The following is a 57,671-nucleotide window of genomic DNA, read 5'->3' as shown; positions in this document are numbered from 1 at the left end:
TCTTTGCCGTATAGACGGTTTTATTCGCCGTATCGATATATTGTTCGCCGACGTAATGGGGGGCGAATGCGGGAGCGGCGTCGCCCTGCAGCGTAAATTCCTGCTGTGGCGGCAGCCCCGACGGAACAGGCCTGTAATCGTACCAAGCCGTCCCCTTTACCAGCAAAGCGTATTCGACTTCGATCGCATCTCCCGTCGTTGTTCCCGGATGGATCAAAACATCGATACTTTCATTCGGCACAATGCCGGTCAAGTCCAGTTTGGAGACGCCATCTTGATCGAAAACAGGGGTGTACTCCACGGCATTCGTATGTCCGGCGTTCCATTTCCTTACAAGCAATCCGGCGCGGGGATTCGGGTTCGCGGCCTTTACTACAACCCGATAACTGCCCGATTCGGTCAATACGCTGCTTTGCACGATTCCTTTACTTCTGGGAAAGGAATCTACGGTTGTATATTTCACATTCCCGTTCGGCAAATACTCGACCGTCATGCTTCCCCCGTCTTTGCTCCAGTACAGAGGGACGCCGTCGGAACTTGTCCCTTTTACGAAATTATAGCTGTTTTTCAGCATATTTTTTCTCGGATGCGGAACCGATTTATTGAAGTTGGAAGCGCCGGAGAAAATTTTCCCGTCTACCTGGTTGAAACCGGCTACGCTCATTAATCCTTTGGTAACCCCGAACATATCCAAATTGGACAAAAGGAGCTTATTGTTCGCATTGCTTACGAACGTAATCCCATAATCGGGCCGCGTTAGCGACGGATGCCTGGCCAGATTAACCGTGAGAACCGCCACATTGTTTACAAGACAAGGCGTAATAATCGTTTTGACGGGATTGTTCAGTCTCAGCAAGCCGCCATAGGCCGGGTCGTTCGAATATCCGGTGTAGACGATGCCGTTATTGATTCTTACGCCTGCCCCGGTGTTGGCCTCGATATCGAACGCCACCCCCGTGATGTCCAGCCAAAAATCGTTGACCGTAATGGATCTGGCTCCGCCCTGGTTCAATTTGACCTTCACGGAAGTTCTGTAAAAGATCGTGTGATAATTGGAAATGTTCACGCCGTCATATTCTTCTATATAAATGCCGATGCTGTCGGGGTTTCCGGTACCCAGCCAGAGCAGCGCTTCAGGAGGTCTGACCACATTCGGATTCAAATGAATATTGTTCAAATAGGCGACGTCCCCGCCTTTATAAAGCTGAATAGCGGTGCCGAAGCTGTATCCGAACAAATTGTCGATGCATATCCGCTCGCCCGTGCCTTTGAAGAAGTGATAGGCGCCGAAAAAGTTCACATTGACAAGATTGCATCCTCCTTTCGCGTCGATCGTAAGCGGAAAACGAATAATTTCACTCAAGGAGGTAGAGAACACGCTTTGTTCGGGATAAAACATTTCGACCCCTTCGATCGTGCTGTTTCGTTCCATGACAAAAGTAGGTGCGGTCATATCCGCCGGATAAATCAAAAATTTGGTATCGTGTTCCACGTACATCCGATTAGGTCCGTTTGTCGTCGCGGTTGCCGGTCCCTGGGTAAACCCTCTTTTCGTCCCTACAATGGCGGTATCTTGCGGCATGATGATTTGACCCGTTATTTTGTAGCTTCTTCTGCTGCAAACGACTTTCGCGCCGGGTACGGAATTGAGCGCCTGATTAAAAGCCGGCGTCCAGTCGGTTATGACGCCGTTCCCGTCTTTTGTTGCGCAGCTTTCAAATTCATCCACGCTTATCCACGTTATTCTTTTGGACAATAATTCAACCTGTTCCCAATCCCCGGCTGTTCCGGCCGGTCCGTAGACATGGTTCGCAACCGAAGCTTCCGCGTTAACGGAATGGATCAATCCTCCCGAAGCTAAGGCTACGCCGGCCATACTGAGTGAAGTCAACAATTCTCTTCGGCTTAGCTTGGCACCCGGGCTCGCCTCTCCGTACGTTTCGTCTAGTTTTTCATTATCGGGTTGTTTGTTCATCACAATCATTCCTCCCGTCTTAAAAACGATCGAACCGTAATTAGGCGCGATCAAAAAAATGGCTGATCCAATTTGAACGAAATTTCGCGTCACTACACTACATTGGGCAATCAAATTGGTCTATTATTTTTTTGATCGCGCCTTATTGACTTTTTTTGGCCGCTACGGCCTGATTGATTTTTTCTTCAGATACTCGCAATGCAGTCGATACATCGGTTTCGCCTATTAAAACCTTAGTCAATTCTGCAGCGGCGATATTATAGGTGTTAATTTCCACAAGGCTCGGATTCGTCGGCGGCGTGGGGGCCACTTTGTTATAGAAGTACGCGAAATTGTTTTTATCCTTTAATTTCGGATGATTTTGCATGTAAGCTTTCTGTATATCTTTATTGGTTAATGCTGTCGCCCTCCCTTCCTTGGAGGCTCTCATTTGATATTCGTCCGTGGTCAAATAGGAAATGGCCCGAAACACTTCATCTTTATATTTGCTCGTACTCGTGGGCAATAAGTACCTTCCGCCCGTCTTGGTTCCAACTCCCGGCGCTTCTTTGTAAGTAGGGAGCGCCACGTAATCGAAATTGAGATTGCCCTTATCCGCGGCTTGGGTCATGAGTCCGATACCCGTCGCCGTCATGGCCACGGCTCCCGTCAGGAAATCGCTTTCCTGATTGCCGTTCGGTACATTATCCTTCGTTCGCTCGTTCCCCGGAATATCGAAAAATCGTTTGACATGATTAAAAACCATCTTCCAATCGTCCGTGTTGATAGCCGCCTTATCCGTTTTGGAATCCAAGCCCGCCAACCCCAACTGGTTGTTCGTCAAGAAGATGTTCGACCAATTGGCGGTAAATCCCCTGTATGTCGTACCGCCCTCCACTCTCGTGAGCTTTTTGGCCAATTCGTACGTGTCATCCCATGTCATGCCGTCTTTCGGGTAAGGGACTCCGAATTTATCGAAAACATCTTTATTGTAATAAAGCACGTATCCCCCGGACTGATAAGGCAATCCGAAAATCATTTGTTCCGCCGTCATATCTTTCATGACCTGGAGCGAATTCGGTTCGAACCGAGTCATATCCAAACTATTTTTTTTAATAAATTCGTTCAGATCGTAGCCGAGCTTGAAACCGAGAAATATCGGCAAATTCACCGTAGCGGTCATATACACATCGGGAATCGTTCCGGCATTGACCAAATCCTTCAATTCCGTGCCTTTGCCCGGTTGAATATATTTCGCTGTAATATGGGGGTACTTCTCCTGTATAGGTCTGCCGAACTGTGCCTGAAACTCTTCCTCCGTTATGGGAAGACCGGTAAAGACCAACTCGACCGGCTTATCGGTTGCTTTGGCTGCGGTCGGCTTTCCGTCCCCAGCGGTACTATTGCCGTTATTGCCGCTTTTGCCGCACCCTGCTGAAGAAGCCGCAATCAGGACGAACGCGGAAATCAGTAAGAAACCTTTTTTCATAGAATAGCCCCCATACTGTGCTTTGGATTCGAGATCGCGAGAAACCGAATTTATTGACTTTTTTTGGCCGCAACGGCTTTGTCCAGCTTTTCTTCAGCCGTTCGCAAGGCGGTTGCCACATCGACTTGGCCTAACATAACATTTGACAATTCCACTGCCGGAAAATTGTATATATTGATGCTCAACAGCTCCGGATTCATCTTGGGAGAGGCAGACGGTTTATTATAGAAGTATGCAAAATTGTTTTTATCCTTTAATTTCGGATTGTTTTGCATGTAAGCTTTCTGTATGTCTTTATTTTGCAATGCGGTTGCCCGTCCATCTTTGGAAGCCTTCATTTGGTATTCGTCGGAAGTCAAGTACATAATCGTTTGAAACACTTCATCTTTATACTTGCTCGTGCTGGTAGGCAATAAATATCTTCCGGACGACTTCGTTCCCATTCCGGGCGCTTCTTTATAAGTGGGGAGCGACACGTAATCATAATTGATCGTACTTTTATCCGCAACGGCAGCAGCCCCCCCGCCCACCGTCATGGCCACGGTTCCTGTTATGAAATCGGTTTCCTGGATCTTATCTGCAATATTGTCCTTATTGATCTGATTGCCCGGAATATCATAAAACCGCTTTACATTATTAAAAACCATTTTCCAGTTGTCCGTGTTGATGACGGCCTTATCCTTAGAATCCAATCCCGGCAAGCTGAGCTGATTATTGATGACGAATATGTTCGACCAGTTGGCGGTAAGTCCCCTGTATTGCACACTGCCCTCAACCCGAGTGAGTCTCTTGGCCAATTCGTACGTATCGTCCCAAGTCATGCCGTCTTTCGGATAAGGGATTCCGAATTTATCGAATATATCCTTGTTGTAATAAAGGACGTAACCCAACGAGGCATTTTGGTAAGGAATTCCGAAAACCATCTGATCCGTTGTCATATCTTTCATCACCTGAACCGCATTCGGTTCGATCCGGCCCAGATCGTAGTTGTATTTTTTAATCCATTCGTTCAAATTTTGACCAAGCTTCATATCCAGAAACATCGGCAAATTAACTGCGGCAGTCATATAGACGTCAAGGGTCGTTCCCGCGCTAACCAGATCTTTCAATTCCGTGCCTTTACCCGGCACGATAAATTTCGTAGTAATGTTCGGGAACTTGTCATGAATCGGTTTGCCGAATTGCTCCTGGAATTCCTCTTCGGTTAGGGGAATGCCGGAAAAGACGAGCTCCACCGTCTTATCGTTTGCTTTGGTTGCGGCTGGCTTCCCGTCCCCGGCGGTACTATTGCCGGTTTTGCCGCATCCTGCTGAAGCGGTCACCATCAGGCTGAGCATGAAAAATAGGATGGAACGTTTGTTCACTGGAAATCCCCCGTTTATAGATTGATGGTCCAAACAAGTGCTGTTGCAGCGTACCTACCGCTTTCTGTAGCAGGTCGTCAGCGCAACCCAAGTTGCTGCACGCTCCACTCATGCGGGCCGCTTTGGCAAAGCCGGCATTTACTAAAGCGCTTACCCGCTTCGTATTGGAGCTATCTTTATGATAGCCGCGCGCTTCTTTCAATACGTCCCATATTTTCTCGATTGTTCTCAATATTTTCGATATAATGAGTAAAAATCAGAGGGGGGCCGTCATGCCGTCCGTCATTCCGCCGGTGCTTACGGATTATCCGAACAAAAACAGCTTCCCATTTTATATCATCAAGAAAGTGAACAACAACGTGCCGCCTCACCGGCATGACTTTCTGGAGCTCTGTCTCGTCGTCGAAGGACGCGGAACCGAGATCGTCAACGGAGTGTCGCATACGCTGGAACCGGGAACGATGACGTTCCTGCTCCCCTATCAGATTCACGAAATTCATGCGGACCCGGGCTGCCAGCTGCTGCTTTACGTATGCAATTTCGACATGGGGCTGCTGCTGAACGCACCGGACCGCGAGCTCGGACACGGCTTGCTGCACGAAGATGAAGCGGAGCCGGCCCCTTTTGTCCAGGTCAGTCCCGAGCAATACCGGGAGATGCTGTCCCTGTTCGATCGGATGCAGTTGGAATATAGCCGGGACGAGCAATGGAGGCAGCTTATATTGACGTCCATGCTGTTCGAGGCGCTAGCCCGGTTCGACCGGGTCCGCAATCAGCAGGAGCGATCGTTATATGCGGCATCGAGGCGGGAACCGGATAGCTCCACGATTTGGGAAATCGTTCATTATATTCATCAGCGCTACCAGGAATCGTTGACGCTCGCCGACCTCGCGAACCGGTTTCATTTCAGCGTGCCGAATTTGAGCAAGCTGCTGAAGCGTCATCTCGGGACGAGCTTCATCGACTTCATCCACGAGCTGAGAATCCGTCAGGCGTGCAGCCTGCTCAAGTCCAGCGATATGGCGATTACGGACATCGCGCTGGAAGTCGGCTTCCGTTCGTTTGCCAGCTTCTCGCGCGTGTTCAATCATTTGAAAGGCGTCTCCCCCTCGGCATACCGGAAAAAAATGAGCGGGCGGCAGCCGGATGCCGAATAACGGCAAAAAACCGATCTGCGGTCATTCGCAGATCGGTTTTTGCAACTCTTATTCGTCGCTTGCCACACCCATCCTATTTCGCTCCCGACTCACCCGTATAATGAAGCGACAAGCTCCGGATCACGGGCTCGCCGTCGCTCTCCAAAATGTCGAGAACGACTCCCCGCACTTTGACCGCCGGCAGCCGGACGATCGCCTTGTGCCCGATGTTGCGGCCTTCGTATACCCGGAACGGACGGCGGGATTTGGCGGTTATGATCGAGATGGCGAAACGCTTGACGCTTTCGCCTTCCGTCAAGTCCTCGCCGAGCACGACGTGGTCGATCAATTGCGCTTCTTTCGTGTCACACACCCACTTGCCGTCACGCAATTCGAAATCGGCAATCGTCGCCAGCGGCCGGCCGTAACGCCGGCGTATTTCCGCGCCGAATTCGAGCAGCCGCTCCGCATCGATATCCGGAAGCCGCCCGTCGCGGTCCGGTCCGATATTCAGCAGCAGGTTGGCCCCGCGGCCGACCGAGAGCGCATACAGCCCTATCAGCTCCTCCAAGCTTTTGAGCGTATGCGCGTCGTTGTCGCTGTAAAACCAGTTGGAGCGCAGCTGTACGTCACATTCGGCGGGAAGCCAAAGCCGTTCCTTCAGCTTCTCCTTGTCGTCGGTCATAATCGAGAAATCGGTCGAGTCGACCACGTTCCAGCACGGAATCGGCGCGATGCCGTCTTCGTTGCCGATCCAGCGGAAATCGGGATCGCCCATATTGAAAATCAATAGGTTCGGCTGCAGCCGGCGAATTTCCCCGATAATACGCGGCCAGTCGTACTGGTGGCTCTCGGAGCCGCACCCGTCAAACCATAACACGTCAATGTCCCCATATCCGGTCAGCAGCTCGGTAATTTGACCTACGAAATAGTCGTCATACGCCTTGGCATCCTGGTTGTAAAAATCGGCGGAGCCGTCGTAAGGCGAATAGTAAATTCCCGGCTTGACCCCGTACTTGCGGCACGCCTCCACAAACTCTTTCACTACGTCGCCTTTGCCGTCCTTCCAAGGGGACGCGGAGACGGAAAACGTCGAATATTTCGTCGGCCAATTGGAAAATCCGTCATGGTGCTTGGCGGTCAGCACCGCATAATTCATTCCCGCTTCCTTGGCGGTCCGAATCCATTGCTCGCAGTCCAGCCCTACCGGATGGAATGCGGAAGGCGACATCGGGCGTTTATCGAAATCGACGTATCCTTCATAAAACGTGCGAAGCCCGAAATGCAAAAACAATCCGAACTCCCATTCCTGAAAGGCGAGCTGCCGGGCGGTCGGCTTGATGCGCTGCAGAACAGTCATCCCGAATCCCCTCCTTCTATCCAAAATGTTTACACGCTGCCGATCCGATACGCCAGACCGGCCTTCGTATCAAAACGAAGCAGTCCTTCCCCCCGAATTATTTCATTGCCCGGGGTCTCCTCCACGCTGACCGAAAGCGCAATATCCGTCCGTACGGCGCATACGCCGCCATGCATCGAGCGGATGACAGCGGCTGTCAGCTTCCCGTCCGACCATTCGATGTCGACCTCGAAGCCGCCTCTCGCTCTTAAGCCGGTAACCTTACCGCTCGGCCACGCTTGCGGCAGTGCCGGGAGCAGCCTCAGCTCGCCGCCGTGCGACTGCAGCAGCATCTCCGCGATAGCTGCCGCGCCCCCGAAGTTGGCGTCGATCTGGAACGGGGGATGGTCGCCGAATAAATTCGGGTGGACCGAATGGCTCAGCAGCGCCGCCAAATTGTCGTAGGCGCGCTCGGCGTCCTCGAGACGGGCCCAGAAGTTAATAATCCATGCCCGGCTCCAGCCCGTATGCCCGCCACCGTTGGCAAGCCGGCGCTCCAGCGTGACCCGGGCGGCGCGGGCCAGCTCGGGCGTGCCGCGAACCGTAATTTGCTCCCCCGGATGCAGCGCGAACAAGTGGGAAATATGCCGATGCCCCGGCTCGGGCTCGTCGTAATCGACAGCCCATTCCATCAGCTGCCCGTGCTTTCCGATCGACGGCTCCGGAAGCTTGACGAGCGCCTGCTCCAGTTCGTCGCGGAAATCGCCGTCGATTCCGAGTCTGACGGACGCCTCGACACAACCGCTGAACAAAGCGTAAACGATCTGGGTATCCATCGACGGACCGACGCACAAGCATCCGGTATTGCCATTCGGCAGCGCGTACGTGTTCTCCGGGGACAAGGAGGGAGCCGTAACGAGCCGCCCCTGACCGTCCGTGACGAGAAAATCGAGAAAAAACTGCGCCGCTTCCTTCATGACGGGATAAGCCCGTTCCGCCAAGAAGCTGTCCGATAAGCCGTACTTGTAATGCTCCCATAGATGAAGGGCGAGCCAAGCCCCTCCGGTCGGCCAAAATACGGCCGGCACATAAGCGCCTTGGATGGCGGTATCCGCCCACAGATCGGTTGCGTGATGGGCGACGAAGCCTCCTGCGCCGTAAACCGTCTTCGCCGTGCGCCGGCCGTTCACCCGGAGCCGGTCCAGCAGATCGAACAGCGGCTCATGGCATTCGGCGAGGTTGGCGACTTCGGCCGGCCAATAATTCATCTGCAGGTTGATGTTGATATGGTAGTCCGCTTCCCAAGGCGGCGTATGGCTGTCGCTCCATATCCCCTGCAAGTTCGCCGGCAAACTGCCGGGTCTGGAGCTGGACATGAGCAAATACCGGCCATATTGGAAAAACAGCGCTTCCAGTCCGATGTCGCGTTGCCCATCGCGCACCCGTTTCAGCCGAACATCGGTCGGCATTGCTTCTATCGCTTCCCGGCCGGAATCCGGGCTGCCCAACTCAAGCGACACTCTGTTGAAGATCGCCCGGTGCGCAGCAATGTGGCGCTCGCGCAAAGCAGGGTATCCCTGCAGCGCGGCGGCATCGGCCTGCTCCAGACATACGCGCCGCGGATCGCCGTGCCGAAACGACGTTTGAGCGGTCACGATCAGCGTAACCGCATCCGCACCTTCCACGGAGATGTAGTTGCCGATCGTGCTTACGCGCCCGCCTTCGGCGTCGGCTCTCAGCACCGCACAATACAATACCCCGTCGGCGCCGCATCTTCCGCTCATCGCAACCGAATTGCCGCCCAGGCTCTCCATGTCCCCCTCGAACGGACGGCGGGTCAGCTGCGCGCTGAACGTCAAGCTTCCCGGCTTGTCGGCGGTCAATCGCATAACGATCGCCTGATCGTCGGCGCTTGCAAACAGCTCCCGGCGGTAAGCGGTTCCCGAGGAAGTGTACGTTACGGTCGCGAGCCCCGTCTCCAGATCAAGCTCCCGCGAATAATCGTCCGCGCCTCCCCGGATTCCTTCAAACTTGAGCTTCAAGTCCCCGAGAGGCTGGTACGGACCGAAATATTGCGGCGTTGATGTCATGGCCATGCGGGCAAGCCGCTCCGCCTCCTGAGGCTTCCCTTCGAACAGCAGCCGGCGAATGTCGGCGAGATTATGCAGCGCTTCCGGGTTATCGCGAACCCTTGGCCCCCCGTACCAGATCGAATCCTCGTTCATCTGGATCCGCTCCTCGGCGGTACCGCCGAACACCATTCCGCCCAACCGGCCGTTGCCGACCGGGAGCGCCTGAACCCAGCTTTTGGCCGGCTGTGTAAAGCCAAGCTTCGTATTTCCATTATGGCTCAAGATGATTCGCCTCCAATTTGTTCGAGGTTACCGATAACCTCAATGTAATCGGAGTTCTCCTTTCTGTCAACAACAAAAAAACCGCCGGATTAATAACCCGACAGTTCCCTTTGCCGCCCGTCATGCGGCTTTCAATCGTCATCCTCATCATCATCCGAAGCGAGTCCGCGCAAATATTCCTCGTCAGCACGATCGCGGGCACGGCTTTTTTCTTTCAACCGTTCGATAGCCGGCATAATGAGCAGGTCGACTTCCTTCTGCACCGTATACGCCAAATCGTACCGGCTCTGCGATTCAAGGAACGAACCTACTTCCATCAAGGCGTTGTAACGGTCCAGCTCCTCGCGGGTCAGAAGCCCGCGGACTTGAACGCTGCAGTGTCTCACGGATAAACCGCCTCCTGAAATCGCCGGCAAGCGAATGTACTAAAATTTCCCTTTTCTCAGCACAAGCATAATGCCGCCGATAATGAACAAGTAGCGCAAATCGATCAGCTTCTTCATGAATGCGGCCAGGCCGCCCTTCATCTTCTTGCCGAACACGATGCCGATCGCCTCGCCTTTGCCGAGGGAAGCGACGACCCCTTTGTTGTCGAACTTGAATTCGCGCATCGGCTGGTTGCGGATTGCCGCAACCAGATTATAGGCACATGTAACGCCCTGCTGCATGGCGATCTGGGCCGTCGGCGGATAAGGCTTGCCTTGATCGTTGAACATAAGGGAGCAGTCCCCGATGATGTATACATTTTCGTTTTGCGTCGTCCGCAAATAAGGATCGACTTTCACCCGGCCGCGCATCGCCTCGAAGCCGGCTTGCTCCACGAGACGGTTGCCGCGGATACCGCCTGTCCATATAACGGTCGACGATTTGATCGTCTCCCCGGTTGCCAGCACGACGCCGTCCGGCTTGCATTCCTTGATCGCCGTAGCGATTTTGAACGTGACGCCTTTGTTCGTGAGCACCTGCATGGCGTACTCGACAAGCTCCGGATCGAAGCCGGGCAAAGCGGTCGGAGCCGCTTCGATATTGTATATTTTCACAAACGACGGATCGACGTCGAATTGCTTGCACAGCTTCGGAATGCGGTCGGCCAACTCGCCGATGAATTCGATGCCCGTAAAGCCGGCGCCTCCGACCACGAAGGTCAAGTAATCTTTCCGCTCCGGCTCCCGCTTGAACTTGGCGAACTGATATTCGATATGCTCGCGGATCAAGCGGACGCTGTTGATGCTGCGGATGTTCAGCGCATATTCTTGAAGCCCGGGGATGCCGAACGTTTCCGACTCTCCGCCGAGTCCGATAACCAAATAATCGTAAGATAAAGTTCCGTCCTCGAGAATGACTTTCTTTTCCGTCGGCTTGATTTGGACGACCGTCGATTTGACGAAATCGATCTTGAATTCGTCGATCAGCTTGGATATATTGACGCGCGCATTCTCCGGATCGTCCGTTCCGGCTGCCGGCATGTGCAGGTGGGTCGTTATATAATGATAGTCGTGCTTGTTCACGAGCGTGACGTTCGCTTCATTATAATTAAGTTCCTTCTGCAGTCTAAGAGCGGTCAGTACGCCTCCGTAACCGGCGCCCAAAATGACGATTCTTGGAACTGTACTCATCTCGTATCCCATCCATATCCATGTTTGTTATGCTTCTCTATATGTCCGCAATCATATATCTTCCCATTCAAAATATCAAGCGACAAACTGTCTAAATTTTGTCGTAATATGTGACAAATCCGCTTTTCTTCGCATATGCAGACGTTTATAATAGTAGGGTGTGAAAAATCGAGTTGGAGGTGTCTTTTTTCGTGTCAGTGAGCGAGCACAATCAAGACTTGACGGACATCATCATCATCGGCGGAGGTCCTGCCGGGATGTTTGCGGCGTTTTACGCAGGAATGCGCCAAGCTTCCGTAAAAATCATCGAGAGCATGCCGCAATTGGGCGGACAGCTTGCAGCGCTATATCCTGAAAAATATATTTACGACGTAGCCGGCTTTCCGAAAGTAACAGCGCAGGAGCTTGTCAACCGTTTGAACGAGCAAATGAGCCTTTTCCCGGTCGACGTACGGCTTGAAGAAAAAGTATTGAAAGTGACGAAGAAGGACGAGCGGCTGTTCGAGGTGGAAACGGATGCGGGCGTTCATCAGTCCAAAGCCGTCATCATTACGGCAGGTGTCGGAGCGTTCGAGCCCCGCAAGCTGGAGCTGCCCGAAGCGGCGAAGTTCGAGAAGAAAAATTTACACTACTTCGTCAGCGATCTGAACAAGTTCGCCGGACAAAAGGTGCTGATCAGCGGCGGCGGCGACTCTGCGGTCGACTGGGCGCTTATGCTCGAGCCGATCGCCGAGCAAGTGACGCTCATTCACCGCCGGGACAAATTCCGCGCCCACGAGCATAGCGTCGAGCTTCTGATGAAATCGAAAGTGAATGTCGTTACGCCGAAAGAAATCGAGAAGCTGAACGGAACGGATCGCATCGAATCGGTTACGATCAAGGATATCAAGTCCGGCGTGTCCGAAGAGGTGCCGGTGGATGCCGTTATCGTCAACTTCGGCTTCGTCTCCTCGATCGGCCCGATCGCCGAATGGGGCCTCGAGATCGACAGCGGCTCGATCATAGTCGACTCCCGGCAAGAAACTTCGATTCCGGGCATTTTCGCGGCGGGCGACATTACGACTTATCCGGGCAAGCTGAAGCTGATCGCCGTCGGCTTCGGAGAAGCTCCGACCGCCATCAACAATGCGAAGGTGTACATCGATCCGGATGCGAAGCTTTCCCCGGGACACAGCAGCAACATGAAGTTTTAATAGGCAGCGGCAAGAAGAGGCACTCTGCGCATGCAGGAGTACCTCTTTTTTCTTCATTAATAGCCCGTACATGTATCCGCTCTTTCAACTAAGGGTATTCTACCCTGAAAAGACAATATGAAGGTGGAACATATCCGTGTCCTACATATGCCCATACTGTAACGGAATGATCGCGCTGAACTCGCTTTGCCCGCAGTGCGGCGAACCTCTGACGGACGGCGGGCGCCTGGACGATTATTCGGGCCCTTACTCCCCGTACCGCCAAATCGACGATCTCAAGCTGACTAACGGCTACCCGGATCTCGCCCGCCATCAGTGCATTCACCAAACGTTTTGCGGTAAATGCGGCTATTCGGCCATTACGGCGCTGGAGGAACGGCTGACCTGAATCAGTTGGCGGCTGAGCGCAGGAAGCCGGGCAAGCGGATAAACGCGACGGCCAGTCCGGCCACTCCGAACGCAAGCAAAATGAGAACGGTGCCGGCTACGTCGCCGATGCCCGCTCCGTGCGCAATGACGTCCAGCAGCGAATGCTGCGCCCAGAACTGCGGCGTAAAATGTCCGATATTTTGCACGAATTGGGGCATCATGTACGACGGCATCCATAGGCCGCCGACCATCGCTCCGCCCATGGCGATTAGCTGGGTAACCGCCATCGCCGCCCCTTCGCCGGGAACGATGAACGATAAGCCAAGTCCGATACCTGTTCCCGCTATGCTCAAGCCGGCGATGATCAAAGCAAGTGCGGACAAATCTCCCAGCTTCAAGCCGTACACGAAATGCCCGAACGCGAACAGCAGCGTGCACTGCGCGATAACGAACAGCACGAACGGGATCCACATGCCGATCAAATAGTGCAGCGGCTTGATGGCCGTACTGCGTATTCTCGACAGCAGACCGCTCTTCTTCTCGTCGAAAAACCGTTTCGCCATCGTAATCATGATGTAGAACACGAACATGACCGTCATGCCGGGTACGACCTGATCGATATAGCTGAACCGGTCCGAAGAAGTCGAAACGTTCTCCACGCGGATCGGGGAAGCGAGCGTCTGCTCCGATTGCGCCTTCGTCTGGCCCATCCGGACCAGCGCGTCCGACAGCTTCTGCTCCCTGTATTGGTTGAAGATGCTGTTCAGAATCGCTTGGATCGGGGCGACCGAGGCTTGCGCCGCCGGGTCCTGATACAGCTTCACGTCCACCGGCTTGCCCTGGTTCATATCCGCCTCGAATCCGCCCGGGATGACGAGTACGGCGGAAAATTGGCCTTTCTTGATGTTATCGATTTGTTCGTCCAATTGAGCCGGTTCAGCTGATTTCACGTCCATAATTTGCCCCGCCTGCTTCAGCAGAGCATTGGATGCAGCCGTTCCGTCCATGTCGACAACATGGAGCGAAATGTTGCCGGAGTCGCCCGAGCCGCCGAAGACGGAGGCGAACATCACGATGAAGATGACCGGCATAAGCAGCAGGAAAAAGAAGCTGTGCTTGTCTTTCCGGAGCAGTTTGATCTCTTTGCGAATAATCGCCAACATCGCCTATCCTCCTTCTTATCGAATCCGGCTAATCCCTTAACGCGGTGCCGGTTACGGTCAAAAATACTTGTTCCAAAGACGGTCTGACGACTTCCAGCTGCTTGACATCCCACCGGTGCTGCGCAGCCGAATGCAGAAGACGCTGCATCACCGTGCCGACGCGGTCCGTTTCCACGATCCATCCGGAGCCTTCTTTGACCGTCTTCACGATATCGGGATCGCCCGGAGGCTCCTTCATCCCCGCCGCTTCCACATAAATCGCTTTGCGCCCGTACCGTTCCAGCAGTTCGCCGAGCGGACCTATCGCCTTGATCGTCCCTTGATCCATAATGGCGATTTCGTCGCACAATACTTCGACCTCCTCCATATAGTGGGTCGAATAAATGATCGTGACGCCTTCGCCGTTCAGCTCGCGAATCATTTCGAATATATGATTGCGCGACTGCGGATCGATCCCTACCGTCGGTTCGTCCAGAATAAGCAGCTTCGGCCGGTGCAGCAGCGCCGCCGCGATATTGATTCTCCGTTTCATGCCGCCGGAAAACGTCTTGATCTCATCCTTCGCCCGGTCGCCGAGTCCGGTCCTCTCCAGTGCATCATGGATACGCCGCTTCAATTCGTTCCCGCGGACGCCGTAAGCCTGACCGAAAAATTCGAGATTGTCGTATGCGCTCATTTTCTCATAGAGCGTTATTTCTTGCGGGACGTACCCGATATATTCCGCCACCGCGCCGGTATCGTTCGTAATGTCCCGGCCGAACAGCTTCACCTGCCCGCTGTCGGCTTTGACGATGCCGGTCAATATTTTCATCGTCGTCGATTTCCCCGCCCCGTTCGGACCGAGAAAACCGAATGACGAGCCGGCGCGCAGCGAAAACGTCACGTCATGCAGAGCTTGCTTCTTCCCGTAGCCTTTGCGCAGTCCGGCAACTTCCAGCAGCATATCGCCGTTTTTCGCAGCCGCCGCGCCTTGGGGCTTCGTCAATAGTTGTTCCATAGTTCTCCTCCTAAAAATAAACTTACTTCGCAAGCGTGAGGCTACTGAAAAAGTCTGCAATGAGAGGAAGCAGTGATGGCAAGAGGGCAGGGAATGCGCTCCACTTCCGTTAAAATCGAGTTGTCTTATTTGAATTTAAGCGGGTACAACTCGATTTTAAAGTCAGACGCTTCGCTTTACGCACATCTCCCTGCCCCCTTTTTGTATTTCAATCCTCTCATTTGACTTTCTTAACAGCCTGAGCTTACTTCGCAAACATCTTTAAACATGCAATTTATGTTCGAGCAAATAGGCGCAGAAGCGGATGACCGCGTAAGCGACAAGCAATCCGACGGCCATGGCGGCGACGATGCTCCAAGTAAACGGCATAATCGCCGCGAAATTGTCCCCGTTCGCTCCGCCGGATGGCAACCCCGAATACAGCAAGCCGCCGCCGCCCATGAATGCGACCCAGAGGATAGGAGTAAGCGGGCGAATCGCCGTATACGGCGCGCTGGCGGTCAATATGCCAAGCGACGTCAGCAGCGGACTGAAGCCTATTATCAAGAACAGCCATTGGAAGCCCGCCTTCATAAAGAAGCCGACATCGGCGAACGAATAAGATGCCAGCGACAAAGCGATGACCGTTGCATACACCGTGCCGAACGCAAATATGATTCCCCATATCAAGACAGCCCGCAGCAGTCCGCCGATCCATTTGGACCCGACCAGCCATAGGCGCGGATACGGCAGCGTCAGCCACCAGCCGAACGTATCGTTTTCCCACTCCCGCTTCAAGCTGCCGAACCCGAGAAAAAATAAGACATAAGGCAGACCGAACGTTACGAACCACAAATTTTCCAGCCGCAGTGTATTGTTGATGGCGAAATAAGTTGTCGCGCTGACCGCCGCGATCACGATCAGAGATAAGTAGGCGATCCACCACCATTTCGCGATCGGGGAACGGTTCCGTTTCCGACAGCTTCCTTTTAGTTTGAATTCATGATGGACGAGCGCCCAGAACGTACCGGTCGGTGTCAACGTCTCCACTCCTTTTTGTACAAAGTCCGAAACACATTTTGCAAAGACCCGTATTCGGCCCGCAAATCATCCGTATCGCCGGTCCATATCGCCCGGCCCTGGTCCATCATGACCGTGTAGTCGAACAGCCCTTCCACCTCTTGAATATCGTGCGTGCTGATCAGCATCGATTGTCCGCGGTTTTCCAAATGGTCGATGATGCCGGAAACGATCGCCTCCCGCGAGATGACGTCGATGCCGGCGAACGGTTCGTCCAGAATAATAAGCGGCACATCGCGCGCGATGCACAGGATGAGCATAATCCGGGCTTCTTGTCCACGGCTCATGCCGCCGATCTTCATCTCGGGATCGATGTCCATCCATTCCGCGAACCGGATCGCGCCTTCCTTGTCGAAGCCCGGCAAAAACGTATGGCCCCATTCGAACGCCTGCTGCACTGTATGGCTCGGATACCAGCGCCCCCGGTCGGGCATGTAGGCGATCTGCTTATTCGTCTGCCAGCCCGGCTTCCCGCCGAACACCTCGATCTTCCCTCCATCCGGCGTCACAAGCCCCGTAATCGCCCGGAACAAGCTCGACTTGCCGCAGCCGTTCGGACCGAGGACGCCTACGATCCGGCCCGCCGGAATCGTGACGTCGAGCCCATCAAGAGCGGCTTTCTTACCGTATCGTTTCGTTACTTGCTCGCAAACGACGATCGGTTGCGTCATCTTACGCCCCTCCTTTGTCCGGAGCCGATTTCCGCTGCACGTACTGCTCGATGTCGTCCCATGTCAGCCCCAAGCTTTCCATCTGCGACATGAACGCTTCTATATATTGCGCGGCTAACTCCGTCCGGAACTTCTGTACCCGTTCTGGCGAGGACGTCACATAAGTGCCCTGCCCCCTCCGTTTTTCCGTCAAACCGTCCCGCTCCAATTCCTGATACGCGCGCATCACCGTGTTCGGATTCATCCGCAGCTCCTGCGCCAGCTCCCGTACCGAAGGCATTTTGTCTCCCAAGCCGATTTCTCCTTTCGCGATCGAACTCCGCACCTGATCCAATATTTGCTCGTAAAGCGGTTGGCTGAAATCGATCTGGAAGCGAAGCGGGCCAACCTGCTGTCCTGTCATAGGCGATCCTCCTGTCTTCCATGAGTACTGCATCACTTATCATAAGTGTATTATATCACTTAATACACTTATGACAAGTGACATTTGTAATCGATTTACAAAGATGGACGGCAGCCTGCTCGCTTGCAATCCTATTATAGGTTCCTCGTTTTGGAATGAATATTTGCAAAGTAGTTGTCTTTTTAATCGATTTTGGTGCGCCGCGCGAACGAATCTGCTATGATAGCTCAATCGGGCTTTTGCCCGTACGCGGTTCGCAACCATCCCGCGATACCAAAACTATGGAGGAATGGCGCATGTTCAATTTGCTCTGGGGCATTGTATTTGTCCTTGTCAATTTTGGGTTGTTTCTATTATGCTACCGGCTGTTCGGCCGAAAAGGCCTCTACGCGTGGATCGGCTTCGCCACCGTACTGGCCAACATCCAGGTAACCAAGACGATCGTGCTGCTCGGCATCGTCATGACGCTCGGCAATACGATCTATACGTCCATTTATATGGCCACCGACCTGCTGAACGAGAAATACGGCAAGAAAGCGGCGACGCAAGCGGTATGGTTCGGCTTCTTCAGTCTGCTCGCTTCGACGGTCATGATGCAGATGGCGCTCGTATTTACGCCGCTGGACGAGCCGATCGCCCAAGAGGCTCAGCAGGCGATGAGCTCGATATTCGGACTGATGCCCCGGCTCGCCGCAGGCAGCCTGTGCGCTTATTTCATCAGCCAGTTTCTGGACGTCCGGGTGTACAGCTATTTGAAAACGAAGTTCGCCTCCTACAATCAGCTGTGGATACGAACGAACGGCAGCACCGCGTTAAGCCAATTGGTCGATTCGCTCGTCTTTTGCACGATCGCTTTCGCCGGCTTATATTCATTCAGCGTGTGGGTGCAAATTTTAATCTCGACATACTTATTCAAATTCGTAATAACGGCGGCTTCCACGCCCGTCATGTATATCGCGCGCAGCTTCAAGCACAAGGAGGACGAGCAGGCGCTGCCCGCCGACCGTTAACGCGCGCGGCAAAAAAGCCCCGAAGGCGCCTGCTGAGGCGCTTCGGGGCTTTTTCTCGCTCGGCCTTCGGAATGATCGCGTCAATCACTCCAGTCCGGCGGACTCGACAAACCTTTCTTCATACAGCCTAGGAACCGTCGCGTAACGATCCAATCGGGAGCAATGCCTCACGTCGTCGGCATACCCTTTCACACGCAGCTCCCGCCCGCTGCCGCAATCCCATATAAGCTCGGGGATACGGGGCGCCGCGTGGCGGAATGCACCCGCGCATACTTCCGCTTCCGGCGATCGGCTTCCGTCAAGCGCATGAAGGATCGCTCCCGCCCCCAAATAATCTTCCAAGGACGGACGCAGCAAGCTCTCTCCTTCTATCGGATCGTTCCATTTCTCGCCGCACGGTACAACGGTTACGCATGCGCCGCTAACGCGTCGCAGCCGATTGGCTTCCTTGGCGACGGAGCCAGCGTTGAGCAGACACCCGACCAGCAGGGCGGACGCCGCCGCTCCGATCCGGGCGCAGACGGCCCCGTTCAGCGAGCAGAGAGCAAATTTACGTCCCGCGTGTTCAGGCCCGAATGTGATCGGCGACAATGTCGGGGCGCCTGCAGACGCCGCTTCGGCTCGGCCGAGGATCACCTCCGCACCATGCCGGTCGGCGAATTCGCGAACCCGGCCGTCTTTGGCATGAGGGAACACGACCGCCCCATGATGCAGCGCCGTTACTACCGTGGAGGAGAAGCTGAGCACATCGACAATGATGACGATATCGCCTCTCGCGGCGGCTTCCCGCGCGCCTCTTTCGCCCCATTCCACCCGGCATTCGTAAGGGGATTGATCGAACATGGGCTTCCTCCCTTGAAGAGGAGAGCCATTCCGCTGCGGAATGGCCCTCCTTGCTATCTGCTGTAAGCGCCGCCTTTATCTCTATCCTAATCGGACACGCCCATCATGGTCGAGACTACGGCATCGCCGGCAAAACTCCCATCCTTCGGCCGTCGGGCGGAATAAATAGTTGGTGAGCAGCCCGTCCGGATTCTCGACGGCGACCAGCATGCCTTCCGCAACCGGCACGATATGATGAATTTCACCATCCGGCTCAAGCCGCAGCACATGGGGCGTCAATACCGGAAGCAGCGCATCCTCCAGCCACATCCGCTCCCGGTACCATTGCGGAGGCGGCACCGGCGCGGGATACCCGCCGATCGGAGCGCCGAGCTCGTGTGCCAGTCGCTCCGGGTCGGCGGGAAGCTTGCGTCTCGCTCCGATCGCCGCTACGAACCGAAGGCACAGCTCAATCGTGTTAAGCACTTCATCGTAGTCGAGCGATCCGTTCGCGTAGCGGATTTCTACCGTCCCGATATCGAACCAAGCGGCCGCATTGATGCCACAGCGGTGGGATTGCGGACGACCGCGGTGACGCAGCGCCGACGGATTCGGCTCGAGGACGTAGCTTTGCAGCATTTCCGGCGTGACCGGGGGACCGTACAGCATGCGATGCTCGCTCGTACGCAGCAGCCCACGCAGAGCCTCCTGTACCGAAATCGCGGCTTCCAGAATCGGCTTTACTACCGGCTGCCCCCATGGCTCCAAGCCGACATGCACATGAAGACCGCAGCTCCAATTCGCGGTCGCTCCTTGCGCCTTCAGCCGGTCCAGCATGACCCGGATCTGCTCCCGCTGCTCCCATACGATCGGCGGCGGCTTAAGCTCGCTGCCCGATTCCGCCCCCGTCTCGTCGAATTGCCGCTCGTCGAGCGACATCTCCCACCCCGGCAGCAGCTCGACCTCCTCCGGGACGCCGCCCACAAACTCGATTTCAACTCCGAACTTCAGATCTTTCCAATCTATGTCCTTAGGCCACATACGTTCTACCCTCTCTCATTCGATTATGTTAATCCGGTTTGAGACTGCAGAAGCGCAGGCGGCCCTCGCGCTCTCGGTTAACGGGGAATTTTCGGTCTGGGCATCGGATGGCCCTCCTTCCTTTCAAGTTTGGGTTACGGCTTGCGGCTGTGCTTCATGATCACTTTCCCGGGTCTCCAGTTCAGGATGAGCATAAGCTGCTCGGCCATGTAGTCGGGCGTATACTTGAACCCTTCCTCAATCCAGTGAAGCGTAAGACCCAGTAAAGCGTGAGTCTGGTAAATGATCTGCAGCTCGTTGTTGATCTTGGAAGACGCTTCGTTCGGATCGACGTAAAGATCGTCCAGCGCAGCCGATTTCAACGCTTGGAACAGCTGTTCCCGAAAATTGGGCAGCACGTTGCCGTTCAGCATTGTCTTATACAGCTCGGCATGAAGATAAACATGATCGAACAAAGCAACGGCCGTATAGGGCAGCTCATCCAAATGAAAAAAGTCTTTGTCCCGGTACGGTGCCCGGAACGCTTCGACCAGCCCCGAGGTGACATCGCCCAGCACATCCGCGAGCAAAGCGTCCTTATGCTCATAATGCGCGTAAAACGTGCCGCGGTTGCAATCGGCCAGCCGGACGATTTCGGTGATCGAGACGGACTGAAAGTCTTTTCCGGCAAGAAGCGACAGCAGCGCTTGCTTCAACGCCTGCTTGCTTTTGGCGACTCTTCTGTCCGGCTTGTGGAACGTGGAAGTATCCGACATGTCAAAACCCCGCAAAGTTGGAAATCATAATCGGGTCATGATGCTGTACAAAAACGGCGTTACTGTTCGTTTCCGTACAAATCGAAAGGTTTTACTGATTGTTCGCCCCTGTAAAGAAGACTATACTTTTAGTAGACAGTTGTTCGTTTTTCAACATCTGTCACCGAGACTTATCGTTATTGTACATCATTTCGTCGCACAATCAAACGATCCGGGAGGTCTTGTTGATGAAACTCGAAGGAAAAGTTGCCGTAGTGACGGGAGCCGGCTCCGGAATGGGCAAGGAAATCGCCGTACTATTCGCCAAGGAAGGCGCCAAAGTGATCGTGTCCGACATGAACGAGCAGTCGGCGCAAGCAACTGTTGCCTTGATCCAAGCAAACAACGGCATCGCCGTTTCGGTAGCGGCCAACGTAGCGAAGGAAGAGGATGTCCGGAACATGATCGACGCCGCAGTCGAGAATTTCGGCACATTGGATATACTAGTTAACAACGCAGGCATTATGGACGGCATGGTTCCTGCCCATGAGCTGACGGACGAATCGTGGGAACGCGTCTTCGCGGTTAATGCCACGGGCCCGATGCGGGCGATTCGCAAAGCGCTGCCCATCTTCATGGAGAAAGGCAAGGGAACGATCGTGAACATCGCCTCCGTCGGCGGTTTGTACGGCTCCAGAGCAGGCGCGGCTTATACGTCCGCGAAGCATGCCGTCGTCGGCTTGACCAAAAACGTCGGCTACCAATACGCGAAGCTCGGCATTCGCTGCAATGCCATTGCACCGGGCGGGGTGAAAACGAATATCGGCATGGGCGGCTCCGTTCCGAACGAATTCGGCCTGGATAAGGTGATGCCGGGTATGGGCGTCATGCCGAGAACGGGCGAGCCCGAGGAAATTGCCGCAGTCGCACTGTTCCTCGCGTCGGACGATTCCAGCTTCGTCAACGGTACGGTGATTACCGCCGATGCGGGTTGGACGGCGTTTTGATTTGGATAAAGGAAAGGACGGCCGTCTCGATTGAGACGGCCTTTTTCGTATAGACTAACGTCGAGCGCTACATTCGTGCAGCGGGATAACGTTCATTGTTGCTTGCCGGTATACATACATTTACTTTTGACACAGCCGCATGATATGATCGAGGCGTTAAGCCCGACATGGCCTTAGGAGTTGGTCGCAATGAAGCTCGCCCTTGTTCGAACATCCGCACGTTATTTGGAAAGCGTTTACTTCAGACGGCTGTTTCTGTCCTATACGTTGATCGCCTTGCTGATATCCGCGGTATGCGTCTTTCTCATGCTCGAGCGGACCGGAAGAGCCGCGGCCGAGGAGAAGGCGCAAAACGGCAACAGCCGTTTGACCGCGTTAAAGGAGCAGATGGAACATACGTATCCGGGCGTCTATAAAAACGCCTTCTTCGGCAAGCTGCTGTCTGCCGTCGATACGTCCGCGCGCGATCCATTCTCCGTATTTTACGAGGAATACGGACAAAGCATGTATCAAATTTATCATTTGGCGAACCATCTCAAAGAAATTGTGGCCGACCATCCGGAAGCCGAAAATGTAACTTTTTATTTCAAAAACACGGATTTCATGGTCGACAAGCACGCCTTCTTCCCGTTCGGGGACCGTACTCCCGGAGCCGGGTTGATTCGTTTGCTTAAATCGGACGATTCATGGACGAACCGTTGGATACTGCGGGACGTCGATTACGGACTCGGCGTTCGCGACCGTTTGATGACCTATGTCATTTCATTCCCCGAGCGGGCAGCGGGCAAAGACATTCAAGGATATTTGCTGATCGATATTCGCGCCGACCTGTTTCATACCGTCATGGACCGGTTTCTCGCAGACTCGCGGGAAAAGCTGTTTATGTATCACATCCCGGACGGCTATATGGCAGGCTCGAGCAATGCGTCCGCCGCGGATAGGTCCGAGGTGAAAGCCGGCTGGAACGGGCGAACGAATGGCGACGTACACTTTCTTTCCTTACAGCGGGAAGGGGAACAATGGGCGTATGCGGCGATGGCTCCGCCCGACATTTCTGCACCCGCCTCCACCAACATGAGGAGCACCATCGTATGGATCGGTTTGGGGACGGCCGCTATCGGCATCGTACTCGCCTACTTCCTCGCCTTCAAATCATACAAGCCGGTTCAGCATTTGATTCAACGCTTGAAGGAACGGAACGCCGGCTTGTACCCGAAGCAGCAGCGCAACGAGCTTCAGGCTTTGGACTACGTCATGACGGAATTGCATCATACGATCCAATATTTGTCCCAAAAGCTGAGCGGCAGCAAGCTGCTCGACTTGCTGCACGGACGAATGACCGAAGACGAAGCCGTCGAAGCGGTTCCCGCCGCCTCCGCTTACGTCGTGGTCAACGTGATCTGGCGCGGCGATAAAGCGAAGGAAACGGCCGTGCTGGCGACTCGCAAGCTGTCTCTCGCGCATCTCGCCGTGGAGAACCGCCCGGGCGAATGGAGCGTTCTGTATTACGCCGACGATAGCGCATCGTTGCGCGAGCAAATACTGGCCGAGCTTCATGCCGTGCTGCATGGCGCGGGAGGAGCAGCTTCGTTCGCCGCAGGCATAGGCGGTACGGCTCGGTCGCCCGAGGAAATCGCCAAGTCGTTCGAGCAGGCCGAGGCCGCTTTGGCCTATAAGTTTCTGTTCGGCGTGAATACGATTATGGATCATGACGAATTGAGCGCACGCAACGAAATGCCGCAAATTCAATATGAGCCGCTTGAAAATGCGATGCGCGCAGGCGACCGGGCCGCCGTAGAGCAGTTCCTCGAGCAATTTGCGATGGTTGCGGGCAGCCGCTCCGTTCCTTTGGAGGCCGTCCAGTTTTGTCTGATGCAGCTTGCGATGATCGTATCGAAAGTCGTTCTCGACGTTAACATGAAAGAACGTCTTTTCCCCGCAGCGCTGTCGACTCAATTGGTCCGAGCGGATAATTGGCATGATTCGCTCGAGGCGATACGCACATTGAGCATTCAAGTGACGGGGCATATCGAGCAGCACATTATGCGGCGATCCCAGCACGAGCTTGCCTCCACCTTGACGTCGTATATTCGGGACCATCTGCATGAAGATATTTCGCTCGATCAGTTGGCCGCGCTGACAGGCTTGTCGACTTCTTATTTATCCAGGCAGTTCAGGGAACGGATCGGAGTTCCTTTTATCGATTACTTGACCAACGCCCGCTTGGACAGCGCCTGCGAGCTGCTGCGCCATACCGCCCTGTCGACAAAAGATATTGCGGAGAAGGTCGGCTACAGCAACGCCCGCTATTTTTGCGCCCGCTTCAAAAGCAAGTTCGGCGTAACCCCGATGCAGTACCGCAAAATGCCTTTCGCCGAATCTGCCTTCTCCGAGCCATAAAGCCCATGCGCCGATTGACGCGGAACAAGGGGCTGCCCCTTTATCGGGACAGCCCCTATTTTCATTTTCGTCCAATAGAAACGCCGTTCACTTTGTCTTGCTTTTCTCCTTCTCCACTTCTTTGCGCAGCAGCTCGTCCGTTTTCCTTAATGCCGAATTGACGTCCTCGTTGCCGAGCGCCGAATTCATGAATGCATCCCGCAGCAGGGCGTCCGCCGTATTCGTATCGATAACGGTCATCCCTTTCGCGCGTGCCGGACGGAGCGGAGCGAATTCGTAGTAGCTGACGGCTTTCATATTCTTGCCTTTGAACGCGTCGCTGTTCTGGCTCAAAACGCTCAATATGCTTTTGTCGGCCAACGTCGGCAAAAATCCGTTGCGGGAATCGTTCATCTGAACGTCGTCGCCGAGCAATTCCATGATGACCTTGAACGCTTCGTCCTTATGCTTGCTTTGCTTCGTAATGAGCAAATACCCGGGCGGGAATATGCCGATTTTTTTGGGCGCCCCGGCGATGATCGGGATCGATGCCATGTCCCAATTGGGAAGCATGCTCAAGTTGAGATACGGCGAGTAAATGTCGGAATGAATGGCGACCGTCCCTTTCTGGAACATGGTGCTTTCCTCGGCTACCGTTTTCCCGATCGTATTGTTCGGTATTTGATAAAACCGCATATAGTTGTCAAATATTTTTTTCCACGTCTCGAAGCTCGACAGATCGTCCTTGGCCGGGTCCAAAGTAGAGAGAGAATATTCATTGTACGTCAATAAAGAGCTGACATTGGCGCTGAACCCGCGGTAAACGACTCCGTTCTCCACGCGGGTCATCTTGCGGGCCGCGTCGTATACTTCGTCCCAGGTCATGCCGTCTTTCAAGTAAGGCTGGCCGAATTTGTCGAACAAATCTTTGTTGTAATACAGTACCCGCGAAAAGAACGGCGAAACCGGGAGGCCGTACAGCTCTCCGTTTGGCGAAGTCAAATTTTTCAAGCCGTCAATAAAGATCGGATTGAAGCGGGTCAAATCGTACTTATATTTCTTGACCATCTCGTTCAGGTCGTATCCGAGCCCAAGATCCAAGTAGTTGGTGCGGATCGTGCTGGAAATATTGCGTATAATATCGGGAATCTCGCCGCGGGCAACGTACTCGGCAACCGAGTTCGAAGCTCCGCTGGACGGCAGCCAGGTGATCGTGATGTGCGGATACTTTTTGCGCAGCACGTCTTTGAAGCGGGTATTGAACTCCTGTTCCGCTACTCCGGAGGCATGGATTTTCAATTCGACCGGTTCGGGAGGCTTCTCCGCTTTGTCCGCGGGCTTCTGCCCGACGGTTTGGTCCGGACCACCGCCTCCGTCGCCGCAAGCGGCAAGCAGAACGACTAACGACGAACCGATCAGACAATGGAACAGCTTCTTATACTTATACATTCGGAATCGACCCTCTTTCCATTTAGTAGGTTTGCTCTTTTCCCAAATGCCTGTCCAAGAAGGCATATGCCATCTGCCGAACAGCGCCGGGAAAATCATGTCCGCCGTTTGTCATCACATAATGAAAGGAATCGGCCTTGTCCAACAACCGGTACAGCTCGAACAACCGATCCATTCCTTGCGAGTACGACTGCCAATTCGGAAAAATCGGATCCTGCTGGCCGCTATAGTAAAATGCCGGGATTGGCGCGGCTAGCGCGGCAATCTCGTGAAATTCGAAAGGGACTTCGCCTCTGTTCAAATCTTCGGTCAGGCGGGGAATATGCGAGAACCAATCCCGTTCCCCCCATCGATTCGGTGTCGGATCGCCCGCGAAGGTGCAAAAACCGCAGCTGCTGACGAAGGCCCGGATCCGATCGTCCAGACCGGCCAGAAAGAAGCTATTATAACCGCCGAGAGAATGTCCGATCGCCCCGATCCGCCCCGGGTCCACCTCGGGCAAAGCGCACAGCAAATCGACGCCATACAGATGATCGATCAGCATCTTGCCGACAGCCGTCCAGCCCGGGTTGCTTTCGTAAAATGCCGCCGTACGATAGGCTTCCGACAGCGAGGAGGCCCGCTCGCCTGCAGTAATCGTATCCGGCGCAAGCACGACATATCCGCGCTGCGCAAGTTCAAACCCATATCGCCGATTGCTGCGCCCTTGAAATGTCGCGGTGTCCTCCTTGCCGTTCCCGATCGTCGGATGAAGCGCCAATACCGCCGGAAGCGGCCCGGCTCGCCGGTCGCTTGGCAGAAGAAGATAAGCGGTGACCTCATCTCCGTTTGTGGTTCCGTAGCGGATATGAAGCCGCGAATGGTCGGCAAACTCCACCTTCGACAGCACTTCATATCCGGTAGGCTGCCGATTCGGATGCTCTCCCACATACTCCATCCAAATACGCCGAATCCCTTCCCGCTTAATCCGCCACTGCTCCGCTGAAGCAGCGTCTGCCAGCAACGGCGGTACTCCATTGTCATTTAATTGCTGCAGTACATAAACCATACATGCATCCCCTCCACTCAGGTGTGCTCGGACGCCCCCAGCCGCATGCTCCATAGTTGCTTCCCGCTGGCATAATACAGGCGGTCGTTCAGCAGGGCGAGCCCGGAAGTGATCTTATGAGGCGGCTTGAGCAAGCACACCAGTCTGCACGTATCCGTATCGATTGTAAAGATCGCCTGCCCGCGTAAACCGTAGATCCGGCCCGCCTCGCTCTTGACGAGTCCTTGCCGCACCAATCCGCCCAAAGCGGCGATTTCTTCCTGTCGGAGAACACGACGGGCTTGCGGGTCATAGACGAAATAGAGCTTATCGGTAAAGGCATGCACCAAGCCCGCCGAGTCTATCTCCATCAAAGCGATCTCGCGCGCTCCCGGAATAGGCGCCTCGCTATAAACGACTTCTTTGGTTCGCCAGTCCAACCGGTAAAGCCGCCCTTCCGTATCTTTCGGTTTGCCGCCGCCCGGAGCCTCGACGCTCGTACCGCATAGAAGATCGCCGCCCGGCAACGGGACGATGCACATCGTACTGTGATGCCGAATCAGGCGGTCGGGCGTCAGCACTTGTTCGGTTCTGTCGGCCAGGTTGCGAATGTACAATCCTCCTCCGACCACACCATAATTCCCGTATCCGCCGAAAATCACATGCTCCCCATCCGGATGAGCCAACGCGCAGCGAGGACGGTAAATTTCAGGCACGGAGGCGACCAGCCTCGGGTTTTCCGCTTCCCCGGGTTCCTGATGAAAGGGACGGGACGTATCGATGATAAACACATGCCCGCCTGCGTAGGCGGCACCGGCGATCCAATTTCCCTGTATCGCATAAGCGCAAATATTTCCGTTTTTCTCGGTCCATCTTCCCCCCAGATCTTGCAGGACATCCGCTTGCGGATCGTAACGGTACAAATGCAGCGGATGATTGGAAGTGCCGTATAGGTTACCGTCCGGTCCGGCTGCAAGAGGGGACAGATCAGCCCCTTCCGATTCATAAGACAACGGAAGCAGAAGCTCCCGACCGCATGTTTCGTTCATCACGACCGCTTCCTTGTCCGGCAAGCTATAGCGCAATAGACGCCATGGAGCGGGGAAACGGCGATGCACGGTTTGGAACCCCGTGCCGGTATAATCGCTATCGGCAACCTCGCGATCCGAAATCGGGATCGCCGCTCCCCGCTTCAAGCGAAACCACGGCTGCGGCTCGGAAATCGAAGATGGCGCCAGTCGACCATATACCTCGCCATCGGACCCGAGCCTCACGATGCCCTTGCCGCTTACGCGATCCTCTCCGACAACCAATAAGCGGACTTCGCCATTCTCCGGGTCGCGAGCGGAGATGACGCACCGTTCCGTGCCGATTCCGGCATAGACCCATCCATCTCGGTCCACCGCCAGATGAAACGGGTAATCCTCTTGAACGTCGAGCCGACCAAGCTCCGTCAAAGTCCGCGAGCTTGGCACGTATTCATGCAACCGGCATGTCGGGTAGGAGGCCGCATAGATGGTACCGCCCGAATCTTCCGCCAAGCTGAATCCGACTGCCTCTCCGGAATGCCCCGCCTCGCAGCAATCGACGAAGCGGCCTGCGAACGGGTCCAGCGCCATCAGCAAGTTTCCCGCCCCCACATAAAACATGCCGCTGCGGCTGCTTAAGCTGGCGTACGGATAATCTTTGTTGTTTGCCGGAAAGTGGACTTGCTTGCTGGTCCCCTCCTGCGGATCGACAATCACCGCGTAACCGCGCGCGGCGATTACGAGTCGCGTATCTCCCCGATTATTCGTACAAATCGCAGCGGTTCTCCCCTCGTCAGCCTGTACGGGGGTACCGTGGCAGCACAATCCGGATTCGGATTGCATCTCTTGATTGTTCATACGCCGCAAACACCCCTTTCTTCTTTTCTTTTGTTTCCTCCTCATCCAATCGCTCCGCGTCGTTCATACATCGCGCCCCCTTTCCTGTTTCGTTTACGCGGTGCTTTTTCATTGTCCACCCCGGGGCTGGACCTGAATATGCCAAATCGTTATGATGGATTCCGATTATTTGCGATCGCGATACCATTTTTTCGACCGTCAGGCCGTATCTTTGCGCAGCGGCCAAAGAACAAAGCCCGCTGACAAAAATTCGGCACGATTGTCAAAAAATTTGCCCTGTTCACATCACCCGTCAATAGTAGACAATGAAAGCGTAACCAACCTCACGAATAGGAAAGGGGCTAGAAAATGAAGCGCGCAAGGAATTATAAAGCGCTGGCGACCGCGTTAGCTATGGCGATGCTGGCATCGGCCTGCGGGGGCAACAATGGAAAGGCGGACGAGAAAGGAAGCGGCGGCGGTGCCGGACCGGTCGGCCAAGATGCCGCCAAACCGCCGGAGCCGGTCGAGCTAGTATTAAAAGATGCAACCTTCGGCTGGAGCGCCGAAAACTTCATGGAGAATTACGGCAAGGCGATCGAGAAAAAGTATCCGCATATGAAAATTACGTTCGTGCCCAAGAGCGCCGCGCCTATTAAGGAAATGATCGCCGCTAAATCCCGGCTCGACGTCGTCATCGTGGCGTTGTCCGGCTTCTACGCGAATATCGAGGACAACAAGCTGCAATTCGATATGACGCCTTTTATCAAAAAACATCAGTTCGACCTGGAGCGCATTGATCCGACTACCGTCGCCCTCGCCAAGCAGCTGGCCGGCGGAGGGATGTACGGGATGCCCGTCAACGGCGCCGCTTCCCCGATCGTTTACAACAAGGATTTGTTCGACAAGTTCGGCGTCGCCTATCCGAGCGACAAGATGACGTGGGACGACCTTTACGAGACGACCAAAAAGTTATCCCGCAGCGAAGGCGGTATCCAGTATTACGGCACGATCATCTCGCCGGTCGATGCAATGCTGCGCAATTCGTTCTCGCTCGGCTTCATTCATCCGACGACGCGCAAAGCCGATTTTACAAGCCCCAAATGGAAAGACTACATCGGCAATATGCTCCGTTTCTATGAAATACCGGGCAACCAAGTGACGGTCAATCAATTGGGCGGCGGAACGACGAGGAACTTGTTCCATAAGGAGCAGCGGTTAGCGATGTGGCTTCCGGTATCCGGAACCGGAATCGGGGATTTGTCGTTCGAAGGGATCAACTACGATTTCGCGCAAATCCCGTCGTTTACAGATTCGCCCGGCGTCGGACCGCAATCGTGGCCGCTGTTCTTCTATTTGACGAGCGTGAGCGAGCATAAGGAGGAAGCCTTTAAAGCGCTGGCTTACTTGGCGTCGGACGAATTCCAGATGCAGAAATCGCGCGCCGGCATTTTGACCGTGCTGAAGAGCAAAGAAATTCGCCAAGCTTTCGCCCAAAATGCGCCGGAATACAAAGGAAAAAATTTGCAGGCGTTCCGGCCGGAAACGTTCGCGCCGCCTGCGTACATGTCGAAATATAACGGCATCGCCATCTCGGAAATGAACAGCGCGTTCAGCGAAATGGTTACGGGCAAAAGCGATTACAATACGGCGTTAAAGGCGGCGGAAGAACGGGCCAACAAACAGATCGAAGCTTTGGAGGCGGCGAACAAATAAGTATTCGCGTTCGCCTGCGCTTCGGGCGGAAGCCGATCATAAACCGGGAGGAGATCGTCTTGAATCGGGAAAAACAAAGTAATGAATCGTATCCAATGCTAAGTCGAAGAAAGCTGCTGTCATCGATAGGAGTTACCGCTGCGGGGGTAGCGACTGCGGGGGTGGCCGGTGCGGCGGGAAGGGCGTTTGTCTGGATCGACGCGCCTTCCGTCACCGGTGCCGTGTATGCTCCTAACGGTCCATTGACGGATATGGGGTGCTGCGTGGCGGCAACGATCGCGCAGTTAAGGGAACTCTCCGATCCGGATCCCCGCTACATCTATTATGTAACCGATCCGGGCCAAGAAGGACATTTCGGCTTCGATCCTGCGGATACGACTTCCGCGGATAATACAGGCACGGTACTCGTGTCCGTTTCCGGAGCCCGATTCAAGAGAAAGTATGACGGGACGCTCCGTGTCGGCTGGTTCGGCGCCAAAGGGGATGGCATAGCTGACGATACGGCAGCCATTCAGAATGCAATCGATGCCGCGTATACGTCCGATGGCGGAACGGTTGTCTTTCCGGATGGCACCTATGCGATCCGCGGCAATCAATTGGCGATTCGGCGGAGCAACGTGTTTTTGAGCGGCGAGGGCAACTCCAAGCTGCTGTTTCTGGAGCCGGGGGCGGGTGATAGCTGTATTCATGTGTGGGACAATCGGGGCGGGCTTGGGATGACGAACGCCAGCAACCTTCCCTACTACGAGAACATCGATTATTTCGACCCTCGGCAGTACGGCGGTGACGACTACCGCATTGCGAATGTCGGTATAGCCAATCTCGAGATTTGCGTTGCCAGAAGGACAGGAGCGGTCATCACGATGCGCAAAGTAGACGGATTTTCCAACTCCAATCTTCGCATCACATTCGCTCAAACCTCAGCCGGACAGCTGCCGATTACAGGCAATGCGATCCGCACCTTTTTCTGCTCGGACGGCAGTTGGGACAATGTTCACATTCACGATAATGCAAATGTGACTTATGGTGCGCTCGTCTACTGGAGCTACGCGATCCACGATCGGAGAATCCGCATCGGCAAGGTGAATACGATTGGATTCGAATATAAACACGGTGTCAAGTGCAGCATCCGTGACATAAGGGTGACAAGCGACGGGGTGCTCGGCGCCCGGGGGATCAACGTCGGATACGGGAGCCGTTACATTCAGATCGAACGGGCGGATGTGCGCGGCTACTTGACCGGGATTTGGCTGAGGAGCAGCGACGAATACGAGTATAGCGAGCATTTGCATGTCGCGGACAGTTATTTCCATGGTACTATCAATGGTTTAGTATTCAACCGGGTCCGTTATGCCGTAGTGGACCGGTGCCATATCGTATCTCAAATACCTGTCGTTTTCCAAAGCGGCAAGACATACATCCTTTATCGGGAAGGCAGCGACGATACGACTCTGGTTCGCAACTCGGCAGGATGGACTTACGACGGCGATTACGACTCGAAACAACAAGTGCAAAGCGGGGGCATCAGTCAATGGCGATACTTTGAGCATTCCTACTTGCCGCAGGCAAATGGCGTTACGCTTCAACGTTCGACGTTGGAAATTGCCGCAGGATCGCCGGCTTCGCAAGCTTGTATAAAAGTGCTGATTCCGCCGGATATGCAGGCGAGCCATCTTGTCAATAGCAGCGGAAAGTTGAAAACGTTTACCCATACGGACGGAACGACTTATTATGCCGCCTCGCTCGTTAATTGCCGATTTGAGGATCTGATCCTGAAGGCGGACCCTTCCGTGCAGCATTATGGTATCGATTCGATGAGTCACGTTATGAGCCATTGCCTGTGGAGCAAAATATCGTTTGAAGGTGTCCGTTCGTATCATGCCAGGGTGATGAAGTTTCACGATTCGGTGATAGAATCGGTCCGATTGCATCCTACCATTGCTTCTTCGCATGTGTTCCAAATCAATGCGATCGATGGACTGGAGGTGCGCAACAGCAGCATGAGCCACAGCCATACCTTGTTTTACTGTCATCCGTCCCAGAACATGACTACCGCCGTGAACGACGGCTTTACAAATATCCGTCTCATCAACAACAGGTTCGTCGGTAAAAATGGATCGGGGATGACGTGGCGATGGGGCTGGACGGTCTTGTTCGAAGGTTTGGTAGAAAGGCCGAGGCTTATCGGCAACAGCTTCCTCGGCATGCCGAATCCGACCTTTTATGGAAACGGTTCTGACCCGAACGGCCTCAGCAATGTCTACAGCGCGGATCATACGAACTTGTCCGAAGGCGTTCCCCTGCTGACGGTAAACCATACATGGAACGTCCCGGCCATCTCTGCAGGCAGTACGCAAGCATCGTCCGACATTTCCCATCCGGAAGCCGTGCCCGGCGACGCGGTTACGATCGGCACCGATATTGCGCTGCAAGGATTAACAGCCGTCGGATATGTGAAGAGCAAAGGCGTCATCTCCTTCTATCTTGCCAATCCGACAAGCCAATCTATTGCGCAAGGGACGACTCGTTTCTCGCTGACGCTATTGAAATAAGAAAAACGTCTATCGACGTACTTCAAAGTTGAGCGACCGCGACTTAGCTGAAGTTTTTCTTGGTAAGGAAAGTCTCACTTCGCTTTAACGCTTTAGCGAAGTTAAACTTTCCTTATCGATAATTCGAAAGGAAGGGGAGCAATACCCCTTCCTTTTGCCTCAACTTCGAGCTTCACAACTATAGAATTCCCATTTCGGTCAACCATCTGTAAGCAATCGTTCTGTCAAGCTTCCGTCAGAGTTCAGGGTAGTCTCAAGTATACCTTCGGGTGTGTTCGTGTACAGCGAGTACCCGCTCATATTCTTGCTGTTCGGCTCGTGATGAACAAAGAGCTGTAAGGAAAGCTTTTCGCTTCGAAGAGCCTCACGATCGACAACCGCAAACGCATAGCGACCCGACCGCATGGAATCCGGCACCTTCTGTTCGGGCGACTCGACGGATGGAATCGCTGCATCGGCAAGGAATCGATACTCCCAGCTTCGCGTACCGTTCGAAGTATCGTACACTACCTTGAGCTGATTGCCGAGCAGCGCGCGCACATCGTCTCGGGGTAAGCCCGGCATAAGCTTATCGCGAATTTGCCCGGAGAGCGGCTTTGTCAAATGCAATGTTTTGTCCGCAGCGGTATAATCGACCCGATAGCCCGCTATGGCCGCAAGTTCATTAATCGGCACATACAACCGGCCCTGGTTCACGACCAGCGGATAGGTAAGCTGATGATGCGGCTGGTTATTGAACGAATATTGGATGAACGGGATTAAATCGACCGCAAAAGCGGATATACGGGGCGATGGCTGCACCGGCTGTCCGGAACGCTCCGATCGGATCGTATTGTCGGTCTCCAGCTTAAGCCGCCTTGTTTGGCTATCGTACGCTGCAGATAAGTCCAGTATTTTTCCTACAAGGTCCATCGGATAATAAACAATGCCTTCGTAGCTGATAGGCAAATGGGTCAAACGAGCGTAGCGGCCATTCACTTTCATGTTCAGGTCGGCTACCACATAGCCGAGGGCCGAAGCGGCGTAACCCAGGACCGGAGCTTGAGGATTGAACAGCGGTTCTGTTACAACAAGCAGCGATTTCCCCGACTGGTCCCAGTCTACACGATAACCGGTGATTGTGTTCCAGAAATCGTAAGGCACAAGCACTTGGTTGTCTACCAGCAAAGTCGGATTGGAAAGCGTCGCTAACGTTTCTCCGGCTTGATTCCGTACCTCATTCCCGCCGATCGGGATCTTCCACCGAGCCCCCCATGGAGCGATCGCCGTCACTTCCCAATCAGCGCCATTCCACTCTGCATCCCCTCCAAGCATCGTCATCATCCGGTATAGGGGGAAATAAACACTGTCGCCCAAATAAACCGGTTGAAGGAACTCTTCCCAAGGAGCCACTACCGCAAGCTGATCGTTCAAGGACAGCTCCATGGGCTTGCGGCTAAGCATTCTTTCTACGAGCACCGCTCCACGCGGCACATAAAGTTCGCCCGTTCCGTACTCCGCCTTCCCTTCGATCACGTTACCGCTGATCGTACCGGGACCGTCCAAGTATTTCACAAGACCGTCAATCAGCCGATCCAGCTCCTGCCTGCTCGGTTGCCTGCTACGTAACACATCGGCGGCCAACTCCGCTTTAGGTCCCAGAAGCTCTAGCGTATCCGGTGCGACACCTTGATCCGAAAGAAGCCGAACGGCTTCAACCTCCGCTTGTGTACGCTGGTCGAGCCGCGTCTGCTCGGCCATTGCTCCGGGCGTAAAGTTCGCCAAGAGCGCCGTACCGACTAGCAGCTGCATCGCTGTTTTGAACAAACGTTTTTTCAAACCTCTCCACCTCGATCCACATTTTCCTCAAGCATTTATTCCATTTTCTTGAAATAGACGCTTGGAAATGCGGAAGGTTGCGCTATTCGTGGAAACCATTACCAGATGGGAGCCATTATTTCAATCGGTAAATAAGAGCGACAGCCCCTCAGACTGTCGATAACAGGTTAGCTTCATTCAGTACATTTCGGATGAAGCCACCATACCCCGGCACATTCGGGCAGCCGGACCCAGTTATTCGCCAGTACCCGTTCCGCCATTTCGTCGCCGAAAAAAAATCCCGCCAGCTCCTCGGCTTGACCGATATGCTCGAATTCGTAATCGGTTCGGATCCATCGGTGGGAAAACCCGTACAGATCGGTCAAAGCCGCGTAGTAAGCCCGCAAAAATTCCGGCGGGTCCGGAACCTCCGTACCCGTCCCCAACGTTTCCAGGATAACGATCGTTCCTCCGGGCCGGAGCACCCGCTTCATCTCGCCGATAATCTCGCGCAAATTACGCTCCCATTCGGAGACGCCCGCATTGGCCGAATAACTGATGCTCCAGCCCGACACGATCAAATCCGCGCTTTGGCTGTCCAAGGGCAGCTTGCGGTGATCGGCCACTCCGACGCTCCAATTCGCCAGCCCCACGCTCGCAAGCTTTCCTGCGGCAATGTCCAGCATCGCCCGTGACGCGTCGAGCGCCACAACCGACTTCGCCCTTGCGGCCAGCGCCGCTGCGAGCCTCCCGGTTCCGGCACCGAGGTCCACGACATCCAGACCGTCGAATGCTTTGATCCTTCCGATAATGTCGTCCAAAACCGGCTGTTTGGAAATGAGCAAATCGTATTTCGCCGCTTGTTCCGAATAAATTGTTGCATGATCAGGCAATGGAAATCCCTCCTTCGTTGTGTACGACTCCGATCTTAACGGTTGACGTAACGGGAAGGTCAATCCCCCTTATTGGCGATTTGCCTGCTATCGAATCGGTACCGCATACACAATATGAAGCAGCTCGTTCATCGGGTGGGTTTTGACGATATAATCACGCTGCGTAAGCCAATCGGTCAGCTCCGGCAGAAGGGCGTATTCGCCGTATTCGGGGAAGCTTTCCGCATACGATTCCTTTGTACGATTATCCGGGAACAGCAGGTCGGCGATGCAGACCCGGCCGCGCGGTTTCAGCACTCTGCGCATTTCCTCCAGCGCGAGCCGGATTTGATCTTGGGACAAATGATGAAGGGCGAAACTCGACACGATAAAATCGAATCTCCCCTCCGTATACGGGATGGCGAGCATATTGCCGATTCGCGTCTCCATCTGCGGAAATTTCGCACGGCACCGCTTCAGCATCTGCTCCGATTGGTCCACTCCCGCCATCCTGGCGCCTTGCCGCAGCAGTCTGCCGGCCAAATTCCCCGTTCCCGTGCCGAGATCCAGCCCCTCTTCGGTCGGCAAAGCCGAAATCCAGCCCGCCACCAGATCGAGCGCTTCCGCGTAGCCGGAATATTCGCCCGATTCGCTTTCTACACGCACATCGTGCGTCGAGGCCAAACCGTCGTAGTTCCACCGGTCGTGCCAGTCGCTGCGCTGCTCCCGCCTCGTTCTGGACTGCCCGGCGATCCGGTACAGCTCCTCGACCGGGACCGATTCCCGCTCATTCATGAGCGCAAGCATCCGGTCCGCCGTTTCAATCATTTGCTTCAATTCGATCCATTTGGACGCCATGGCGGAGCGCTGAATTTCCAGATCCCGGCGGAGCGGCCCGCAATCGCCGGCACTATTCGCGGCAAGCGACATGCGGATATATTCGAGCGGCATCCCCGCTTCCCTGAGCGCGATGACGATCTGCAGCCGTTCGACGTCGGCTTCGTCGAAAGAGCGGTATCCGCTCCCGTCTTTGACCGGAGCAAGCAGCCCCTTTTCCTCGTAGAACCGGATCGCTCTCGGCGAAATATGCAGTTTTTCGGCAATTTCTTTGATTTTCATGTCCGAAGCGACCTTCCTTCCTCAATCTTAAAAACATTACCGCAGCGTCAACCGGAGCGGATATAAAACAAAAAGCTCAGTTTGCCTGAGCTTCATAGTACTGTATGTTTAATTTGCGTCTCTTGATTTCCGCCAGCAGCAGCGTTACGAATTCCCGATCGAGCTTCAGGTCAATCGCCTTGTAATAAGAGTCCAGCAATGCTTCGTTACTTAATGTTTTCATGTCCATCACCTTACTTCTTGGGAACTTTAACGGAATAACGTACCTGCTCTCCGACGACCGGGACTTGTCGGTCCAAATGCCCAGGTCGCCAGTCAGGGCGGTCATTCGTTAAGGTCCTTACTTGTTTTTCTATATGGTAACATGGCGCTACAAGCGGAACAACCGCGCCGCTGTCCACAAGAAAGTGTGGATATCTTGTGGGCACGATGTTGATAACTGTCTAAATCTGTATGCGGAACTGGTCGAATCATGTGTATAAAGTTATCAACAGCCGAAAATGCCCGCTTCTCCATAAAAACATTTTATGGAATAATTTAAACTGGTAGATATTGTTGATAGATTTATAGAAAAAAAAAACGCCGTCAAGACGGGTATATTCGGGTTGCGTCGGACGGCAAGCTTTGCACGAGTTTGAGATATTCCGTAACGCGCCGGTCGTCTTGTTCGGGATATTCGTACTGCAGATGCTCTCCGACAAATTTTGCAGTGTCGCGGAACAGCTCCCCCGCCGCAAAAAGCGCCCTCCACATCCCGTCGTAGCTCCCGTCGGCATAAGTAGACAGCAGCCTTTGCCAGCTTTGCGCCGAAAGCCGCTTCTCCAAATATTTGCCGTTTTTGCCTATGCTCACCGAGAAGTCCGTTTGGATGCCTACCTGCCATTCGATCATTTTGAGCAGCATCGGTCTGACGTAATTGTTAAGATGGTCTTGGGCAAATAATAGTTCCCGTCTCCACAAGCCTTTCGCCACATAGGTCGACACCCACCAAAATTCGTTGCAGCAATCGGCGAAAAACTCGGCCGACGGCCGTTTCACCCAATAGTCTTCATCGGTGGGAGGAGCGATTTCGGGCAGACAGCCGTCTTTGTCCAGCAGCACGATCAGCAGCTTATCTTCTTTGCAATATTCCATTCTTTCGTCTAATGGAATCAAGGTCAGGTCGATCCGGGTACCGTCGGTAAACTGCATCATATAGGAGAACCGCCTGCCCAAATCCGGGGGAAACATGGCCATCGCTTCGGGAGTTTGCATAATGATCCGCTCACCGAACACATCGATCCAATCCGGGTTCCGAATGAACGAGTCCATCTCGGTAACGAGGAAGCTGATATCATAATCCTGGAACATATCTTTGGGCGCGTTCGGATTCGTCCGCGAGCCTTCCAACGTTACCGCGCGAATGCGCTCATCCTTGTTTGCTACGTCGAAAATGACAGCCATCATTTCTTTTTCCGTTCTCATAGTCCCTCTCCATCCTCCCCATCGTATATCCGGATCGGCCGCGCCGCCGTCACTCCGGTTCTTCCACTTCCCATGCGATGCTCAGCTTCCGGTCCGCCCATAGTCGGACTACCGCTTCGGCCGCCGCTTCCACTTCTTCCTCGGACAACTCCTCCAGCTTGTTATCCTCAATCTCCACAACGTCTTCCTTCACCTGCTGGCCGTCCACGGACAAACTGATTTTGATTTTCATAAGTCCTCCACGATGTGCAAATTTTCGATAATAGGCCATCCTATGATGCTATTATATCTTTATTTTGTAACAAAAAGACAAATTAGGGTTTTCCGTTCGGGGCTTTCATCCGTTACAATATGAAATGGAGGGGAATGCAGATGGAAATTGATGCACTGGAACCATTTTTAGCGGAGCAAAGGGGAAACCGCAGCCGACTGTATGCCCTGCTCGGACGATTGCCGGCGCGCAACCGGCCGATCGCCGCGAAGACGGTCATGACGGAAGACCGGGGATCGTTCACTTTGGAGAAGCTGTCGCTCGATTTGAACGGAGTCGAACCGGTACCCGCCTATATGCTGTTGCCGAAACAGCCGAAGCCCGGCCGGAACAAACCGCCGGTCATCGTATACCATCATTCGCACGGCGGATTTTACGGCGTAGGCAAGGAAGAGCTTCTTCGTCCCGCACCCTACATGCAGCAGCCCGGATACGGGGAAGCGCTGACAGAGCGGGGATTTGCCGTACTCGCCATCGACAGCTGGGCGTTCGGCGAACGAAGTGGGCGAAGCGAATCGTCCATCTTCAAGGAAATGCTCTGGCAAGGCCGATCCATGCTGGGGATGATGCTGTATGACTCCATTCGGGCTGTCGACTACGTCGCCTCGCGTCCCGACGTGGATGCAGGGCGAATCGGCACGGTCGGCATGTCGATGGGCAGTACGATGGCGTGGTGGCTGGGCGCCCTCGATACGCGGATCAAGGCGGTCGCGGATATTTGCTGCCTAACCGATTTCCACGCGCTGATCCAGGACGGCGGGCTGGACCGCCACGGCATTTATTATTACATACCGGATCTGCTTACCCATTTCAACGCCTCGCAAATTAACGCGCTCATCGCGCCCCGGCCCCATCTGAGCGTGGCTGGCATACGGGATCCGCTCACCCCTGCGGCAGGGCTCGACAAAATCGAACAAGATCTGAATAACGTGTACCGCTCGGTCGGCGCGTCCGACTCTTGGAAGCTGCTGCGCTACGACACGGCGCATGAGGAAACGCCCGAGATGCGCGAGGAAGTGCTGAAATTTTTTGATCGCGTTCTGTAACTGTAAATGAATGTACGGGATGGGGGCTGTCCTTCGGGACAGCCCCCACGCCGCTCTCCAAGACGAATCATCGTCCTCTTTCCTTCCATTGCCGTTCGATTTGCTCCAACGTTTTTCCTTTCGTTTCCGGAACGACCTTCACGCAGAAAAGGACCGAGATCACGGAGATGACTGTAAACAACCAGAACGTGCGGGAGGTGCCGATCCCTTCGATCAGCATCGGAAACGTTTGGGAAACGGCATAGTCGGCCGCCCATAAACTGAACGAAGCGATTGCCGTCGCGCGCCCCCGGATTCGGGTCGGAAATATTTCCGCAATCATCACCCAGACGACCGGGCCAAAGGAAATCGCGAAGGATGCTACGTACAAAAGAATGAAAAATAGAATCATGTAGCCGGTGTTTCCGGTATGAAAGCAGTATCCGATCATAAACAAACAGATCGTCATGGATACCGAGCCGACGACAAGAAGCAATTTCCGGCCGGCTTTATCGATGAGCCACAGCGCGAGCAGCGTAAACCCGAAATTGACGATGCCGATCCACACCGTCTGGGTAAGCGCGGCATCGGTTCCGGCCCCCGTTTGCTTAAAAATTTCCGGAGCGTAATACATGATGGCGTTTATGCCTGTAATTTGCTGCAGAACGGCCAGCACGATTCCGACGAACAGCGGCAGCCGGAGTGCCGGCGACAGCAGCTCCCTCACGGATCCCGCCTCTTCTTCCTTCATATTCAAAATCTCGTCAAGCTCGGATTTGGCCGCCTCCTTGCCGTTCATCCGCTCCAAAATATCGAGCGCCCGAACCGCTTCCTTACGCTTCATCAGCCAGCGCGGCGACTCGGGAATGAACGCAAGCAAAATCAAATAAAGCAAGCCCGGTAAAACGCCGAAGCCGAACATCCAGCGCCAGCCGTACTCAACGTCCCATGCGTCGTCCCCGATGCCGGCAATTCCGGCGTTAATGAAAAAGGTAACGAATATTCCCGTCACGACGGCAAACTGGTAAATCGACACCAGCCGGCCGCGGTTTCTGGCGGGAGAGATTTCCGCTATGTATAGAGGAGACAAGGTCGAAGTCATCCCCACTCCGATGCCTCCGATGATTCTGGCGATCACGAGACCCGTTACGCCGGGCGGAAGCGCCGACAGGAACGCGCCGAGCGAGAACAGGAGCGCGGAGGCGACGAGCATTTTTTTGCGCCCGTATTTGTCGCTAAGCACGCCGGAGCAGGCGGCCCCGATTGTCGCTCCGATAATGAGACTGGAGACGGTCCAACCGACCATTCCCGGCTCTAGATCGAACCTCGTCGTAATAAACCCAATCGCTCCGGATATGACGGCCGTATCGTAGCCGAACAAAAAGCCGCCGATGGCCGCCACAATGGAATAAAGGACCGTGTACCCGTTGAATGCGCGGCTTTTGATCGCAGTTTCGTTCATATAATAGCGTTCCCTTCTCTTTGGGACTGGAGATGCTCATGAACGCTATTATTTCCCTTTTTGGGATCGGTTAAGACAAATCTTTGCTATAGCTTCCGACGTATAAATTCGATCGTTTGCCTGACACGGGAGCCGGCATGCTCGTGTCCCATAAACGGATACGGATGAATTTCTTTCTCGCACGTCATCCGGTTATATGCGGCGTAGATCGTTTCCGGCATGCATACGGTATCTTTCAGCCCTACGGTGACGATGACCGGTATGCGGATGCGTTCCGCCAAGTTCAGTATGTCGAAATAGCCGAGTGTGTCCAACACGGCATCCAGCTTGTCCGGGAACTCGTTCACAAACTGCGACAGCTCGGTCAACGATCCCGTCGAATTTAACAGGCCGAAGTCCATATGGCACATGTTCGGCACGGCCGCTACCGCAAGCGCGGGCTTGTCGCTGAGCGCCGCCGTCAGCAATGCGATTCCCCCGCCTTGGCTCGCCCCTTCGACGACGATTCGCCCGGGATCGATTTCCGGCTGCAGGCTGACCCATTCGACCGCTTTCAGGCTGTCGATCGCGACGGCTCGATAGTAGCAGTTGTATTTGTCCAATATGCCTTGGCTGATCCAGCCTTTCGCCATGCCGTGCGGACTTGCCAGCCGGTTGCCGGTATCGCCTTTCTGGCCGCGAACGTCTACCGCGAACACGGCGTATCCCATCATCAGCCAATGCGCGTACCGTTCCGGGTACCCTCTTCCGCCGGTATAGCCGTGATACGTGACGATGCACGGCACTTTGCTTCCGCCCTCCATCCGCGGCAGCAAAAACCAGCCCGCAATCGGTGTATCGTCGAAGCCTTCGTAACGGACGTCGTACACGTCCATCCATGGAAAGAGCGGCTCCGCCAGCTTCCTCGTATCGTTCAAAGGCTTGTCCGCAAATCGGGCAAGCGTCGTTTCCCAGAACGAATCCAAATCGCTCGGGGCATACCGGTCCGGCATGTACGCTTCCAGAACGGCCAGCCTGTTTCGTATCGCGTTCATATCCAATTCCTCTCCCTTGTTCAAGTCTTTCATCATCATACGACAAAAACGGCGATAAGCGGAACCTGTATCCGGAATCTCGCCTAACCTCCGATAGCGCGTATGGCTTCCCGAACTTCCAACCATACTAAGGCGGAAAATACAGGAAGGGCGGATCCAACGACATGAAGCCGATTCTTCGCATCTATGCTGCCGATATTCGCCGCATCGCCGCCAATTGGGCGGCTGCCGTCATCGTACTCGGTCTTATCGCGCTGCCGTCCCTATACGCCTGGTTCAACATCGCAGCCTCCTGGGATCCTTACAGCCAAACCGGCGGATTGCCGGTTGCCGTGTCCAACCGCGACCAAGGAGCCTCCTTGCGGGGTAAGGCGATCAACCTTGGCAATGAAATCGTCGAGTCGCTTCGGGACAACCGGAATATCGGCTGGACATTTACCGGCGAAGAGCAGGCGATACGCGGCGTGGAGCATGGGGACTACTATGCCTGCATCATTATTCCGGAAAACTTCTCGGCCAAGCTCGGCACCGTGTTGTCGGATAATCCGCAAAAGGCCGAGCTGGTCTATTACGTCAACGAAAAAATAAACGCGGTATCTCCCAAAATTACCGGCAAAGGCGCAAGCGGCATAATCGAGCAAGTAAACCGCAATTTTATCCAGACGGCCAACGGGACGATCTTCCGCATCTTTAATGAGATCGGAATCGAGCTGGAAGCCGGGCTGCCGACCATCCTTACGCTTCGCGACGCCGTCTTCAAGCTGGAAGCGATGATGCCGGAAATCGAGCAAGCCGCGGCAACTGCGGCGGACGATGTGCGCAAGGCGGAACAGATCATCGCCCGCGTACAGGAGCGGCTCCCCGCCGTCGCCCAATTGGCGCAAGATAGCGAGCGGTTGGCCGACCGGCTGACGGCTGCGCTGAACAGCGGTACGAAAGCCGTTGAAGCGGCCGGACCGGACGTGCTGCATAATCTGCAGCTGTTGAAGCTGACCGCGGACGCCGCCGTTCAATTGACGGAGCTTCTTCGCGACGGCAAGGCCGCTCCCGCCGCCGTATCCGCCGAACTGGACCGGATGTCGCGCCGTCTCGGCATCGCTTCGGACGTCTCCGGCTCTTTATTGTCTTTGATGGAACAATTGGGCAAGTTCGCGGGGGCGGATAAGCTCGCTCCCGTTATAACGAAGCTGGGACAAGTCCAGGCGGATTTTCAGCGGCAAAAGGTGTCGGTCGATACGGCCCGTACCGCTCTCGGCAAAGGCGAGAAGCTGTCCGGCGAGCTTATCGACGGGATAGAGGAGCCGGCACGGGAAGCTTCCGGCTTGCTCGGGGATTTGATTGGCCGCTATGATGCGGAAATTCAGCCGTCGATCGTTCAAGGCTTGGACAAAGCGAAGCAAGCGGCCCTCGCCGCCCTCGCAATGCTGAAGGAGGCGAACGTGGGCATTCCCGATGTGCAGCGCATCGTCGGCGAAGCGGCTCAAGGGCTTGCCGCCGGGGAACAAGCGCTGCTGGCCGTAATAGCCCGTATGCCCGCCGTATCCGCCCAAGTGAAGGGCCTTGCCGACCGGATACGGACGTTGGAGCAGCAAGGAAGCTTGGAGGAGCTGATCGCGCTGCTGCGGAGAGACGCGTCCAAGGAAAGCGAGTTTTTCGCGGAGCCGGTCGTGTTGCAAGAAAACCGGCTGTTCCCGATCCCGAACTACGGGTCCGCGATGTCGCCCTTTTTCAGCACGCTGTCGTTATGGGTCGGCGCGCTTTTGCTCGTCTCTCTGCTTTCCGTTGAAGTGCATGCCCCGGACGGAGCGCGGAGCCATCATGTTTATTTCGGACGGTTCCTCACCTTCTGCACGTTCGCCATTCTTCAATCGCTATGCGTGACGGTCGGGGACATCTTGCTTCTCGGGACGTATGTGGCGTCTCCCGGAGCATTTATACTTTATGGGGCTGCGATCAGCGCCGTGTTCATGCTGATCGTATACACGCTCGTATCCGTATTCGGCAACGTCGGCAAAGCGATGGCGATCGTACTGCTCGTGCTGCAGCTGTCCGGCTCCGGCGGAACGTTTCCGATCCAGGTCACGCCGGCTTTCTTCCAGGCGATCCATCCGTTCCTGCCGTTCACCTACGCGATTGGCGCGATGCGCGAAGCGGTCGGCGGAATCGTGCGGGATATCGTCGTCCGCGACTTGTGCATGCTTGGAGTATATGCGGCGCTCGCGCTGGTCGTGGGCTTTACGCTGAAGGAATGGATCAACCGCGCGGGCGCGAAGCTTGTCGCGAAGGCGAAGGCAAGCGGGATCATTCATTAGTATGGAAGCATTTTTCAACATCAGCAGCCAGAAACGATAAAATTTTCCATGGAATGATTTACATGCGAACAAGTGTGCTGTATAGTAAAAGCAAAGACGCAAACCACTCATAAAGGAGCCGTCGACGCTATGGAAAGCGCCACCACTGCCGCCTACAAGGAAGCTTTGAGGTCGTTCGTGGAGAGAATCCGGCAGGACGATCAGATCATCGCGGCGATTTTGCTCGGCAGCCTGTCTTACGACCAGGTGTGGGAGAAGTCGGACATCGATATGAAGCTGATCGTGCACGACCAGAAGCTGGTCAAGCACAGCATGTGCTTTGTCGAGGACGGCATCCCGATCAATGCCACCATCCAGACCCGGGATGAATTCAAGCGCTGGGTGGAGAAGTCGGTGGCTACCTCGTTCAACCACTCTTACCTGCTTAGAGGGACGCTGCTGTTCACCAAGGACAAGTCGCTGGAAGAATACTTCGCGAATATACGCTATATCGGCGAACGCGACCGCCAGCTTCAGCTTCTGCAGCTCGGCTGTCACGTGCTCGGGATGCTCGCCAAGGCGGAGAAATGGTATTACGTCAAGCGCGACCCGGCTTACAGCGCGTTCTGGCAGATCAAAATGATCGATGCGCTGGCGCAAATCGAAGTGATCCGGAACGGTGAAGTCCCGATGCGGGAATGCGTGCAGCAGGCGGCGACCATCAACCCCGACTTTTTCCGGGACATCTACGGCGGGCTTGTCAGCGGGAGTGCCGATGAGGCGAAGGTCAAATCCGCGCTCGACCGGATCGTCGCGTTCATTCAAGAGCGGGAAATGGAGCTCTTCCGTCCGATTCTCGACTATTTGAAGCAGGAAGGGGACGTCCGCTCAATATCGGAAATGGCGGACAAGCTCGGAACGATCGTCCGGCTCGACGCCGGATTTCTGGAAATGGCATGCAGCTGGCTGACCGAACGCGAATACGTGACGCAAATCCCGGTCAGCGTGAAGCCGACGCCCAAGAGCAGGCTTTATCTCGACGAGCCCGGATATATGCTGCTGGACGAAGACGAATTTAATTAAGGGGCTCCCCCAAAAGGAATAGGAGTACGCTTCGATGGCCGACTTCACTTTTGGGGGACCAGAAAGGAGCGAACGCCTTACATGAAAACGAGTATCGAAGTCAGAGGCGCCAGACAGAACAATTTGAAAAATATCGACGTCAACATTCCCCGCGACCGGATGACGGTCATTACGGGAGTCAGCGGATCGGGCAAGTCTTCCTTGGCGTTCGAGGTCATCTACGGGGAAGGGCAGCGGCGGTTTCTGGAATCGCTGTCGACCTTCGCCAAAAGCCGGATGAACCAATTGAAGAAGCCCGATGTGGACTTCGTATTCGGCTTGTCGCCGGTCATCGCGATCGAACAGAAGAAAGGCAATCAGAATCCCCGCTCCACGGTCGGCACGATGACGGACCTGTACGATTTCATGCGGCTGCTGTACGCCTCGTCCGGAGAAGCGTGCTGTCCGTTCTGTCGGCACCCGATCGAGACGAAGACGGCGGGACAGATGATCGACCACGTTCAGTCGCTGCCGACCGGGACCGAACTGGAGGTGCTCGCGCCGATATTCAAGCTGTACGACGAAGATTATCAGACGCTGTTCGACGAGATTCGCTCGAAAGGATTCCGTACGGTCAAGATCGACGGCGCGAACCATAACCTGGGTGATCCGGTGGAGCTCGATGAAGAAACGGACTACCAGATGGAAGTGGTCGTCGATAAGGTCGTCGTGACGCCGGGCTTGTTCAAATCGCTGGCCAAGACGATCGAGAACAGCTTGAGCCTGGTCGGCGACGGGTTTATCCGGTTCGAGATTACGGGGACGCCGGGTGGCAAAGCGGTCGACATGAAAGCGTTTTATAAAGATTTCGGCTGTCCCGAGCATCATCTCGTGCTGGGCGAGCTGCACCCCTCCTACTTCTCCTTCAACGATCCGAACAGCGCCTGCCGGACATGCGGCGGCATCGGGACGTATTTGCGAACGGAGAAGCGGTTCCTGATCCGCAATCCGGAGAAAAGCGTCAGCAAAGGTGCGCTCGATCATTCCCTCTACGGGCCGAGCACGAAGAAGTCGTACCGCGGCATGATCATGCACAGCTTGTTCGCCCATTACGGCTGCAGTCTGGACACGCCTTTCCGCGAACTGCCCGACGACTTCGTCGATATCCTGTTCAACGGGACGAGAGGGGAGCAGTTCCCGCTGATCATGACCGATACCGACTCCCGGCATGCGAAGCGGCAGGTCGGGCAGCTGCGGCGCTATCCCGGGCTCGTGGCCGAGGTGAACCGCTGGTATAAATGGTTCGTCAAGAAGAGAGCCGGCAGCGGCGGCGGCGACAACGAATTTTTCAAGCGGGTCATGGTCGAGAACACTTGCCCGGACTGCGAAGGGAAGAAGCTGAAGCCCCAGCGGTTCTGCGTACGGATCGGCGGCAGAGACATTCACGACTTGTGCAGCACTCCGCTGAAGGAGCTGAAGGCGTTTCTGGGTGGCGTCACCTTTCCCGTCCATAAGCAGCAGGTAGGCAAACAAATCGTCAGCGAGATCGATACGAGGCTTACGCTGCTGATCGAGATCGGCCTCGAATATTTGAACTTGGGCCGCAGATCGGACACGATATCCGGCGGCGAGGCGCAGCGCATCCGGTTGTCCACCCAGATCAGCTCCGGTCTGATGGGCATGCTGTACGTGCTGGACGAGCCGAGCATCGGGCTTCATGCGCGGGACAGCCTGAAAATCGTCCAGACGCTGAAGAAGCTGCGCGACATCGGCAATACGATTATCGTCGTCGAGCACGATATCGATACGATCCGCAGCGCCGATCATATTATCGAGATCGGGCCGGGACCGGGCGAGCGGGGCGGTCAAGTGATCGCGCAAGGGACGGCCGGACAATTGCGCAAGTCGAAGCAGTCACTGACCGGGGCTTTCCTGTCCGGCGCGAGGCGGATCGAGGTTCCTTCGCAGCGGCGGGTTCCCGCCGGCTTGTATCTCAGCATCCGCGGGGCGCGGGCGAACAATTTGCGGAGCGTCGACGTCGACATCCCGCTCGGCGTCCTGACGTGCGTAACCGGCGTGTCCGGCTCCGGCAAGAGCACGCTGATCAACGAGGTCATGTACAAGCAATTGTACGCTGTCTTTCAAGACCAGCGCATCGTGCCGGGCGAGCATGATTCGATCGAAGGCGCCGAGCATTTGACCGGCATCATCAACATCGACCAGTCGCCGATCGGACGCAGCACGCGCTCCAATCCGGCTACGTATGTCGGCTTCTTCGACCGGATCCGGGAGCTGTTCGCGGAGTCGGATGACGCCAAGGAACGGGGACTCGGCAAAAACGAATTCAGCTTCAATCAGAAAACCGGCCGGTGCGAAAGCTGCCAAGGGGAAGGCGTCGTGACGACCCAGCTGCAGTTCATGGCCGACATCGAATCGGTTTGCCCGGCGTGCAAAGGAGCCCGCTTCAACAATGACGTGCTCGAGGTGCGGCTGAAGGGCAAAAACATATCCGAGGTGCTCGATCTGAGCATCGAAGAGGCGGTCGTCTTCTTCAGCGACCAGCCCTATATTTTGCATAAGCTGAATGTGCTGAACCAGCTTGGCTTGGGTTATTTGAAGCTCGGCCAATCGTCCACGACGCTGTCCGGCGGCGAAGCGCAGCGGATCAAGCTGGCGACGGAGATCGGCAAGCTGAAGCGCGGCTCGCACAACCTGTACATCCTGGACGAGCCTACGACGGGGCTGCACCTGCACGACATTCAGAAGCTGATCGATTGCCTCAACCAACTCGTGGATAACGGACATTCCGTGCTCGTCATCGAGCATCATCTCGATGTGATCAAGGTGTCGGATTACTTGATCGACATGGGGCCGGAAGGCGGCAAGGGCGGCGGCTCCGTAGTGGCGCAGGGCACGCCGGAGCAAGTGGCGGCCGTCGAGCAGTCCCATACCGGGAAATTTTTGAAGGAGGTACTGACCTCGGACAACCGGTATTGGAAGGAGCCGGCGCTGTCGGCAAGAAGCTGAACCGGGTAATTAAAGAGACCGAACGCACTCGCACGCGAGTAGGTCCGGTCTCTTTTGCAGCAATAGCACAATCGAAGCAATTAACGGATGCCGACGATTCGGAAGCCGGCTTGCTTTTACCGGACCGCTCCCGCCTTGACGAACACATCATGAACCGGAATATGCACGGGCAGCCCGGTCTCCGCCGATTCGGCGGCGGCGATGGCGATGGCCGCGCTGTCCCGCGCCCCCCATATGCCCGGCATGGCCGGCTCGCCCTTCTTGATCAGGTCGACGAACGTCCGCACGATCGCGTCGTCTCCCCCGCCGTGTCCGCCGGACCGGCGCTCGGGATAGTACGTCTGCACTTCCTTCGAATGCCGCTTCATGACTGTTATTTTGAAATCTTGCTCGTTGTTGTAGAAGCCGATTATTTTCCCTTTCGTACCCGTGAACATAAATTCGCGCGTATATTCCGGCGAGAAATGGCATTCCAAGTAAGAAATCTTCGCTCCGTTGTCGTAGTCGATGACGACAATTCCGTTGTCATGCGTATCGATCTCCTCGGCGTAGACGCACAAATCGTCCTTCAGCCGGACGCCGCCGTAGTCCATCTCCAGCCCTTTGCGGTTGTCTACGTAATAGGCGCATGAGTCCTTCTCGTCGCAGGACCGGCACCGCTTGTCATTCGGCGCGCTGCCGCCGAACACGTCGAGTCCGCTCGAGCAGTACACTTTGACCGGGGACGCGTCGATCAGCCAGTTGGCCAAATCGAGCGAATGCGTTCCTTTTTCGAGGATCAAGCTTTTCACGTAATCCTTGCGCCTTCTCGCACCGTGATAATAGTAATCGCCCCCGACCGACACGTTGTCGATGACGTTCCCGAGCTTGATCTCCCCGATCTCTCCCGATGCGATAATCCGCTTCATGTCTTCCATGAGCGAGCAGTACCGCAGCTCCAGCCCGACCATGAATACCCGCTTCGCCTCGAGCCCGGCTGCCGCCATCCGGTCGCAATCTTCGAGCGACTGCGCCATCGGCTTCTCCAAGTAAACGTGCTTGCCGGCTTTTAGCGCTGCGAGCGTATGCTCCGCATGGGCGTGATCGTTGCTGCAGATGACGACGGCGTCAAGCCCGGGAAGCTGCAGAAACTGCTCCAGCGAATCGGTTGCCGGGATATGATCCCCGAGCTTCTCTTTCGCGAAGTCCAAGTTTTCCTGCCGGATATCGCACAGCCCGACTATCTCGCAATCCGGATGCTTGCCGAAATAAGCGCCTCCGAAATAAATGCCCCGCTTCCCCGTCCCCAATATGCCAATGCCGATTTTCCCGCTGCTAGTCATAATAGTCACCGCACTGCTGCGGTCTCGCCTCCTCTATCCATTCCTTTTATTTTTTCTTTTCCTCGGCGATCGCTTTCTCCGCCTCTTCCGTCGCTAACCGCAGCGCGGTGTTCAAATCGGTCTGGCCGGTTACGACCTCGACGATGCGCGGAGTAAATTTCTGCTCGACGATCAGCTGGTATTTCGATTTTTTCGCCATCGGAGCGAATTGATTGTAAAAGACGGCTTGCCAGTTTTTGTCTTTGAATACCGAGTCTTGCCCGTACGCTTTTTTTACCGCATTATCGCTTATGACCGGCATAATTCCTTGTTTGGAATACGTCATCTGATTTTCCGCGGATACCAAATATTTGATCGCTTCAAGCGCCGCTTCCTTGCTCTTGGCCGACGAAGTTACGCCCATGACGATCGGCGCCGCCTGCGAGCCGATTTTCGGCTTTTCCTTGAACGTAGGCAAGGCGACCAAGTCCCACTGAATTTTCTCCATATCTTTCGGGACAATGAACGGAAACTGCGAGTTGAATACGAACATCGCCAGCTCCTGCGTATTCGTCAGCTCCAGCCGGTACGGAATCCGCTTGAGCGCCGCCGATCGCGCTTTGTAGCCTTGATCCTCGGACGGAGCGATGAACAGCGTCTGGATCAGCTTCTTCCATGTGTCATCCTGGAAGGTCGGCTTATCGGCGTTGTCGGTGTAAGGATGAGACATTTGGTTCGAGCCCAGAATGTGGGCGGGCGATGCCGCCAATCCGAGATATTGCTTGCCGCCTTCGCTGCGGGTCACTTTCTTCGCCAATTCAAGCGTATCGTCCCAAGTCATGCCGTCCTTCGGATACGCCACCCCGAATTGATCGAAGATGCCTTTGTTGTAGAACATCACCTGATTCATGTTCGTAATCGGCAGGCCGTACAGCTTGCCGTCGCCGGACAGCTTGATCCCGTCGATCAAGGTCGGTTCGAACACGTTCAGATCTACCTGCTGCAGCTTGATCAGATCCGTCATATCGAGCTGCATGCCCGGCCCTGTCACCAGCTGGAAAAAATAAGGCGCGCTCGCATACAAAATATCGATGCGTTGTCCTTGAGCGAGCAAATCCGGAAGCGTCTGCCCCTGCTTGGACTGGAAATATTTGATCGTCCAGTTCGGGAACTTTTTCCGTAAAGCGTTTCCATACAAATCGTTAAAAGCTTCCTCGGAATCGCCGCTGTTCGTATGGAATACAACCTCCTGCGGCAGGGTCGGATCGAATTTCGAAGCCGTGGCCGTATCGGCCTTCTTCGGCTTGCCTCCCTCGTCGCCGCTTGAGCCTCCGCATGAAGCGAGCAATGCGGGTATAACGATGCAGCTCAGGCCAATCAGCGCCCCTCTTTTAAACATAGAACCCCTCCTCTTTATTCGGCATTCGTGAAGACGCCCTTCTCCACTATCGTATAAGAGATCGTTAGGGTCATTCTATACATTCTGATGCTGTTTATTGACACGTTCATGCTATATTCCCATAGCCGAGGACATACATGATATAATGAGAGCGAAGTGTAGACGACTGACGCGGAAAGGACGAATGCCGGATGATCCCACTCGAGATGAAGCACGATCCTTCAGTTGGTAATCGATTTCCGTTCAGAATGAGCAGTGTCACTATTCCGAATAACGGCTACCTTGTCTTGCCCCATTGGCACGAGCATCTCGAATTTATAATAATCGTCAGCGGGCGGGTGCTCGTTACGCTGGATAATCAGTCGTTTTACGCTTCCGCGGGCGACATCGTTTATGTGAACAGCAGACGGATTCATTCGGTTCAAGTTACGGACAACGACGGGCAGACGTGGATCAAAGGGATGATTTTCGACCGGTTATTCGTCACCAACTTGCTGGAAGGATTCGAGACGAGGCAGATCTACAATTTGTTCGTCCATACTTGCCGCAACCAAAGCTTGATAAGCGCCTCGCATCCGCTCTGGCAGGAGCTGAACGACTGCATCGTCACCGCCGACCGCGAATATGCCGCGAGAGACATCGGCTACGAGATGGTGATCAAATCGTGCATTTACCGCGTTGTTACGGCTATGCTTCGCCACTATAAGCGTCATTCGCTTCCGATCGGCACCGATTTCAACATGCTGCGGCCTGCACTGGAATATATCGAGGAAAAATTTGCGGAGCGGCTCTCGATTACGGAAATAAGCCGGGTCGCGAAGATGAGCCCGTCGCATTTCAGCAGGTCGTTTAAAAAGATGACCGGCCTCACCTTTACCGACTTTTTGACGGCGACCCGGATCAATATGGCCAAGCAAATGCTCGTCGCCGGCCAACATACGATTACGGAAATCGCCGAGAAAACCGGCTTCTGCAACGTCCACTATTTCGGCAAAGTGTTCAAGGAGTCGACGGGAATGAGCCCGATGCAGTTCAAGAACGACACGATCCGCAATGGGCTGCGAGAGTAAGACTTTCGTTCGTACAATCGGGGGGCGGAGGCGGGGCTAAGCATCACCGTGCAGGATCACGCCCATTTCGCCGCCCAAAGCTTCATTCCTTTGATGATCGGATGCAGATCCTCGCCCTTCGGAGTGAGCGTGTATTCCACAGTCACCGGCACCGTAGGGTAGACGCGCCGCTCGAGCACTCCTTTCTCCTCCATATGACGAAGCGTATTCGTCAGCGCGGTCGGACTGATGTTGTGAATACTCCGCTGCAGCTCTCCGAACCGCTTCGTGCCGCCGAACAGCTCCCGCAGCACCAGAAACGCCCACTTCCCGCCTATCACGTCAAGCGTCTTCTCGATCGAGCACGGGATGCAGGCCGGTTCCTTGGCCGCTTGATCGGCATGCGCCCCCTGCTTGCTCCCGTTTCCTTCATCCGGCCGTTTCCCGGCGGGATATTCCAGCACTTGCTCCAATGGCTTCAGCGATTTGGTCACGTTATGGCCTCCTACTTTTATATAGTTAGTTAAGTTATGTTTAGTAACTTGGCTATTCGTAATTATATCAATCGGATTTTACTACTTTCAAAAGTGTACCAGCTTTTTTTATAATAGAAAAGGGAAGACTCATAAAGTTTTATCAAGAAATGTCCCGCCATATCGGAGCGAAAAGGAGTGGTACGAAATGAAATACCGCAAATTGGCAAATACCGGTCTCAAAGTAAGCGAAATCAGCCTCGGCAGCTGGCTCACCTACGGAGGCTATGTCGAGCGCGAGAACGCGGTCAATTCGATTCGCCGGGCTTACGACTTGGGCATCAACTTTTTCGATACCGCCAACGTATATGAGCGCGGAGCAGCCGAGATCGTCGTAGGCGAAACGTTGAAGGAATACGCCCGCGAGTCCTACGTGCTCGCGACCAAAGTATTTTGGCCGATGGGCGACGGCCCCAACGACCGCGGCTTATCGCGCAAGCACGTCTTCGAGCAGCTGCATGCAAGCTTGAAGCGGCTCGGTACGGACTATGTGGACATTTACTACTGCCACCGCTTCGATCCGGAGACGCCGGTCGAGGAAACGCTGCGCACGATCGACGACTTCGTCAGACAAGGCAAAGTGCTCTATGCCGGCGTCAGCGAATGGACCGCCGCCCAGATGGCCCAGGCGCTCGGAACCGCCGACCGTTACTTGCTCGACCGCATCGTCGTCAACCAGCCGGTATACAATATGTTCAACCGTTACATCGAGAAAGAAGTGATCCCGTTCGGCACGCAGAACGGCATCGGACAAGTCGTATTCTCGCCGCTGGCCCAAGGCTTGCTGACGGGCAAATACAAGTCCGCAAGCGACATTCCGGCCGACAGCCGCGCAGGCAAGCTGGAAAACATGCGCAAAGGGATTACGGAAGAGAAAATCGCGAAGGTCGTTCAGCTCGCCGCGATCGCGGAGGAACTGGGCATATCGGTAGGCCAGCTGGCCATCGCCTGGATTTTGCGTCAGCCGAACGTGGCAAGCGCGCTTGTAGGCGCAAGCCGGCCGGCTCAAGTGGACGAGAACGCCAAGGCGTCCGGTGTCGGGCTGTCCGCGGAAGTGATCGAACGAATCGAGACGATATTGAAGTAAACGTACGCAAAGAACCTCCCGACCGCATCGGCTGCGGAAACGGAGGTTCTTTTTTTTCACGGCTCGTTATGAAATCGTCTTGCCGATTTGCTATAATTATTGCCATCCCTCATGGGGAAGGACCGTCAAGGAGGCGAAAGAGATGGCTTTCGGCATTAACCGCGGCGAGCTGAACCGGTGGAAGGAAGCCGTAACCCGCGGCGAGATCGCCTATTTGACTCATTATTGGCTCGATGCCCGCTTCCCGGACTTCCGTACGGTAACGAAGGTAGGCTGCGCCGATCTGGAGCATTTGTCCGCCTGGTGCTCATCCCATGGCTTGAACCCCCGTTATATTCACAACCGTCCGCCGTTCCCCCACTTCGATCTGATGGGCCGCAAGCAGGTGGAGATTTTGCGTCGCGAGAAGCTGTGGGACCATCTGAAACGGTTCCGGCTGGAGGATTAATAAAGGCCGGCCCGTGTCTCTTCTAAGACATGGACCGGCCTTTTGGCGTAAGCAGTGGCAACCCTACTCCATCACCCGTTTGGGCAATACTTTCATATACTCGTCGGATAATTTCATAAGCGCCATTGCATAGTAGTAATCTTTTTTGTATTTGTTGAAATCGGCGACCGGCTCCAAAGTCGTCAGCGATACGGCTTTGCCGTCCGCGAAGCCTTCCCCCGGGATAAACAAAACGTCGTTGTTGACGAACGATCCGGTAGGCAAATAATAGCGGATGCCGAATACGTTGCGGTCGGTGTTCATCAAATCGCGGCCAAAGTGGACGTACCCGGAGTCCGCGAAAGAAATGCCGAGAAGGTTCGCAACGGTCGGCATCATATCCAGCTGGCCGCCGACTTGCCGGACCGTCTCGCCTTCCGTCTGCCCGGGAACATGTACGATGAACGGCACGTTGAACCGGGTAACGTACTCGTGATACGGGATGCCGAGCAGCCGCGTCACCTCGTCAGGGTCGTTATACTGCGGCTTCAAGCCCGAATGGTCGCCGTACACGACTACGATCGAGCTATCCCACAGGCCGTTTGCCTTCAGCTGCCCGATAAACGTTCCGAGCGCATAATCCGCGTAATTGACCGACTCCAAATATTCCCCGACCTGCGTGTCCTTGTACTTGTCGGAAGTGAGCCGGATATGCTTCCTCTCATCGGGAATGACGAACGGATGGTGGCTCGAGGCGGTAACGAACTGCGCATAGAATGGCGTCCCTTTGGCGGCGAGCGCCGTCAGCTGCTGAATGCCCGTCCGGTACAGCTGCTCGTCCGATGCCCCGAATGCGTTGAATTCGTCGTTATTGAAGTACGGCTTATCGAAGTAACGGTCGAACCCGAGCGCCGGATACATTTTATCGCGGTCCCAGAACCCGACGTCGTTTACGTGAAACGTCACCGATTCATATCCTTCGGCTTTAAGCAGCTTGGGCAGGCCGGGCAGCTCGCGGTTGCCGAAGCCGGTGGACATCGGGATGCTGCCGGCCGGGTACAGAGACGTATTGAACATGAACTCGGCGTCGGACGTATTGCCTTGGCCGATCTGCTGGAACACGTTCGTGAAATAGTAGCTGCTGCCCGCGAGCTCGTTCAGCACCGGCGTCAAGGGCCGTCCTTCGACCGTATAGCCGATCGTGAAATCCTGAAGCGACTCCACCTGTACGACGATCAGGTTTTTGCCCTGCTGCGTTCCGAACAGCTTCGGCTGCTCCTCGCCGTCATCCCGTTTATAAGGAAATTTGGATTGTACCGCTTGAATGATCGAGGACGCCTGCTGCGTGTCCGTAAACTTCGTCTCTCGGCTGTTCTCCCAAGCTTCCAATACGAAGGAGCTTTGATAGTTGAAAAATCCGAGCTTCTCGGCCCGTATGAGTTCGTTGCGCACTTTGCCCTCGGCGCGGATCGACAAGGCCGATACGGTCAAAGCTAAGGCTACGACAGCGGCCATGGACGCCTTCCGAAGCGGAAATGCGCTCCACACCTTGATGCTGCGCCGTCTCCAGACGAACCATAACAGAGCGGCTGCCGCGAGATCGGTGAAAAAAATATAAGTTTCCGGGTGCATCGCCCGCTTCACGCTGTTCGATACTTGCAGCACCTGCTTCAGTCCATACAGCGAAGTGTAGGTCACGATCGAACCGAAATGGGTGTAGTACAGCGTGGCCGCGAACAAAATAAGCGAAGCGATCACGTTCAAGCTCCAGAAGGCGGCTCTCTTCAGCTTCCCCGGCACGAACAGCTCGATCAGCCCGGCGGCCGCCACGACCGACGCAAGGTCGAGTGCGACTCCGCTCCAGTCGATTTTATGATAGATGAACACTCTCAGCACAATCAGCTTGACCCAGATGAAAACGGTTATGCGAAAAAACAGGCTTTTCCACAAGAACGGCGCGGTCCGGTCGTTCCCCATAGCCGACTCCCCCTATTCTCAGAAAACCTTCATCGCGGTATATTACTCCATCAACCTTAATACAACCTTAAAATAGTCGCGGAAAAACACCCCATCCGTAAATTTCATACAATGTTCACCGGTGCGCCGTATGCATACACAGAAAAAAAGCCCGCAACGAATGAATGCATCGTTCGTCGCGAGCGCTTCTAATCGGGCTTCCCAAGCTCCACGGCCCGGTTCAGCTTCTGCAGCATATACCCGATGCCTTTGCAGTCGCCGAGCGGGCGGCTCAGCTTACAGGCCGGGTCCAACACTTCGGACAACACCTTAACGATCTTTTTCCCGCCGAGGACGATGACTTCGGTATAATCGTCAAGCCCCTTATCGGCGATCTGCCGCTTCAGCCGCTCGCAAGACACGATACCTTTGCCTTTATGCTGAAAGCCCAAGTCATAGTTGTCTGGCACGATGTCCTCCGGCAGCAGAAATCCATGCTTGGCCGAAATGATGACCCATCGGTCGGAGAACGCTTCGGCGTACGCTTGGCAAGCTTTGTGAAAAGCCCCCGCATAAGCGTACCGCGCAGCCGTCGGTCCCGCATCCGGAACACGGTCCCATATTTTTTTGGCACCGCATGGAAGGATACATAAAGTAGACATAATCGCTAAAACACTTTGGCCAAAAAAGCTTCGATGGCACTCAACGAATCCAGCTGTGCCTGGGTTTTCACTCCGTAGCCGAAACCATGCGGAACGCCGGGCAATACGACAAGCTCGGACGATACGCCGTACTGCACCAGCTTATCGTGAAAGCGTCTGGAATGCTCGACCGGAATGACCTCGTCGGCATCGCCATGTATGAGCAATGTCACAGGCTCGCTGCCGTCGATCCGGTCGACCGGCGACGCCTCGCGGTAGAACGGCTCCGCATCCGGACCGGTTTTCCCCAGCAGCTTCGCGATTGACGGATTTAACCGGTCCAGATTGTCCTCCGGATGAAGATTCGTCGCCGCGCAATAAAGCACAACCGCTTGCGGCTTCGTCTCCCTGATCCGCACCTCCGGCGTAAACCCGAGGTCGTCATCGGCTGCGATCGTCGCGAGCATTGCCGTAAGATGGCCGCCTGCCGAGGAACCGAGAATGGCGGTCCGGCCTGCGTCGAAGCGGAACCGCACGGCGTTTTCCAGGAAAAAGGACATCGCCAGCCGAACGTCCTCGACCGGGGACGGGTATGTCCAATCGGGCGCCAGACGGTAGCCGGTCGAAGCGCACGAATAGCCTTTCGCGCAGAAATATTCGGCGACGGGATGCCAAGCGGTCCGGTTGCCGCCGTGCCAGCCTCCCCCGTGGATAAACAGAAGTCCGACCCCATTGGCGTTGTCGCCCGGGAGGAACACGTCCATTTTGCGTTGCTCGGTATCTTGCCCGCTATAAATGACATCCATTAGTCGTTCCATGCAGCAGCCTCCATTATAAGTTCGCGTACGTAAGATTGCTTCGTTGCATTGCCCCGGCCGGATTCAATGCGGGGTACAGGCAGTGAGATGGAGTAGTGATCCGGCTTGCGCAAGCTTGATAATGTTCCTGACGGTTTCAGCATACTGAATTCACTCTATGGTTTCAAGATAAAAGGTTCCTAGAGATAAGGTACAAATGAGTTACTACTTAGGTCCCCCCTTTTCAAACGTAGAAAACTTGGTTAATAATGGGTAACCGAGTTCAAATGGAAAAGGGGACCACTGATGAAAATGAGTCCGGAAGAGATCGAACGAATCAGTCACAGT

Annotated in this window: 47 protein-coding genes (1 of these 47 running past the window's edge); 15 read left to right on the top strand and 32 right to left on the bottom strand. The window is 54.9% G+C overall.

Going from position 1 to position 57,671, the window contains the following annotated elements:
- From FE783_RS30975 to FE783_RS30965, 3 genes are all read right to left on the bottom strand, one after another.
- Positions 1 to 1,978, bottom strand: the 5' portion of a protein-coding gene (locus tag FE783_RS30975; protein ID WP_138883271.1) for a hypothetical protein. It extends 404 nt beyond the left edge of the window; only the first 1,978 of its 2,382 coding nucleotides appear in the window; it begins with the start codon at positions 1,976 to 1,978; its stop codon lies beyond the left edge, outside the window.
- Positions 1,979 to 2,117: 139 nt separating this feature from the next.
- Entirely contained in the window at positions 2,118 to 3,443 is a 1,326-nt protein-coding gene (locus FE783_RS30970) for an ABC transporter substrate-binding protein (protein WP_138883270.1), read from the bottom strand.
- A 50-nt stretch (positions 3,444 to 3,493) separates the two neighbouring features.
- Complete coding sequence (locus FE783_RS30965) at positions 3,494 to 4,807, bottom strand: ABC transporter substrate-binding protein (protein WP_138883269.1); 1,314 nt, start codon at positions 4,805 to 4,807, stop codon at positions 3,494 to 3,496.
- A 272-nt stretch (positions 4,808 to 5,079) separates the two neighbouring features.
- Between FE783_RS30965 and FE783_RS30960 the strand changes: the two genes are divergently transcribed.
- Entirely contained in the window at positions 5,080 to 5,964 is an 885-nt protein-coding gene (locus tag FE783_RS30960) for a helix-turn-helix domain-containing protein (protein ID WP_158302139.1), read from the top strand.
- A 73-nt stretch (positions 5,965 to 6,037) separates the two neighbouring features.
- Here FE783_RS30960 and FE783_RS30955 read toward each other — a convergent pair whose 3' ends face one another.
- The 4 genes from FE783_RS30955 to FE783_RS30940 form a co-directional block, all read right to left on the bottom strand.
- Positions 6,038 to 7,303, bottom strand: a complete 1,266-nt coding sequence (locus FE783_RS30955; RefSeq protein ID WP_138883267.1) for an alpha-L-fucosidase — start codon at positions 7,301 to 7,303, stop codon at positions 6,038 to 6,040.
- A 29-nt stretch (positions 7,304 to 7,332) separates the two neighbouring features.
- Complete coding sequence (locus tag FE783_RS30950) at positions 7,333 to 9,636, bottom strand: glycoside hydrolase family 95 protein (protein ID WP_138883266.1); 2,304 nt, start codon at positions 9,634 to 9,636, stop codon at positions 7,333 to 7,335.
- Between the two features lie 131 nt (positions 9,637 to 9,767).
- On the bottom strand, positions 9,768 to 10,022 hold the full coding sequence (locus FE783_RS30945) for a hypothetical protein (protein ID WP_138883265.1): 255 nt from the start codon (positions 10,020 to 10,022) through the stop codon (positions 9,768 to 9,770).
- Between the two features lie 39 nt (positions 10,023 to 10,061).
- On the bottom strand, positions 10,062 to 11,252 hold the full coding sequence (locus FE783_RS30940) for an NAD(P)/FAD-dependent oxidoreductase (protein ID WP_138883264.1): 1,191 nt from the start codon (positions 11,250 to 11,252) through the stop codon (positions 10,062 to 10,064).
- A 191-nt stretch (positions 11,253 to 11,443) separates the two neighbouring features.
- Here FE783_RS30940 and FE783_RS30935 point away from each other — a divergent pair, with 191 nt between their 5' ends.
- Positions 11,444 to 12,445: an NAD(P)/FAD-dependent oxidoreductase gene (locus FE783_RS30935; protein WP_138883263.1), complete on the top strand. Its 1,002-nt coding sequence runs from the start codon at positions 11,444 to 11,446 to the stop codon at positions 12,443 to 12,445.
- A 136-nt stretch (positions 12,446 to 12,581) separates the two neighbouring features.
- The gene (locus tag FE783_RS30930; protein ID WP_238403322.1) at positions 12,582 to 12,833 is read left to right on the top strand and encodes a hypothetical protein; all 252 of its coding nucleotides are present in this window, start codon (positions 12,582 to 12,584) and stop codon (positions 12,831 to 12,833) included.
- Position 12,834: 1 nt separating this feature from the next.
- Here FE783_RS30930 and FE783_RS30925 read toward each other — a convergent pair whose 3' ends face one another.
- From FE783_RS30925 to FE783_RS30905, 5 genes are all read right to left on the bottom strand, one after another.
- Entirely contained in the window at positions 12,835 to 13,977 is a 1,143-nt protein-coding gene (locus tag FE783_RS30925) for an ABC transporter permease (RefSeq protein WP_138883262.1), read from the bottom strand.
- Between the two features lie 28 nt (positions 13,978 to 14,005).
- Positions 14,006 to 14,974: an ABC transporter ATP-binding protein gene (locus tag FE783_RS30920; protein ID WP_238403321.1), complete on the bottom strand. Its 969-nt coding sequence runs from the start codon at positions 14,972 to 14,974 to the stop codon at positions 14,006 to 14,008.
- Positions 14,975 to 15,235: 261 nt separating this feature from the next.
- Positions 15,236 to 15,994 (bottom strand): ABC transporter permease, encoded by a 759-nt coding sequence (locus tag FE783_RS30915; RefSeq protein WP_138883261.1) that lies wholly within the window; start codon positions 15,992 to 15,994, stop codon positions 15,236 to 15,238.
- A complete protein-coding gene (locus FE783_RS30910) occupies positions 15,991 to 16,704 on the bottom strand; it encodes an ABC transporter ATP-binding protein (RefSeq protein WP_138883260.1) in 714 nt (237 codons plus the stop codon). The genes FE783_RS30915 and FE783_RS30910 overlap by 4 nt, the downstream gene beginning before the upstream one ends.
- Position 16,705: 1 nt before the next feature.
- Positions 16,706 to 17,107, bottom strand: a complete 402-nt coding sequence (locus FE783_RS30905) for a GntR family transcriptional regulator (protein WP_138883259.1) — start codon at positions 17,105 to 17,107, stop codon at positions 16,706 to 16,708.
- A 296-nt stretch (positions 17,108 to 17,403) separates the two neighbouring features.
- On the opposite strand from FE783_RS30905, the gene FE783_RS30900 reads away from it, so the two are divergent.
- Complete coding sequence (locus tag FE783_RS30900) at positions 17,404 to 18,117, top strand: queuosine precursor transporter (protein WP_138883258.1); 714 nt, start codon at positions 17,404 to 17,406, stop codon at positions 18,115 to 18,117.
- 84 nt (positions 18,118 to 18,201) lie between these two features.
- Here FE783_RS30900 and FE783_RS30895 read toward each other — a convergent pair whose 3' ends face one another.
- The 3 genes from FE783_RS30895 to FE783_RS30885 form a co-directional block, all read right to left on the bottom strand.
- Entirely contained in the window at positions 18,202 to 18,960 is a 759-nt protein-coding gene (locus FE783_RS30895) for a 2-phosphosulfolactate phosphatase (RefSeq protein ID WP_138883257.1), read from the bottom strand.
- Positions 18,961 to 19,041: 81 nt separating this feature from the next.
- Positions 19,042 to 19,980 (bottom strand): amidoligase family protein, encoded by a 939-nt coding sequence (locus FE783_RS30890; RefSeq protein WP_138883256.1) that lies wholly within the window; start codon positions 19,978 to 19,980, stop codon positions 19,042 to 19,044.
- Between the two features lie 134 nt (positions 19,981 to 20,114).
- On the bottom strand, positions 20,115 to 20,735 hold the full coding sequence (locus tag FE783_RS30885) for a TetR/AcrR family transcriptional regulator (protein ID WP_138883255.1): 621 nt from the start codon (positions 20,733 to 20,735) through the stop codon (positions 20,115 to 20,117).
- Positions 20,736 to 20,959: 224 nt separating this feature from the next.
- Between FE783_RS30885 and FE783_RS30880 the strand changes: the two genes are divergently transcribed.
- Both FE783_RS30880 and FE783_RS30875 read left to right on the top strand, forming a co-directional pair.
- A complete protein-coding gene (locus FE783_RS30880; RefSeq protein ID WP_238403320.1) occupies positions 20,960 to 21,721 on the top strand; it encodes an SDR family oxidoreductase in 762 nt (253 codons plus the stop codon).
- A 189-nt stretch (positions 21,722 to 21,910) separates the two neighbouring features.
- A complete protein-coding gene (locus FE783_RS30875) occupies positions 21,911 to 24,121 on the top strand; it encodes a helix-turn-helix transcriptional regulator (protein ID WP_138883253.1) in 2,211 nt (736 codons plus the stop codon).
- A gap of 87 nt (positions 24,122 to 24,208) precedes the next feature.
- On the opposite strand, the gene FE783_RS30870 is transcribed toward FE783_RS30875, so the two are convergent.
- Genes FE783_RS30870 through FE783_RS30860 form a run of 3 tightly spaced genes read right to left on the bottom strand, consistent with a single transcriptional unit; the run spans position 24,209 to position 28,462 of the window.
- Positions 24,209 to 25,549 (bottom strand): ABC transporter substrate-binding protein, encoded by a 1,341-nt coding sequence (locus FE783_RS30870; RefSeq protein WP_158302138.1) that lies wholly within the window; start codon positions 25,547 to 25,549, stop codon positions 24,209 to 24,211.
- Positions 25,550 to 25,571: 22 nt separating this feature from the next.
- Entirely contained in the window at positions 25,572 to 26,597 is a 1,026-nt protein-coding gene (locus FE783_RS30865; RefSeq protein ID WP_138883251.1) for a dienelactone hydrolase family protein, read from the bottom strand.
- Between the two features lie 17 nt (positions 26,598 to 26,614).
- Positions 26,615 to 28,462, bottom strand: coding sequence for a hypothetical protein (locus tag FE783_RS30860; RefSeq protein WP_138883250.1), 1,848 nt, complete (start codon positions 28,460 to 28,462; stop codon positions 26,615 to 26,617).
- A gap of 348 nt (positions 28,463 to 28,810) precedes the next feature.
- Here FE783_RS30860 and FE783_RS30855 point away from each other — a divergent pair, with 348 nt between their 5' ends.
- Positions 28,811 to 30,157 (top strand): ABC transporter substrate-binding protein, encoded by a 1,347-nt coding sequence (locus tag FE783_RS30855; protein ID WP_138883249.1) that lies wholly within the window; start codon positions 28,811 to 28,813, stop codon positions 30,155 to 30,157.
- A 59-nt stretch (positions 30,158 to 30,216) separates the two neighbouring features.
- Positions 30,217 to 32,709 carry a glycosyl hydrolase family 28-related protein gene (locus FE783_RS30850; RefSeq protein WP_138883248.1) on the top strand — a complete coding sequence of 831 codons (2,493 nt, stop codon included), beginning with the start codon at positions 30,217 to 30,219 and terminating at the stop codon, positions 32,707 to 32,709.
- A gap of 198 nt (positions 32,710 to 32,907) precedes the next feature.
- Here the strand turns inward: FE783_RS30850 and FE783_RS30845 are convergent, their stop codons facing one another.
- From FE783_RS30845 to FE783_RS30820, 6 genes are all read right to left on the bottom strand, one after another.
- The gene (locus tag FE783_RS30845; RefSeq protein ID WP_238403319.1) at positions 32,908 to 34,527 is read right to left on the bottom strand and encodes a stalk domain-containing protein; all 1,620 of its coding nucleotides are present in this window, start codon (positions 34,525 to 34,527) and stop codon (positions 32,908 to 32,910) included.
- Between the two features lie 173 nt (positions 34,528 to 34,700).
- Entirely contained in the window at positions 34,701 to 35,399 is a 699-nt protein-coding gene (locus tag FE783_RS30840; RefSeq protein WP_138883247.1) for a class I SAM-dependent methyltransferase, read from the bottom strand.
- A gap of 87 nt (positions 35,400 to 35,486) precedes the next feature.
- Positions 35,487 to 36,497 (bottom strand): MerR family transcriptional regulator, encoded by a 1,011-nt coding sequence (locus FE783_RS30835; RefSeq protein ID WP_138883246.1) that lies wholly within the window; start codon positions 36,495 to 36,497, stop codon positions 35,487 to 35,489.
- 76 nt (positions 36,498 to 36,573) lie between these two features.
- Positions 36,574 to 36,720, bottom strand: a complete 147-nt coding sequence (gene sda, locus FE783_RS30830; protein ID WP_138883245.1) for a sporulation histidine kinase inhibitor Sda — start codon at positions 36,718 to 36,720, stop codon at positions 36,574 to 36,576.
- A 362-nt stretch (positions 36,721 to 37,082) separates the two neighbouring features.
- Entirely contained in the window at positions 37,083 to 37,961 is an 879-nt protein-coding gene (locus tag FE783_RS30825; RefSeq protein WP_138883244.1) for an aminoglycoside 6-adenylyltransferase, read from the bottom strand.
- 49 nt (positions 37,962 to 38,010) lie between these two features.
- Positions 38,011 to 38,193 (bottom strand): hypothetical protein, encoded by a 183-nt coding sequence (locus FE783_RS30820; protein ID WP_138883243.1) that lies wholly within the window; start codon positions 38,191 to 38,193, stop codon positions 38,011 to 38,013.
- A 140-nt stretch (positions 38,194 to 38,333) separates the two neighbouring features.
- On the opposite strand from FE783_RS30820, the gene FE783_RS30815 reads away from it, so the two are divergent.
- The gene (locus FE783_RS30815; protein ID WP_138883242.1) at positions 38,334 to 39,278 is read left to right on the top strand and encodes a dienelactone hydrolase family protein; all 945 of its coding nucleotides are present in this window, start codon (positions 38,334 to 38,336) and stop codon (positions 39,276 to 39,278) included.
- 67 nt (positions 39,279 to 39,345) lie between these two features.
- On the opposite strand, the gene FE783_RS30810 is transcribed toward FE783_RS30815, so the two are convergent.
- Both FE783_RS30810 and FE783_RS30805 read right to left on the bottom strand, forming a co-directional pair.
- Positions 39,346 to 40,719 (bottom strand): sugar porter family MFS transporter, encoded by a 1,374-nt coding sequence (locus tag FE783_RS30810; RefSeq protein WP_138883241.1) that lies wholly within the window; start codon positions 40,717 to 40,719, stop codon positions 39,346 to 39,348.
- A gap of 86 nt (positions 40,720 to 40,805) precedes the next feature.
- On the bottom strand, positions 40,806 to 41,753 hold the full coding sequence (locus FE783_RS30805; protein ID WP_138883240.1) for an acetylxylan esterase: 948 nt from the start codon (positions 41,751 to 41,753) through the stop codon (positions 40,806 to 40,808).
- A 164-nt stretch (positions 41,754 to 41,917) separates the two neighbouring features.
- On the opposite strand from FE783_RS30805, the gene FE783_RS30800 reads away from it, so the two are divergent.
- From FE783_RS30800 to uvrA, 3 genes are all read left to right on the top strand, one after another.
- Complete coding sequence (locus FE783_RS30800) at positions 41,918 to 44,065, top strand: YhgE/Pip domain-containing protein (RefSeq protein WP_138883239.1); 2,148 nt, start codon at positions 41,918 to 41,920, stop codon at positions 44,063 to 44,065.
- A gap of 129 nt (positions 44,066 to 44,194) precedes the next feature.
- Entirely contained in the window at positions 44,195 to 45,127 is a 933-nt protein-coding gene (locus tag FE783_RS30795; RefSeq protein WP_138883238.1) for a hypothetical protein, read from the top strand.
- Positions 45,128 to 45,208: 81 nt separating this feature from the next.
- The gene (gene uvrA / locus FE783_RS30790) at positions 45,209 to 48,133 is read left to right on the top strand and encodes an excinuclease ABC subunit UvrA (RefSeq protein WP_138883237.1); all 2,925 of its coding nucleotides are present in this window, start codon (positions 45,209 to 45,211) and stop codon (positions 48,131 to 48,133) included.
- Between the two features lie 116 nt (positions 48,134 to 48,249).
- On the opposite strand, the gene FE783_RS30785 is transcribed toward uvrA, so the two are convergent.
- Positions 48,250 to 49,455: a Gfo/Idh/MocA family protein gene (locus tag FE783_RS30785; RefSeq protein ID WP_138883236.1), complete on the bottom strand. Its 1,206-nt coding sequence runs from the start codon at positions 49,453 to 49,455 to the stop codon at positions 48,250 to 48,252.
- Positions 49,456 to 49,501: 46 nt separating this feature from the next.
- A complete protein-coding gene (locus FE783_RS30780; RefSeq protein ID WP_138883235.1) occupies positions 49,502 to 50,833 on the bottom strand; it encodes an ABC transporter substrate-binding protein in 1,332 nt (443 codons plus the stop codon).
- Positions 50,834 to 51,024: 191 nt separating this feature from the next.
- Between FE783_RS30780 and FE783_RS30775 the strand changes: the two genes are divergently transcribed.
- Positions 51,025 to 51,903: an AraC family transcriptional regulator gene (locus tag FE783_RS30775; RefSeq protein ID WP_138883234.1), complete on the top strand. Its 879-nt coding sequence runs from the start codon at positions 51,025 to 51,027 to the stop codon at positions 51,901 to 51,903.
- A gap of 56 nt (positions 51,904 to 51,959) precedes the next feature.
- On the opposite strand, the gene FE783_RS30770 is transcribed toward FE783_RS30775, so the two are convergent.
- Positions 51,960 to 52,253 carry a winged helix-turn-helix transcriptional regulator gene (locus tag FE783_RS30770; RefSeq protein ID WP_138883296.1) on the bottom strand — a complete coding sequence of 98 codons (294 nt, stop codon included), beginning with the start codon at positions 52,251 to 52,253 and terminating at the stop codon, positions 51,960 to 51,962.
- 310 nt (positions 52,254 to 52,563) lie between these two features.
- Between FE783_RS30770 and FE783_RS30765 the strand changes: the two genes are divergently transcribed.
- Both FE783_RS30765 and FE783_RS30760 read left to right on the top strand, forming a co-directional pair.
- The gene (locus tag FE783_RS30765; protein ID WP_138883233.1) at positions 52,564 to 53,502 is read left to right on the top strand and encodes an aldo/keto reductase family protein; all 939 of its coding nucleotides are present in this window, start codon (positions 52,564 to 52,566) and stop codon (positions 53,500 to 53,502) included.
- Between the two features lie 142 nt (positions 53,503 to 53,644).
- A complete protein-coding gene (locus FE783_RS30760) occupies positions 53,645 to 53,950 on the top strand; it encodes a hypothetical protein (protein ID WP_138883232.1) in 306 nt (101 codons plus the stop codon).
- A 63-nt stretch (positions 53,951 to 54,013) separates the two neighbouring features.
- Here the strand turns inward: FE783_RS30760 and FE783_RS30755 are convergent, their stop codons facing one another.
- From FE783_RS30755 to FE783_RS30745, 3 genes are all read right to left on the bottom strand, one after another.
- Positions 54,014 to 55,906 carry an LTA synthase family protein gene (locus FE783_RS30755; RefSeq protein WP_138883231.1) on the bottom strand — a complete coding sequence of 631 codons (1,893 nt, stop codon included), beginning with the start codon at positions 55,904 to 55,906 and terminating at the stop codon, positions 54,014 to 54,016.
- A gap of 188 nt (positions 55,907 to 56,094) precedes the next feature.
- Positions 56,095 to 56,547: a DUF6884 domain-containing protein gene (locus FE783_RS30750; protein WP_138883230.1), complete on the bottom strand. Its 453-nt coding sequence runs from the start codon at positions 56,545 to 56,547 to the stop codon at positions 56,095 to 56,097.
- 5 nt (positions 56,548 to 56,552) lie between these two features.
- On the bottom strand, positions 56,553 to 57,344 hold the full coding sequence (locus tag FE783_RS30745; protein WP_138883229.1) for an alpha/beta hydrolase: 792 nt from the start codon (positions 57,342 to 57,344) through the stop codon (positions 56,553 to 56,555).
- Positions 57,345 to 57,671 lie beyond the last annotated feature (327 nt).

Source organism: Paenibacillus mesophilus, from assembly GCF_005938385.1.
Lineage (GTDB): Bacteria > Bacillota > Bacilli > Paenibacillales > NBRC-103111 > Paenibacillus_AB > Paenibacillus_AB mesophilus.
Note: the sequence above shows the minus strand (reverse complement) of the source record. Positions and strands in the feature narration are given on the sequence as shown.

Excerpts from the sequence above, each read along its gene's own strand:
- FE783_RS30970 (WP_138883270.1), bottom strand. The coding sequence starts at position 3,443 with ATGAAAAAAGGTTTCTTACTGATTTCCGCGTTCGTCCTGATTGCGGCT.
- FE783_RS30960 (WP_158302139.1), top strand. The coding sequence starts at position 5,080 with ATGCCGTCCGTCATTCCGCCGGTGCTTACGGATTATCCGAACAAAAAC.
- FE783_RS30955 (WP_138883267.1), bottom strand. The coding sequence starts at position 7,303 with ATGACTGTTCTGCAGCGCATCAAGCCGACCGCCCGGCAGCTCGCCTTT.
- FE783_RS30940 (WP_138883264.1), bottom strand. The coding sequence starts at position 11,252 with ATGAGTACAGTTCCAAGAATCGTCATTTTGGGCGCCGGTTACGGAGGC.
- FE783_RS30925 (WP_138883262.1), bottom strand. The coding sequence starts at position 13,977 with ATGTTGGCGATTATTCGCAAAGAGATCAAACTGCTCCGGAAAGACAAG.
- FE783_RS30920 (WP_238403321.1), bottom strand. The coding sequence starts at position 14,974 with ATGGAACAACTATTGACGAAGCCCCAAGGCGCGGCGGCTGCGAAAAAC.
- FE783_RS30910 (WP_138883260.1), bottom strand. The coding sequence starts at position 16,704 with ATGACGCAACCGATCGTCGTTTGCGAGCAAGTAACGAAACGATACGGT.
- FE783_RS30905 (WP_138883259.1), bottom strand. The coding sequence starts at position 17,107 with ATGACAGGACAGCAGGTTGGCCCGCTTCGCTTCCAGATCGATTTCAGC.
- FE783_RS30900 (WP_138883258.1), top strand. The coding sequence starts at position 17,404 with ATGTTCAATTTGCTCTGGGGCATTGTATTTGTCCTTGTCAATTTTGGG.
- FE783_RS30895 (WP_138883257.1), bottom strand. The coding sequence starts at position 18,960 with ATGTTCGATCAATCCCCTTACGAATGCCGGGTGGAATGGGGCGAAAGA.
- FE783_RS30890 (WP_138883256.1), bottom strand. The coding sequence starts at position 19,980 with ATGTGGCCTAAGGACATAGATTGGAAAGATCTGAAGTTCGGAGTTGAA.
- FE783_RS30885 (WP_138883255.1), bottom strand. The coding sequence starts at position 20,735 with ATGTCGGATACTTCCACGTTCCACAAGCCGGACAGAAGAGTCGCCAAA.
- FE783_RS30875 (WP_138883253.1), top strand. The coding sequence starts at position 21,911 with ATGAAGCTCGCCCTTGTTCGAACATCCGCACGTTATTTGGAAAGCGTT.
- FE783_RS30870 (WP_158302138.1), bottom strand. The coding sequence starts at position 25,549 with ATGTATAAGTATAAGAAGCTGTTCCATTGTCTGATCGGTTCGTCGTTA.
- FE783_RS30865 (WP_138883251.1), bottom strand. The coding sequence starts at position 26,597 with ATGGTTTATGTACTGCAGCAATTAAATGACAATGGAGTACCGCCGTTG.
- FE783_RS30860 (WP_138883250.1), bottom strand. The coding sequence starts at position 28,462 with ATGAACAATCAAGAGATGCAATCCGAATCCGGATTGTGCTGCCACGGT.
- FE783_RS30855 (WP_138883249.1), top strand. The coding sequence starts at position 28,811 with ATGAAGCGCGCAAGGAATTATAAAGCGCTGGCGACCGCGTTAGCTATG.
- FE783_RS30835 (WP_138883246.1), bottom strand. The coding sequence starts at position 36,497 with ATGAAAATCAAAGAAATTGCCGAAAAACTGCATATTTCGCCGAGAGCG.
- sda (WP_138883245.1), bottom strand. The coding sequence starts at position 36,720 with ATGAAAACATTAAGTAACGAAGCATTGCTGGACTCTTATTACAAGGCG.
- FE783_RS30825 (WP_138883244.1), bottom strand. The coding sequence starts at position 37,961 with ATGAGAACGGAAAAAGAAATGATGGCTGTCATTTTCGACGTAGCAAAC.
- FE783_RS30820 (WP_138883243.1), bottom strand. The coding sequence starts at position 38,193 with ATGAAAATCAAAATCAGTTTGTCCGTGGACGGCCAGCAGGTGAAGGAA.
- FE783_RS30815 (WP_138883242.1), top strand. The coding sequence starts at position 38,334 with ATGGAAATTGATGCACTGGAACCATTTTTAGCGGAGCAAAGGGGAAAC.
- FE783_RS30810 (WP_138883241.1), bottom strand. The coding sequence starts at position 40,719 with ATGAACGAAACTGCGATCAAAAGCCGCGCATTCAACGGGTACACGGTC.
- FE783_RS30805 (WP_138883240.1), bottom strand. The coding sequence starts at position 41,753 with ATGAACGCGATACGAAACAGGCTGGCCGTTCTGGAAGCGTACATGCCG.
- FE783_RS30800 (WP_138883239.1), top strand. The coding sequence starts at position 41,918 with ATGAAGCCGATTCTTCGCATCTATGCTGCCGATATTCGCCGCATCGCC.
- FE783_RS30795 (WP_138883238.1), top strand. The coding sequence starts at position 44,195 with ATGGAAAGCGCCACCACTGCCGCCTACAAGGAAGCTTTGAGGTCGTTC.
- uvrA (WP_138883237.1), top strand. The coding sequence starts at position 45,209 with ATGAAAACGAGTATCGAAGTCAGAGGCGCCAGACAGAACAATTTGAAA.
- FE783_RS30785 (WP_138883236.1), bottom strand. The coding sequence starts at position 49,455 with ATGACTAGCAGCGGGAAAATCGGCATTGGCATATTGGGGACGGGGAAG.
- FE783_RS30780 (WP_138883235.1), bottom strand. The coding sequence starts at position 50,833 with ATGTTTAAAAGAGGGGCGCTGATTGGCCTGAGCTGCATCGTTATACCC.
- FE783_RS30775 (WP_138883234.1), top strand. The coding sequence starts at position 51,025 with ATGATCCCACTCGAGATGAAGCACGATCCTTCAGTTGGTAATCGATTT.
- FE783_RS30765 (WP_138883233.1), top strand. The coding sequence starts at position 52,564 with ATGAAATACCGCAAATTGGCAAATACCGGTCTCAAAGTAAGCGAAATC.
- FE783_RS30760 (WP_138883232.1), top strand. The coding sequence starts at position 53,645 with ATGGCTTTCGGCATTAACCGCGGCGAGCTGAACCGGTGGAAGGAAGCC.
- FE783_RS30755 (WP_138883231.1), bottom strand. The coding sequence starts at position 55,906 with ATGGGGAACGACCGGACCGCGCCGTTCTTGTGGAAAAGCCTGTTTTTT.
- FE783_RS30750 (WP_138883230.1), bottom strand. The coding sequence starts at position 56,547 with ATGTCTACTTTATGTATCCTTCCATGCGGTGCCAAAAAAATATGGGAC.
- FE783_RS30745 (WP_138883229.1), bottom strand. The coding sequence starts at position 57,344 with ATGGAACGACTAATGGATGTCATTTATAGCGGGCAAGATACCGAGCAA.